Below are 54,751 nucleotides of genomic sequence, written 5' to 3' on the forward strand. Positions count from 1 at the left end.
CACGTTCCTTCGGATGCGTCGTGAGTTCGCGGATGCGCGCCGCGTCGTCATCACCAGGCATACGCGGACGCGTACCGGCGATGGGCCTCGTTTGCAGGACGCCATCGCGCGACTCGACGAGGCGTTCCGGCGATGAACTGACGATCGCCCATCCCTGCTGCTGGAGCATGCCCGCGAACGGTGCGGGATTGGCCGCACGCAGCGCGGCCATCAGGCTCGCCGGCGACGGTGCGTCGGCGAACCGCGCCGACCAGCGACGCGAGAGATTCACCTGGAAAACATCACCCGCACGCAGGTGCTCGTGGATGCGCACGACGCCATCGAGGAACCGCGAAGGCTCGTCTTCTTCGACGAGCTCGGGCATGGCGAGCGTTAGGTCCGGCAGCGCCACGTCAAGGTCGGCGGCAAGCACGTCCAGCCAGTGAGTAGCGCCCTCTTCCGCGATCAGGATGGTGCGCTGCTCGACGTGATCGACGATCGCCGCCGCAGGCGTACGCAGGGCGAAGGCGACGGGCGCCGCGCCACTCGACGGCGGCAGCCGCAGGCTCGGCTCGATCTGGCCGACCAGCTCGTACGCGAGGTAGACGATCCAGCCACCATGAAACGGCAGGCCGTCCGCGACGCGAGGGTGGTGGCGCGTGGCCCACGCGGCATCGAGTGCATCGAGAAAACCGCCAGGAACGATGTTGCCCGCGGCGTCGCGCACGAGGTTATCCGCGCCGAGGGTCAGCGATGCATCGCCGGCGGCAAAGAGGATGTCGAAACGTGACTGGGGTGTTCCGGTGACCGCGCTTGCCAGCAAGGCCGGATAGCGCTCCGGATACGACGCGGCCGGCGCGAGGAGATCGCGCCGGCCGGCCAGGGTTCGCGTGACGAATGCCACGCCGATCAGAGGCGACGGAAGACGAGCGTACCGTTGGTGCCGCCGAAGCCGAACGAATTCGACACGACAATGTTGAGGTCCGCCTTTTCCGCCTTGTTCGGCACGAGGTCCATGCCAAGCGCGGCGACTTCAGGATCCACGTCGACGAGGTTCATCGTCGGCGGGATCACGCCATCGCGCAGCGCCATGACCGAGAAGATCGCCTCGACACCACCGGCAGCGCCGAGCAGGTGACCGGTGACCGACTTGGTCGAGCTGACCGCGAACTTGCCCTTCGCCGTGGCATGGTCGCCGAACACGTTGCGGATGGCCCTGGCTTCACCAAGATCGCCCACCGGCGTGGAGGTGCCGTGCGCGTTGACGTACTGCACGTCTTCCGGGGTGATGCGGGCGTCATGCAGGGCGTTGCGCATGGCCAGTTCCGCACCGTCGCCGCTGGGCGAAGTGATGTGGTACGCGTCGCCGCTCATGCCGAAACCGACAAGCTCGGCAAGGATGTTGGCACCGCGTGCCTTGGCGAACTCGTATTCCTCGAGCATAAGCATGCCGGCGCCGTTGGACAGCAGGAAGCCATCGCGGCCGATATCCCACGGACGGCTGGCGTGCGTCGGGTCGTCGTTGCGCGTGGACATCGCCTTGGCCGAGCAGAAGCCCGCCATCGCTGTCGTCGTGGTGGCATGCTCGGAACCGCCGGCGAGCATGGCGTCGGCATCGCCGTACTGGATCAGGCGCATGGCCATGCCGATGTTGTGCGCGGCCGTCGTGCATGCCGAGACCAGCGCGATGTTCGGGCCCTTCAGGCCGTGGTAGATCGACAGGTTGCCGGCCACCATGTTGATGATGGAGCTGGGCACGTAGAACGGCGAAACCTTGCGCGGGCCCTTTTCGTTGAGCTCGATCGCGGTGGCTTCGATCGTGTGCAGGCCACCGATACCGGCACCTGCGGCAACGCCGATGCGACCGGCGTTCTCTGCGGTGACGACCAGGCCCGACTGACGGAACGCATGCGTGCCGGCGACGATGCCGTAATGGATGAACGGGTCCATCCGCTTGAAGTCTTTCGCGATGGAACGACGCTCGTCGTCCAGCGCCCTGATCCCGGCCTCATCGGTCGGTGTCGCGACACCGTCGAAGAAGGAATCGACCGCGCTGAAATTACGGACTTCGCCCGCGATGCGGGTGGCGTAGGCACTGGTGTCGAAGTCGGTAACAGGGCCGATGCCGCTATTACCTTCGACGACGTTCTTCCAGGCGGTGGCGACATCGTTACCGACCGGCGAAAGGATCCCCATGCCGGTAATTACCACACGTCGTTTGCTCATGCGTTTGTTCCTTAGCACTTTATCCACGCAACCATACGCGAGCGCAGGTTACGAAAAGCGGAAACGAAAACTGCGCCTTTAGGCGCAGCTTTCGTGTGGCTCGGAGATCGACGGGAGGCGAACCCCCCGATCGACAACCAGGCGCTCTATCACTTCTGGTGAGCGGTGATGTAGTCGATAGCCTGCTGGACAGTCGTGATCTTTTCGGCGTCTTCGTCCGGGATCTCGGTCTCGAACTCTTCCTCGAGGGCCATCACGAGCTCAACGGTATCCAGCGAGTCGGCGCCCAGATCGTCAACGAACGACGCATTGTTGGTGACTTCATCTTCCTTGACGCCCAGCTGCTCGATAACGATCTTCTTGACGCGCTCTTCGATGGTGCTCATGTTGCCTTTACCTCCCGAGGGAAAATTCCGGCGGCATTGTAGTGGCTAAGGACTTGGCCCGCCAACAACAGTGCCGCCACGTGGATGACGCCCGGTTTTTCTTAGCCCGGACGCGAAACGATGATTGTCTCTCAAAAACGGGCCGGTGGCGACTGCCGCCAACCCTGGCCGATGAAGGCCCGCCCCATCAGGGCATGTACATGCCGCCGTTCACGTGCAGGGTCTCACCGGTGATGTACTTCGCCGCGGGAGAGGCCAGGAAGGCAACCGCCTCGGCAATGTCGTTGGGATCTCCCAGGTGGCCCAGGGCAATCCCCGACAGGAGCGCCGTGCGCTGCTCTTCCGGCAGTGCGCGGGTCATGTCGGTGTCGATGAAGCCCGGCGCGACCACGTTCACGGTGATGCCGCGCGAGCCAATCTCACGGGCCAGCGATTTCGAGAACGCGATGATGCCTGCCTTGGCCGCCGCGTAATTGGCCTGACCGGGATTGCCGGTGACGCCGACTACGGAAGCGATGCTGACGATACGGCCCTTTCGCGCCTTCATCATGCCGCGCATGACGGCTTTGGACGTCCGGAACACCGAGGTCAGGTTGGTCTCCATGATCGCGCTCCAGTCCTCTTCCTTCATGCGCATGAGGAGTTGGTCGCGTGTGATCCCGGCATTGTTGACCAGGATGGAGACCGCGCCGGCCTCCTTGGCGATACCGTCGATCAGCGCTTCGATGGCCGCCGGATCGGTCACGTTGAGTACGCGGCCGTAGCCGCCGTGAGCGGCGAGACGCTCGCCGATGGCCTCGGCGCCGGACTCCGTGGTCGCGGTGCCGAACACCGTCGCGCCAAGTGCCGCGAGGCGATCGGCAATGGCCGCGCCAATACCACGGCTGGCTCCGGTGACAAGCGCGATTTCGCCCTTGAGGGTCTGGGTCATGGGGGTTCCTGTCGTAACGGGGAAGGTCAGGCGGTTGCGGCCGCGAGCGCGGCGTCGAAATCGGCAGGCGTACCGATCGGCCTGGCCTCGACGGACTTGTCGATGCGCTTGATCAGGCCGGAAAGCACCTTGCCCGGACCGCACTCCAGCACCTGGGTCATACCGTTGGCGGCCAGCGCCTGGACGCATTCGGTCCAGCGCACCGGGAGGTAGAGCTGACGCATCAGCGCACCGCGAATGTCCTCGACCGAAGTGTGCACCTGGGCATCGGCGTTCTGGATCACCGGAATCGACGGCATCGACCAGTGGATGGCGGCCATGCGCTCGCCCAGCGTGTCCGCGGCTTCGCGCATCAGCATGCAGTGCGAGGGCACGGAAACCGCCAGCTTCACGGCCTTCTTCACGCCAAGGTCGGCCAGGCGGGCCAGGGCGCGGTCGACGGCCTCGGCATGACCGGCGATGACCAGCTGGCCGGGCGAGTTGAAATTCGCGGGTGCGACGATCTGGTCCTGGGCGACTTCCGCGCAAACCGCGGCGATCTGGGCATCGTCGCCGCCTAGGATGGCGGCCATGGCGCCGACACCGGCCGGCACCGCGGCCTGCATGAGACGACCGCGCTCGGCAACGAGACCGGCGGCATCCTTCAGGGAAAGGGCTCCAGCGGCGACGAGGGCGCTGTACTCACCCAGGCTGTGCCCTGACAGGTAGGCCGGGCGCGTACCACCCTGTTTCACCCACACGCGCCACACGGCCACGCTGGCGGCCAGCAGGGCCGGCTGGGTGTTCTCGGTACGGTTGAGGCGATCCTCCGGGCCGTTCTGGCTCAGCTCCCACAGGTCGATGCCAGCACCCTCGGACGCCTCGTCGAAGGCGGCGCGGACTTCCGGGTGGGCAGCGGCGAGCTCGGCAAGCATGCCGACGGACTGCGAGCCCTGACCGGGAAAGACAAAGGCGAGCGAGGCGCTGGATGCGGTCATGCGAGATGTTTCCGGAACGTCAAACCGCGAATGGTGCCAGCAACATGGGGGCGATTGCACCATTCGCAGGCGTGTGGTGACCTTCCGGGACCCCCTGTCGGGGGTCCCGGAAGGTCACCACGGTGGGAGCCGCTTCAGCGGCGAAAAGCCAACGAAGCGGTGTAGCCGAAAGCCATCGCCGGCATAGCCGGCTCCCACACTGAGCCTGGCAAACCCACCCATGCGGCAATCAATACCTCAACAGCGCCGAGGCCCAAGTAAACCCGCCACCGAAGGCCTCCAGCAGCAGGTTCTGGCCACGCTTGACCTTGCCCGAACGTACCGCGTAGTCGAGCGCCAACGGCACGGAGCCAGAGGAGGTGTTGGCGTGTTTGTCCACCGTGACGATGACCCGATCCATCGACATGTTCAGGCGCTTGGCCGTCGCTTCGATGATGCGCAGGTTCGCCTGGTGCGGAATCAGCCAGTCGATCTCATCTTCCTTCATGCCGGCATCCGCCAACGTCTCGCCGACCAGCGAATCGAGCGTCTTGACCGCGACCTTGAACACTTCGCGACCGAGCATGTTGATCTTCACGCCATGGTTCGGCGCATCCGTGAAGCCGGCGGACACGCCAACCGGATTGAACAGCAAGTGCTTGAAACCACCATCGGCGCGCATGCGCGTGGTGAAGATGCCCGGCTCGTCGGAGGCTTCCAGCACGACCGCGCCCGCGCCGTCACCGAACAGTACGCAGGTTTCGCGCTCCGTCCAGTCGACCATGCGAGTGAGGGTTTCGGCGCCGATCACCAGGGCCTTCTTCGACTGGCCGCTGCGCACGAATGCATTGGCGATGCCCAGGGCGTAGACGAAGCCGGAGCACGCCGCGTTCACGTCAAATGCGGCGCAGCCGTTGGCACCCAGGCGGTGCTGCACAAGGCAGGCAGTGGACGGAAAAATGAGGTCGGGGGTGGTCGTACCGAGAATGATCAGGTCGATCTCGGTCGCCTTGACGCCAGCCGCCTCGAGGGCACGCTGGGCAGCGAGAAAGGCGAGATCGCCCGTGGTCTCGCCGTCGGCGGCGTAGTGGCGCTCGGAGATGCCGGTGCGCGTTCGGATCCACTCGTCGGTGGTCTCGACGATCTTTTCGAGGTCGGCATTGGTCACTACCCTATCGGGAAGTGCGCTACCGGTACCGATGATGCGGGCGTATTTCAGAACCGTTCCCCTGTTCAGGGCCATGGGCCATAAACGCAAAACGGCGCGTTTCCGCGCCGCCTGCGTAGTGATCATCCCTGCGAAGGGAGATCAGTCCTCGACGCTGACCGCACCGCGGGTGTCGATGACCTTCTTACCGCGGTAGAAGCCATCTTTGGTCACGTGGTGACGCAGATGCACTTCGCCGCTGGTCGGATCGGTCGACAGCTGCACGGTCGTCAGCGCGTCGTGCGAACGACGCATGCCACGGGTGGAAGGGGTCTTGCGGCTCTTGGCAACTGCCATGACAAATCTCCAGCGAAATTACTTTATGAGTCCGCGGAGTGCCGCGAACGGGTTTTCAGACGTTTCCGGCGAGGGTTCTTCTTCCTCGTCGGCACCAACGATGTCATCGGGCAGCTCGTAATCCGGATTGACCGGGACCAGGGGCAGCGCCAACAGCAGTTCATCTTCGATCGTCGCGACCAGGTCGAGCTTGCCGTCCTGTTCGACCAGAAGTGCCTCGTAACCCGGGGGCAACGCGGCTTCCTCACTTTCTTCGACAATCAGTCCGAGACGGGTATCGATCTCAACCGGAAGGACGAACGGTTCCAGCGAACGCTGACAGATCACAGTCAACGGTGCCTTCGCACGAACGGCCACATAGGCGATATTGAACTCGTCGCGACCGAAGTCCAGCTCGTAGGTTACGTCGCCTTCGGGCGACGCAATAACTTCTCCGAGACGGGCAAAAGCCGACACGGGAAGCGAGCCCTGGAACGAACGCCGCGCACGAACTTCGCGCCAAGCGTCCACGGACGATGGCAAGGTCACGGACATAATCGGGAAATGGTAGGCATCAACCTGCCTGAAGTCAACCGGTTAGCGGGTACAAACCGCAACACCGCGCACTTTTGCGCAGGCCGGGGCCTTTCGTGCAGACTCGCAGGTCAGGATGTAGTTTGCCGCAGCAAACCCAACAGGGGGAAGAGCTAGCGTGTTTTCTTTTGCTTATTATGCACTTGCGGCCATCATCGTGGCCGCCATAGGGCTTTGTGCCTGGGCGGTGGCCCAGCAGCGGACCCGGCGACGCCACAGCGCGATGCAGGATCTGCTCGACAACGCCGACCGTCTCGAGGCTGATCTCAAGGACTGCCGCGATCGCCTCCAGCGCGCTCACTCCGTGATGTCGGTCAGCCCGGACGTGCCGGCCGCAGGCGAGGTCGAGGCGCAACAGGCCGTCGACTCGGGGCTGCGCGCCCTCCTCCAGCAACGCCTGTGGATCCGCGACCGCGCCCCCGACGCCAGCCAGCGCGAGCTGGACGAGGCCGTCAACGGCCTGGTGCGGGCGCGTCATCAACTGGAACCGCGCCTGCGCGCCCTGGACGACGCGCAGAGCGCGCTCGACACGGCGGTGCGCGAGCACATTCACAAGGAATTCTGAAGTGTCCGCGCAGCCCGTCGTCATCCTCGCCTCCACGTCCGCATACCGCGCCAGCCTGCTCCGGCGACTGCTGGACCGATTCGAGCAGGCGTCCCCGGGCACCGACGAAGTTCCCCTGCCCGGTGAAGCGCCCGCGGCGCGAGCGGCACGCCTGGCCGAAGCCAAGGCACGTGCCATCGCCTCGACACGCACCGGTTGCGTGGTCATCGGCTCGGACCAGGTGGCAGACCTCGAAGGCACCGTCCTCGATAAACCGGGCACCGTGCACGCGGCGCACCGCCAGCTGGCCGCCAGTTCAGGGCGAGAGGTGGTCTTCCACACTGCCGTGTGCGTGGTCGATGCCAGCGGCAAGGCATCGTTTCACGTCGACGAAACGCGGGTGCATTTCCGTCACCTATCCGCCCAGGACATCGAACGCTACGTGGAACGCGAACGCCCGCTGGACTGCGCAGGAAGCTTCAAATGCGAAGGCCTGGGCATCGCCCTGTTCGAGCGGATCGTCAATGAAGACCCGACCGCACTGATCGGCTTGCCGCTGATAGCGACCTGCCGCTTACTTCGCGACGCCGGGATCGCCCTGCCCTGACGAGGTGCGCAAGGCGATAACCGACGCACGGTACGCCTCGCGCCAGACCACGCAGTCATCGGGATTGCCGAGGCCACCAGGTGCAGCTCGCGCCGTGGCGTTGTAGAGTGCAAAGCGTCGCCGCCCGTCGAACAGATCCAGCCGTGCCGCGGGTCCGGCGATGTCGACGCGCGAGCATACCGAGGCAAGCCAGTCGCGCTTTTCGCGTTCGCGCAACGAGGTTTCGTCGACGACCAGCAACACGCGTTGGCCTGCATGTTTCGCCAGGCCCGCTTCATCGAAACCCCATGCGGCAAGCTGCGGCGCGCGGCCATGCTTCGTGTTCAACGGGCTGTCGAGCGAATACACCTCACGAGAACCGCCGAGCTCGAAACGAAGCTCCGCCGCCAGCATGAAATTGTCGGCGACGACCAGGGCCGAGGGCTCCCTGGCCAGTTGCGCGCGCACCGCGTCGCTGCTTTCGCGCCAACCGGTGAAGTTGGACGGAAAAGCCTTTACGCCGGCAAGTACGCGAGCGCCGTCCGGCGAGGCGGCCAGGCCGAGGTAACCCAGGCCGGCGAGCAGGCCAAGACCCGCGAGGACGAAGCCGGCCAGCGCCACCCGGCGCCACACGCGCCCGGCCTCCGCCAGCAGCGAAGGCAAAACCGCGCAAAGAAGCACGTAGCCAGGCAGCGGCCAATGCGCGCGAAAACGAACGTCGTCGGCAAACAGGCCGAGTACGAAATAGAGGACGACAAAGCTACCGGCGACCGTCGCGACCACATCGAAGGGAGCCTCGCCACGTCGCCGCCAGGCTTGCCACAACGCCCACATCAGCACCGCCCATGCCAGGGGCGTGCATGCGCCGGCCTGCTCAAGAGGCTGGACCAGGGCATCCGCATGGAACCGCCAGGGATTGCGCTCCACCAGTTGGAACGCGACACCCGCGCCGCGCGCGGCGACGTTATAAATCAGCAACGGAATCAAACCTAGCGAAGCCACCGCCATGGCCAGCCACAAGCCGGGACGCCGCCACTGCTCGTGGCCTCGTGGCGTGGCCAGCAGGAACAACAGGCCGGCCAGCATCGGCATGGCCGCGCGGTAGTGGGTCGCCCAGGCAATGGCCAGCCCGACGCCGAGCAGGCACCAGTCACGCGTGCGATTCGTCTCCAGTGCAGCCAGCAATCCCTGGGTAGCCAGGACCATGGCGAACGTCAGCGGCACATCGGGCAAGGCCAGTACGCCCAGGCTGCCCACCAGCGGCAGCAGCAAGGCGAAGGTCGCCGCCTGCCACCGCGCGACCTCACCGCCAAGCCGCTTCGCGATGCCGCCGACCTGCCACGGCAGCACCGCCCCGATGAGCAGGAACGGCAAGCGCATGGCGAGACGCCCATGGCCGAAGACCCCTTCGGACAAGGCGATCAGCCAGGCCGTCAGCGGCGGCAGGTCGCTATAGCCCCAGGCGGGCGAAAGGCTCTCCTGCCAGTAGAAGGCCTCGTCACCGAAGGGCGACAACGTGGCCGCTATGAGGATCTTGAGCAGCAAGGCCACGACGAACATGACGAGGAACATGCCTCGCCACGATCGCATCGGCGCCGCTACACTGGAACGCTCAAACATCGACATTGCCAGGCTTGGGGGCACACGCATCGATCATGTCAGCGACGACTCCGCTCAACGATGAAATGCTCCGCCACCGACTGGATGGCGCACTGGCACAGGTCAACGGCGTGCTGCTCGGCAAGCCACGCCAGGTCAAGCTGGCCTTCACCTGCCTTATCGCAGGCGGCCACCTTCTCCTCGAAGATGTACCCGGCGTAGGCAAGACCACGCTGGCGCACGCTTTGGCCGCCACTTTCGATCTCGAATTCCAGCGCATCCAGTTCACCAGCGACCTCCTGCCATCGGACATTATCGGGGTCAGCGTCTACGAGCGCGAGACGGGGCAGTTTCGATTCCATGCGGGGCCCATCTTTACCAGCCTCCTGCTTGCCGACGAAATCAACCGTGCCACGCCGAAATCGCAGAGTGCCCTGCTCGAGGCCATGGCCGAGGGCCAGACCACGGTCGACGGCGTCACCCACGAGCTGCCCAAGCCGTTCTTCGTCGTCGCCACGCAGAATCCGCTCGACCTGGCCGGTACCTTCCCGCTGCCCGACTCTCAGCTGGATCGCTTCATGCTGCGACTCAGCCTGGACTATCCCGATCCCGCCGCCGAACGCGCGCTGCTCATCGGCGAAGACCGCCGCGACATGATGGCCTCGCTGAAACCGCGCCTGGACGCCGTCGCGATCAGCCAGCTGCATGCGGCCGCGCAGGCGGTCAAGGTCAGCAGCACCTTGCTCGACTATCTACAGGCCCTGCTGACAGCCAGCCGCAAGCACAATGAAGTTCGCGTCGGTCTCTCGCCGCGCGCCGGGCTGGCGCTGCTCGCTGCTTCGCGCGCCTGGGCGATGATCAGCGGTCGCGACTACGTCATCCCTGAAGACGTCCAGACGGTTTTCGTACCGACCGCCGCACATCGACTGGTACCGGGCCGAGGCAGTCACCGCGAGGCGATCGCGCGAGCGATCCTCGCCGAGACCGCGGTGCCCTGATGCCACCAGCGGGCGAGCGGATCGTGGCGTGGGCGGAACGGAGGTTGCCTTCGCTGACCCGAATGCGCAGGCGCGAGCCATTGCCGATCCTGCTCCATCGCCGTCGCATCTACATCGTGCCGACCGGCTTCGGCCTCGGCTTCTCGCTGCTGCTGGCCGTCATGCTTGTCGGTGCGCTGAACTACGCGAATAACGCCGCGCTGATGATGACCTGCCTGCTTGGCGCGGCAACCGTAGGAAGCATGCTGGTAGCCTTTCGTACGCTCAACGGTGTATCCGTCGGTGGCTTGCGCGCAGGCACCGCTCGTGCGGGCGAGGCGATCCGGGTCTCCCTCGACATCGCTGCGAACCAGCGCGAGCGCATGGCCGTGCGCCTCGATGTCGCCGGCCGTGAACACGTGGTCGTGGTGACACCGGCCACGCCGACGGCGATCGAGTTCGCACTGGACACCGACTTTCGCGGTTGGCAGTCGCTTCCGCGCATGCGGCTGCACACCACCTGGCCGCTGGGCATGTTCCGCGCGTGGAGCTGGCTCAATCCGGATAACCCGGTGTTGGTCTATCCCCGTCCCGAGTCACTTGGACCGACGCCCTTCGAGCCGGAAGGCGACGCCGATCGAGGCCGTCCGCGCGCCGGCGACGAACTGGCCGCGTTGCGCGACTATCGTCCGGGCGACCCACGCCGGCAAATCGCCTGGAAGCTCAGCGCGCGCCACCATGGCCTGCTCGTCAAAGACCTGGAGCAGCCCGCGCCGAAGGAAGACTGGCGCCTGGACTGGGACAGCATGCATGGGCTCGACGATGAATCGCGCATCTCCCGGCTCGCTCGCTGGATCGATGAGGCAAAGGATTCGGGAAGGCGCTGGAGCCTGCGTCTGCCGGACGGCTACTTCGATATCGCGCAGGGCGACGAGCACTACCACCGCTGCATGACGGCACTGGCCTTGCGCCCATGACGCGTTTTCGCCTTTCGCTGACGCGTGCCCCGGTCGACGAGCCTCTCCTGGCGCGCCGCCCCTTCGACCTGCTCTGCCTGACCATGGCCTGCGTGCTCGGCGTGCACGCGCTGCACCTGCCCTGGTGGCTCACGCTTACCCTCGCCGGCGTCCTTGCGGCACGCTGGCGCCAACGCCGCAGTGGCGGACGCAACGCGCCGTTCTGGATCAAGCTGCCGCTCATTGTCCTGCTCCTGGCGGTGGTCATCGCTTACTACGGCACCTTGTTCGGGCGCGAGCCGGGCAGCGCCTTCGCCGTCGGCCTGCTCGTCCTGAAGATGCTCGAAAGCGAGCATCGTCGCGATGCGCGAGTGGCGATCGCCTTTGGCTGCTTCGGATTGATGAGCGCCCTGCTGTTCGACCAGGGCATCGCTGCCAGCTTTGTCGTAGCGCTGGGCCTGGTGCCCGCTGTCGCCACGTTACGATCACTCGAAGTGGTCGACCCGGACCTGCGGCCGCTGCGGCGCGAACTGTTACCCGTGCTGATCACCTTGCTCGCCGCCGTCCCGCTGGCCCTGTTCGCCTTCGTCTTCGTCCCTCGCCTGAACTCGCCCCTATGGGGTGCCCCGACTGCGGACCGAGCCGTGACGGGACTTTCCGATCGCATGGCGCCGGGTGAGATGGCCGAAGTACTGACGGACGACACGCCGGCGATGCGCGTGACGTTCGACGACGCCCCACCGATGAGCGCGAGCCGTTACTTCCGCGCGTACACGATGACGAACTTCGACGGCCAGAGCTGGCGCCCGGACTACGACGGCGGCTCACGCAGTTCGGGCACGCTGGAAGGCCAACCCCGTTTCAACTACGAGATCACCCTCGAGCCGACACGCCAGCGGGTACTCCCCGTCATGGACATGCCGGTGAGCGCTCCCGACGACGCCAGGCTACGCATCGACCGCACCGTCGAGGCGGACCGCCGCATCGACGAGGTGTATCGCTATCACGCCTCAGCAGCCACCGATTACCGACTCGACGCAACCATCGACGGCCGCCAGCGTCGCCAGGCACTTCAGCTACCGAACGACGTGGGACCGCGGGCGCGCGAACTTGCGGCCAGCTGGGCCGGCAAGTTCGGTAACGATCACCTCGCCATCGCGCGTGCCGCCCTGGCCATGTTCCATGACGGTGGCTTCCGCTACACCCTCGCGCCGGCACCGCTCGGTCGCGATCGCATCGACGACTTCCTGTTCCAGACCCGCGAAGGATTCTGCGAGCACTTCTCTTCCACCTTCACCTTCCTGATGCGGGCCGCCGGTGTACCCGCACGCGTGGTCACCGGCTATCAGGGCGGCTACTGGAACAAGCTCGGCTCCTACCTTCTCGTACGCCACGCCGATGCGCATGCCTGGTCGGAAGTCTGGCTGGAGGGACGCGGTTGGGTACGCTTCGATCCCACCGGCGCCGTCCGACCGGAGCGCGTCAGCCTGGGCGCGGCTGCGGCCGCGGCCGGCAGCAGCAGCGAGGGCGGCCTGTTCGACATGGCATGGTTGCGCAATGCGCGCGATCGCTGGGATGTGGTCAACCAATGGTGGAACCAGGCCGTTAACGGCTTCGACGCGCTTCGTCAGCAAGGCATCCTGCAACCGTTCGGCATCCGTCAGACGGACGTCGGCGATCTTGCGATCATCCTCGCCGTCGGCTGTGCGTTGCTGGTTGCCGGTGCACTGGGTTGGGCCATGTTCCAGCGACGTGAAGGCGATGCGTTGGATGCGTGGATGCAACGTCTCGAGCGAAAGCTCGCACGTACAGGCGTGACGCGACGGACCGGTGAAGGTCCGCGTCACTACCTCGCTCGCGCGGCCCGCTCGCTGCCCGCCCAGCGAAATGCCCTGGAAAGGTTGAGCCAGCTTTACTTGCGGTCACGCTACGCCTATGACGAACCGCCGCCTGAATCCCTCAGCGAATTCAGGCGACAGGTGAAGGAATTTAAGGCGCGCCGCGTGGTCAAATAAGGACATGGCATCGGCCGTGTCCGGTGCCTCTGGGAGATGTGACATGTCCATGTACAAACCGCTGGTCATCGCCGCCGCGACGCTGGCCCTGGGCGCATGCGCCACAGTGCCGCAGCCGCTGCAGGGCCAGTTCAACGACGTCTCGACGTCCGGCGCGCAACAGGGCGGTGCCCCGGGCGCGAAGGTCCGTTGGGGCGGCGAGATCATCAAGACGGAGCCGGGTCCGCAGCAGACCTGCTTCTTCGTGCTGTCCGAACCGCTCGACGACGAAGCCCGCCCGACCGCCAGCAAGTCCGACAGCCAGGGCCGCTTCGTGGCCTGCCGCGACGGCTTCTACGATCCCGAAGTGTTCACCCGCGGTCGCGAGATCACGGTCACGGGTACGCTGCACGGCGCCGTCTCGCAGAAGGTTGGCGACTTCGACTACGCCTACCCGCGCGTCGAGGCCGACGTGGTTTACCTCTGGCCGAAGCGCGTGCCGATCCAGCGCTACGGGCCGGGCTTCTATGACCCGTTCTGGGGTCCTGGCTTCGGTCCGGGCTGGGGTCCGTACGGTTATGGTCCGTGGGGCGACCCCTACTGGTACCGCCCGCGCACGATCATCGTGCGGCCGCCTCCGGCCCCGCGCGGTCGTTGATCCATCAAAAAAGCCGGCTCGCGCCGGCTTTTTTTTGCACTGTTGTTCCGCACCGCTATTGTAGGAGCCGATTCATCGGCGATGTGGGAGCCGATTCATCGGCGATCCCGCGGCAGCGGGCCAGATTCCCGCAAGCTCCCTTCGCCGCCTAAGCGGCTCCCACAGAAAAGCCCCAACCCGGAGACAAGGCGTCAGCCCGGGGGCCAATGCATCTGCCGTCCGGCCAGCAGGTGGACGTGGATGTGGAAGACCGTCTGGCCGCCGTGCGTGTTGGTGTTGATCACGGTGCGATAGCCGTCTTTCGCGAGGCCCTGCGCCCTCGCGAACGAGGCGGCGGCAAGTAGCAGTTTGCCCAGCAGTTCGGCATCGCCCGGGACGGCGTCGTCGAGCGTGGCGATGGCGCGCTTGGGAATGAACAGCACGTGCACCGGCGCCTGTGGATTGAGGTCGCGGAAGGCGAGCACGTCGTCGTCTTCGTAGACGATGTCGGCGGGAATTTCCCTGCGGACGATCCTGGCGAAGATGGTGTCGGTCATCGAATGTCCTTTGAAGGTCAGCCGAGCGACTGCCGGCTACCGAAAGCATGGGCGAGCGTGCCGCGATCGACGAACTCGAGTTCGCCACCGAGGGGTACGCCATGGGCGAGACGGGTGGCGCGGATGCCGGCGGCCCTGGCCAGCTGACCGATGTAATGCGCCGTCGCTTCGCCTTCGACCGTCGGGTTGGTGGCGATGATCATCTCCGCGATGTCGCCCTCGCCCAGGCGTTCGACGAGCAGCGGCAAGCCGAGCTCATCGGGACCCAGGCCATCCAGCGGCGAAAGGCGCCCAAGCAGGACGAAGTAGTGACCACGGTAACCGGTCGCCCCTTCGATCGCGGCAAGATCGGACGGCGACTCCACTATGCAAAGTACCTGGGCGTCGCGGCTGGAGCTCGAACACAGGGAACACACCGGCGTCTCGCTGAAGTTGCGGCAGCGCGTGCAGTTGCCTACATCACGCATCGCCGATTCCAGCGCGGCCGCCAGGCGCAGACCACCCTGCCGCTCACGTTCGAGCAACTGGAAGGCCATGCGCTGGGCACTCTTCGCGCCGACGCCCGGCAGGCAGCGCAGGGCGTCGATCAATTCGCCGAGAAGGCGGGAGCCGTTAGTCATCGTGTGGCGTGACCGCTCGTCAGAACGGCATCTTGAAGCCGGCGGGCAGGTTCAGCCCGGCGGTAACACCACCCAGCCTCGAGCGGCTGATTTCGGCGATCTTGTTCACCGCGTCGTTCACCGCGGCGGCGACCAGATCCTCGGCCATTTCCGGATCGTCGGCAAAAGCCTGGCGGTCGATGTGCACGGAGCGCACTTCGTGGCCGCCCGACATCGTTACGCTCACGAGGCCACCACCGGCGGAGCCGGTGACTTCCGTCTTGGCGAGTTCATCCTGCGCACGCTTCATGTCTTCCTGCATGCGCTGGGCTTGCTGCATCAGCTGACCAATTTGACCTTTCACGTTCCTGGCTCCACGGGTTTGATCGATTGCGGAATGACGCGCGCGTCGAATTCGCGCTTGAGCGTCTGTACAAAGGGGTCGGTCTCCATCGACGCGACCGCGTTGGCCTGCGCGTCGACCTGCGCCTGGGCCCGGCGCTCTGCCGGGGTGCCCAGATTGCCGTGATCGGCGATGAAGCGGATGCGAACGCGCCGGCCGAGCGCATGGGAGACCTTTTCTTCCATCTGGCTGGTGAGCGGCTCTACCGCCAGATGCATGTGCTGCGGTTGTAGCGCCAGCACCATGCCCTCGCCGTCGAGTTCACGCAGCGAGGAATTCTGTGCCAGCTGGCCGATCGGGCCGCGCAGGTTCGCGCGCTCGATCACGTCGTGCCAGTCGGGCAGGCCGTTGGCGTCGAGGGCCAGCGGACCCTGAGGTGCGGCGGGTACCGGCGTGGGAGCGGGCGCTGCCGCGGCCGGGGACGGACGGGGTGCGACCGGGACCGGCGCAGGCGCGGGTGCGGAAGGTGTCGGCGCAGCCGGAGCCGGCGCGCGCACCGGCGCGGCGGCGACGGGCGCTGCTGCCGCTGCACGTGGCGCGACAACGGGAGCTGGCGCCACCACGCGCGGGGCCGACGGCGAAGCGCCCTGCCCGGCTTCCGCCGGACGGAAGGCGAACATGCGCAGCAAGGCCATCTCGAAGCCGATCCGTGCGTCCGGAGCCAGCGGCAGTTCCCGGCGGCTGGTGGTGGCGATCTGGTAGTAGAGCTGTACGTCCTCGGGCGCAAGACGGTTGGCGATGTCGGCAAGGCCGGCGTCGCCTTCTTCCTCGCGATAACCGGGCACCAGCTGGATCAACTGGATGCGATGCAGCACCGTGGCCAGATCGTCGAGCACACCGGCGAAATCCGGCGAGTACGACGCGATACGGTCGGCCTCACCCATCAGCGCGCTGCCATCACCGGCAGCGAGCGCCTCGATCACACCGAGCACTTGCCCACGCTCGACGCTGCCGAGCATGGCGCGCACGTCGGCCGCGCGCAGCGCGCCGCCACCGTAGGCAATGGCCTGGTCGAGCAGTGACAGGCCGTCGCGCAGCGAACCGTCCGCGCCATGCGCGAGCTCGCCGATGGCTTCGTCTTCGTACTCGATGCCTTCGGCGGCGAGGATATGGCGCATCTGCCCGGAAATCTGCTCCGGCAACAGGCGCTTGAGGTTGAATTTGAGGCAGCGCGACAGGACCGTCACCGGCAACTTCTGCGGATCGGTCGTGGCGAGCAGGAACTTCACGTGCGGCGGCGGCTCTTCCAGGGTCTTCAGCAGCGCATTGAACGCCGGCTTGGAAAGCATGTGCACCTCATCGACCAGGTAGACCTTGAAGCGCCCGCGCGACGGCGCGTACTGGGCGTTCTCGATCACCTCGCGGACATCGTCCACACCGGTGTTGCTGGCCGCATCGATTTCGAGCAGGTCGACGAAGCGACCGGCGTCCACGGCCGTGCAGACCGCGCACTCACCGCAGGGATCGGCCGATTCGCCCCGTTCGCAGTTCAGCGACTTGGCGAAAATGCGCGCGATGGTCGTCTTGCCGACGCCGCGGGTACCGGTGAACAGATAGGCATGATGCATGCGCCCGGAGTCGAGCGCGTTGGTGAGCGCGCGGACCACGTGCTCCTGGCCCACCAGTTCGGCGAACTTGCGCGGGCGCCACTTGCGTGCGAGGACCTGATAGGACATGCGTATTACCTTGGGACGACGGTGGATTGTGCCAAGGACCCGGGACGGGTGAAAGCGCGGCCCGAAAAGCGCGGCCCTCAAAAGGTGATGACCCTGCCAGCCACACCCCGGCACCCGAGTCGTCCGCTACCGTTGCTTCCTTCCGGACCTGGCGGAGTTTACGAACTATCGTCGCGGGGGGACCGACAGGGTCACCATAAAGACGTTTGAAACTGGCGGAGAGAGAGGGATTCGAACCCTCGATACGTTATTAGCGTATACACACTTTCCAGGCGTGCTCCTTCAACCACTCGGACACCTCTCCACACTGGTACATCCTCTTCCCCGGCTTCCTGTCCGGCAAAGAAGCGGAAGGATAACTTCAGCGGTGCGGCGAGACAAGGGCGGAACACAGAAATGGCATCAGCCCGCCGTCGGACGGGGCGGCTGCGGCTCCGGAAGCGGCAACCGCTCGCCCGGACGAGCGATCCGATACCCGCGCGAGACCAGGGTTTCGCCATCTTCGACGCTGCCGTAGTGATACAGCGCCATCCGGGCGCGAACCTCTTCCGGGTATTCGCGTTCCAGGTCGTCCACGCCCGTATGCGACGGATTGCCTACGACACCGCAGTCGTGGGCAATCAGCTCACCGTGCGCCCCATGGAGTGCCAGCGCCTCGGGGACGGGACGGGTGTCGCCGGTATAGACGAAGCTGCCGCGCAGGGCGAGGCCATACGAGGTGCCCTGCACGTGGTGACGCGTCGGGAAGACGTCGAACCATTCTCCCTCGTGCCAGAAGCCCCGCGTGCAAGGGATCAGGTGGAAGGCTTCCCAGTAGTTCACGCCACCCTCCGCCAGCGCGCCGGGATAGTCGGCCACCCTGCCCTGCAGCCACGGCAGGAGCGCCGCATGCAGGTACACCCGGGTGCGACCACGCAGGGCTTCGTCGAACCAGAGGCGGATGAACAACCGCTCCATGCCCGCCACGTGGTCCATGTGCACATGGGTCACGTAGAGGGCCGGTGGCGGGGCGCCGTAAGCCGCTATGTAGCGGTCCAGGGTGTCCGGTCCGCAGTCGACCAGGAGCAACGGACGGCCGTCACGCTCGACCACCACGGCGGACGAGCCGAGCTCCACGGCATGCGCCGCACCGGTCCCGAGAAAATTCAGATGCCAGCTCACCCTTTCAGACTCCGCTCGTATTGGTCGATCAGGGCCGGCCAGAGCTCGGCGTCGAAGGTATCGTCCCCGGCATCGCGGGCGCCGATCTTGATGAGGGAGCGCTTCAGGCGGGCCAGGTTCGCCCGCCGCCAGTGTGCCGACGGCCGACGCAGGCGGCCACGGTCGAAGTCGATGAGGAAGAGACCCTGTGGATTGATCAGGATGTTGTGGGCATTGAGATCCGCGTGCCAGGCACCTTCGCGATGGAAGCGGGCGATCAGCTCGCCCACCTTCCCCGCAAGCGCCGCGTTGAAGGCACCGTCGGACAGGCGCTCCGCCAACGTGGCCGCATCAGGAATACGCAGGGTGATCAGATCGGCCGAGTAGCGCAGCCAGTAGCGCACGAAACGCGACGCCAGCGGCGGCGACACCGGCAGGCCGCGGCGCTCCAGCTCGGCCAACAGCCTGAATTCGCGTACGCTGCGTGTGCGTTGCCGCCCCGTGAACAGATAGCGGTCGCCAAAGATTCGAGCCACCATGCCACCGCGCCGGTAATGACGAAGCACCGCTTCGCCGGCAGGTGTTTCGATCACGGCAACGCCCCCGCGACCGCCGGCCTGCGAGCGCAGGGCATCGCGCTCGCTCCAGTGGGCGGGCGAGAACCAGAGGCTATCGACTTGAGGTGTACGGGCCGCGTCAAACAGAATCGTGCCGCCCGCCGCCTCCGCTACTCGTTGTTCAGTCATTATCGGGCCGCCCTACAGCGGCCTCCTATCCGGTGATCCGATCGTGCCCAGTCTAACAAGCCGCCCCCTCCCGCCGGGAGACTCCCGTCTCTGCATCATGCGCACATCCGCCATCGGCGATGTAACGCACGTGACGCCGCTGATCCGGACCTTGCAGGAAAAAGCGCCGCGGACGCGACTGACCTGGATCATCGGCAAGCTGGAGCGGCGCCTGGTCGGCGACCTGCCCGGCGTGGAGTTCATCACCTTCGACAAGGGCCAGGGCCGCGCAGGCGTGCGCGCCGTGCGCGAGGCCCTGGCCGGTCGGCACTTCGACGCCCTCCTTCACATGCAGGTGGCCCTGCGCTCCAACCTCTTGAGTCTTTCCGTAAAGGCGCACCGGCGCATCGGCTACGACCATGCCCGCTCCAAGGACCTTCATGGCCTCTTCGTCAACGAACGCATCCCCGCGCGCACGGGCGAGCACGTGCTCGACGCCATGGCCAGCTTCATCGAGCCGCTCGGCCTGAAGCAGACCGAGGTTCGCTGGGATATCCCGGTACCCGACGAGGCTCGCGCGTGGGCGGCGGAGCAACTGCCCGGTGAAGCACCGACCTTGCTGGTCAGCCCCATGTCGAGCCATACGGTGCGCAACTGGCGCGTCGAGCGCTACGCCGCGTTGATCGATCATGCGATGAGCCGCGGCCTCCGGGTTGTCCTGGTCGGCGGCCCTTCGGAGCCCGAGCGCGCCCTGGCGGACAGCATCCTCGCCGCGGTGAAACACCCGCCGATGGACCTGACGGGCAAGGACACGCTGAAGCGCTTCATGGCGCTGCTCTCGCGCAGCGCCATGATCCTCACCCCGGATTCGGGGCCGATGCACATGGCCAACGCGGCCGGCGTGAAAGTGCTCGGCTTGCATGCGGCGAGCAACCCGGAGCGCTCCGGTCCCTACTCCGACCGTCGCTGGTGCGTCGACAAGTACGACGCGGCCTCACGCAAGTACCTCGGCAAGCCGGCGTCAGAAATTCCGTGGGGCACGAAGATCGAAAAGCCCGGCGTCATGGACCTGGTGGAAGTCGACGAAATGGTCGCCCGCTTCGAAGCCTGCGCCGAGCACCTGCACCTGACCTTGAACCGTTAACGCAGCGCACTGTAGGAGCGGCGATGTGGGAGCCGATTCATCGGCGATGTGGGAGCCGCTTCAGCGGCGATCCCGCGGCAGCGGGCCAGGTTGAGGCAAGCACCCAATCGCCGCTGAAGCGGCTCCCACAAGAGCATCGCCGATGAATCGGCTCCTACAGAAGCTCGCAGATCAGGCCTGCGGGGCGCGGTAATCCTGGTAGGACTTTTCCTCGACCAGCGTCGAGCCGAGCTTCATATTGATCTCGCGCTTGATCGCCGCGCGCTCGTCGTTCTCGATGTACACCGAGCGAGCGAGCTGGATGAATTCCTGGTCGAAGGCCTGCGCGCGCTCCTTCATGCGGATGTCGTCCTCGATCTTCCACAGGCGCTGGTTCACCGAGAGCAGGCGCGCGGTTTCGTCGACGATGTCGGTGGCCGAGGCCTTGTCGTTCTTCCACGTCGCGTCGAGCAGTTCGAGCTCGTTACGCACGTTGGCGAGCTTGGCCTCGTCCTTGATTTCCTGCAGCTTGATCTGAAGGATCGTCATCTTGTCGATCAGCTCGCCGTAAGAAACGGGGGTCTGGATCAGGCTCATGGCAAATCTCCGGTCGGTCAGGCGCCGGAGGTTAGCAGTTTTGCGCGGGTACCACCGCTATGATCGGCTGGTCGACACCTGCCGAGCGCACGCATGAGCCAGCCATCCGTCCTGATCGCCGGTGCCGGCCCGACAGGGCTAGCCGCCGCCTTGCTGCTCGATATGCGCGGCGTGAGGGCGCGGATCGTGGATTCCGCGATGCAGCCGTCACCCCATTCGCGGGCCCTGGTGGTCAATCCCCGCACGCTCGACCTGCTCGCCGAGACCGGCGTCACCGAGCGCATGCTCGACGAGGGTCGTCGCATCCGCGGCGTGCGCTTCCACGAACACGGCAAGCTTCTGGCCACCGTCGAAGCCGAATCGATGCATCCGCGCTACGGCCTCACCGTGCTCTCGCAGGAACGAAGTGAGGCGCTGCTGACCGAAGCGCTGCTCGCGCGGAACATCCACGTGGAGCGTGGTGTTCGTGCCGGTTGCGTAGGCCAGGACGACGACGAGGTACGCGTGGCGTTGAACGGCGCAAGCGATGGTGAAGACGGCTACTCGGCCGTCTTCGCCGCCGACGGTGCGCGCAGCGATTTCCGCAAGACACTCGAGATCGGTTTTTCCGGTTCGTCCTATCCGGAACCGTGGCCGCTGTACGACGTTCCGTTGGACACGCCGCTCGACCATGACCACGCGCACATCCTGTTCTTCCCCGATGGCATGATCTTTCTGTTGGCACTCAACCAGGAGATCTGGCGTGTCATGTCGAACATGCCCGATCCATTGTCACAGTTACCGCCCGGCACCGTCGCCAGCGAGCCGATGTGGGAGTCGTCGTTCCATATCGCACACCGTGTCGCGGATCGCTGCGCTATCGACCGCATCGCACTCGGTGGGGATGCTGCGCACGTGCATTCACCGGTCGGCGCGCGCGGCATGAATCTCGGTATCGAGGATGCCGCCGCCTTCGCGATGTACCTCACCGTGCCAGGGGCCAACCCGATGGATGCGCTCGAGCGTTACCACCGCGAGCGCCACGCGGTGCACAAGGGCGTCGTACGTCGTGTCCATGCCATTACGTCGCTTGCGCGCAGCGGCAACCCTCTTGTCGCGCGCTTCCGACATATGTTCATTCCGTGGGCATCGCACACGCCTGCCGTGAGCAAGCGCATTTTGCGCACGGTGGCAGGCCTTGATCACCCTGCGCCAGCCCCGTGACTTGCATCGGTTTCGGCGTGCGCGTCAAAGCGAAATCGCGCCAGCGACATCGAGCAGCAGCACCACGTTAAGGCTGAGCACGACCAGCGCGCCGAGACTCGCCAGCGCGACGACAGGCCGGCTGTTGCGGAACATACCCATGGTGTCGCGGCGGCTGGTGAACCACACCAGCGCGATCATCGGGAACGGCAAGGCGATACTCAACGCCACCTGGCTCATCACCAGCGCGCGGGTCGCATCCACGCCGGCCATGACCACAGCGAAGCTCGGCACCATCGTGACGGAGCGACGCACCCATATCGGGATACGGAAGGCGACGAAGCCCTGCATGATCATCTGCCCCGCCATCGTGCCGACCACGGAACTGGAAAAGCCGGACGCCACGAGGGAGATAAGGAAGATGGTCGCCGCGGCGCCGCCGAGCAACGGCACCAGGGTCTGGTAAGCCGTTTCAATTTTGGCGACGTCCGGATGGCTGCCATGAAACGCACCGGCCGCCATCACCACCATGGCCAGGTTGATCAGGCCGGCCACGGTCAACGCCAGGACCACTTCGAGATTGGACAATCGGATGATCCGTCGCCGCTCCATGTCGCTCTTCGGGCGCGCGCGGCGCTCGGTAAGGCCTGAATGCAGGAACAGGGCATGCGGCATGACCGTCGCACCGATGATGCCCACCGCGATCGCCACCGCCGCGCCATCGGGAAGGCTGGGCACGAAGATCTGCTGTCCCAACGACACCCAGCCCACCGGGGCGACGAACAACTCGACCAGATAGGAAAGGCCGACCACGCCGACCAGCGCACCGATCGCCAGCTCGAGCCGCCGATAGCCCATGCCCTCGAGCATGAGCAGCGCGTAGGTCACCACGCCCGTAATGGCCATGCCCACCAGCAGCGGCAAGTGGAACAACAGGCTCAGGCCGATCGCTCCGCCGAGGAACTCGGCCAGGTCCGTCGCCATCGCCGCCAGTTCGCTGACGACCCACATGACGTAAACCAGCGGTTTGGGCAGGCGTTCGCGGCAAAGCTGGGCAAGGTCGCGCCCGGTCACGATGCCCAGCCGCGCCGACAGGCTCTGGAACAGCATCGCCACCAGATTCGCCAGCACCACCACCCAGAGCAGTCCGTACCCGTATCGCGCACCGGCCTGGATATTGGTCGCGAAGTTACCCGGATCGATATAGGCCACGGACACGACCACGGCCGGCCCGGCAAAGGGCGCCAACCCGGCCAGCCCCGTCCGTCGACCCTGCAAGACGTCTTGCATGACCTGGGTATCGCGCGCGCGCCTGACTTCGTCTCTCACCGCGTGGTCCGATGGGCGCATGGCGCCCGTGGCCGGATTAGGGCCAGCATCGCGTACACGGCCCATGCATGTGTGAAATCGATGCAAGACCGCTTCGCGGCTCCTCCACACGCGGCGGCTTATATCTCGTGGGGATTCTCGGAGCCGCCATGACCACGATCACCCATCTGGGCCCCCGCGTCAGCGGGTTTTCCGCCGCCAGGCAGGACGATGTCGGGTACTGCGTTCTGGCCGAGTTGAGCAACGCGCCGACCGATCCCTGGTTACGTCTTTTCGCCGCCCGTTGCGAAGCGGTGTTCTCCCGGCACACCTCGCCGGATATCCGCTGGGTGGAGAACAAGATCTGGTTCCGGGTGCCCTCCCCGGATCTGGTCGGTGAATACGCCCGCCTGATTGTCGAAGCGGCCACCGGTGCCAGCGCCGACTACGACGAGGAACAACGGCGCGAAGCCGAGCGCGCGAACGAACTGGCGCGGAAGTCCCACGACCTTGACGACCTGCTGAACCAGATCAACGCCGCCCTGCCCGAGTGGGCGGAAGTGGGTAAGCCTGCAAGCGAACAGAAAGCGGCCGGCTGATAGGGTCGACTGCGACCGATTCCCCAGGCAAACCCCATGCACTTTCTCCGGATCGCGCTGCTGGCCGCGACCTTCTTCATCGCGTGTCCCGGTAAGGCCACCGCGACATCGCGGCCCGATGCAGGCAAGCCGATCACCATCGACCTGTGGCCCGCCGCGCCCCCGGGCGGAAACGGCCCGCAGCGCCCAGAGCGTGTCTACGAAAAAGGCAGCCACGCCGGTGCCGTGTCCAACGTGAGCCGTCCGCGCATCGAGATCTACACGCCGCCCCACCCCAACGGCTCCGCCGTGATCGTGATCGGTGGCGGTGGCTACGCGCGTATCGGGATCGGGCAGGAAGTGATGCCGACAGCGACGTGGCTGGCCTCGCAAGGCGTCACGGCCGTGGTGCTCTATTACCGCCTGCCCGCCGACCACTGGCCGGCCGTCGCGCCCTTCCAGGATGCACAACGCGCCATTCGTACCCTTCGCGCGCACGCTCATGAGCTCGGCGTGGATCCAGCCCGCATCGGTCTGGTCGGATTCTCGGCCGGCGGCAATCTTGCCGGCATTGCCGAAACGCGCTTCGCCGATGTGCTCTATCCCGCCGTGGATGCAGCGGACCAGCTTTCCTCGCGACCGGATTTCGTGGCGCTGATCTACCCGGTCATCTCGCTGCAACAGCCCTACGACACCACGCGCTCGGGTCGTGAACTGTCTACCCAGGCCGATTCGGTCCAGGCGTATTCCGTGCAGTTGCACGTGACCCATGCGACGCCGCCTACCTTCCTCGCCCAGTCCAGGGACGACCCCATCGCGAACATCGGCAACAGCCTGATCATGTATGACGCGCTGAAGAAGAACCGCGTGGAAACCGAACTGCACGTGTTCGACAAGGGCGGTCACGGTTGGGGCATGGGCCCGCCGGGTTCGCAGGTCGCTGCATGGCCCTCGCTGTTCGCCGCCTGGGCGAAGCGCATCGGATTCCTGTGACCGCCTTCACACACGCGGACTAAAGGCCGCGCGACGCTCGCCGATCCTTTACAGGAGACCCGGAGTCGCGCCCATGCCCGTACAGAACGCCCGCCACCGCAACCTGCAGACCGTCCTTTCCCAGCTGGAGGCCGAAGGCATCGTCGGCTATGCCGAACAGGCCGAGCACCTGGGCAATGTGACCGAAGGACGGCTCGCGGCCATGGCCCAGGGTGGCCCCATCGACGTGCTGTTCGCCCAGCACGTGGAGTGGGCGCTGCACCGGCGGCGGGGCTGGATGGACGAGCTCCACGAGGGCGACCCGCTCGAAGTTTGAGGGCAGGACAGGCCTCCGCAGATCCTTTCGAAGCGCGAAAGGTTGTCGAAAGATTCTACGAAGAGACTCCGCGCACGTCCCCGCGAAGTCCCCCCTTTGATTGCCCTGCAATGGATTGTTCAGAGCTTCCGCCAGCGTAACGACTGGCAGTCCCGCCGTTCCGCCCGCGTCTACGCGGCGGGCTACGCGGCGCGTTGCCTCGTGGCGCCACTGCGCCACCTTCGCTGGCTCGGCCTTCTGCAGACCCACCCTGCCCTGCGTGCCGCCGCTCAACGCGACGGACGTCTGGTCGAGCGCTGGCAGCACCGCTTCATCAGCCGCCGTTTCGGCGCTCGCAAGCGCCTCGATGCGCTGATGGATCACTACGGCTTCGTCGTCTCGGCCCTGCCGCAGGGACTATTCGAGCGCATGATTGCCGAGGGCCAGGTTGTTCTCGCCGAGGCCGCCATGAAGAACGGTGAGCTGCTGCGCGTGCTACTCATGCCGCCCACCCGCAAGGGCTGCGAAGGCGAGTTGAACATCGCCTTGGCCACAGCGGACGACACCCTGCTCTTCTCGGCCACCATCACACTCCTGCCTTCGTCGGGTGAGCTGCTGGTCGGTTGCTTACAAGGCCCGAACACCGAAGACGGCCAGGAGCGCGTGCGTCAGGTCACCCGCCAGTGCCACGGCCTGCGTCCGAAGAATCTCCTGCTCTCGCTGCTCTATGGCTTCGCCGCCAGCCATGGGCTGTCGCGTCTGCGTGGCATCAGCAACGATGGCCACGCGCGCGCAGGTCGGATCAAGGCCAGCTACGACACCTTCTGGATCGAATCCGCCGGCGTGCTTTCCCGAGATGGTTTTTTCGACCTGCCCGCGAACGAGCCGGAGCGGAGCGAAATCGACGTCGTGAGCAAGCATCGCTCGGCGTTTCGGCAGCGCGAGGCGCTACGTCGCGAGCTTGTGGCGGGCACGATGTTCGCGCTGGGTCAGCCGACGGTCGATGCGATGACCACCGGGCAGGACGAGGACCTGCGGGCCGCCTGAGTCGTCGGCGCGCGCCTTGGTCGTCCGCGCGGGCCGGATGTTTTCAGCCAACACGATTTTCGAGCGTGCCGATACCGGCGATATCGATCTCGATGAGGTCGCCACGACGCAGCGGCGTCGGTGGCTTCCGCCCGATGCCCACCCCTTCGGGCGTGCCCGTGGCGATGATGTCGCCTGGCATCAGGGTGATGCCGGCGGATATCGTTTCGATCAGCCTCGGGATGTCGAAGATCAGATCGCGCGTATTCGCGTGCTGGCGAAGCTCGCCGTTGACGCGGCAGGAAAGCTTCAGCGCGGCGCCGTCGATGGCGTCCGCGGTAACGGCGAACGGTCCCATCGGCGCGAACGTGTCGAACGACTTGCCGAGGAACCATTGCTTGTGACGCTTCTGCCAGTCGCGCGCTGTCACGTCATTGATGATGGTGTAGCCCCAGACGTGGCGCATGGCGTCCCGGCGAGTAATGCCTCGCCCACCGATGCCGATGATCACCGCCAGCTCGGCCTCGTAATCGAGGAAGTCCGTCACGCCCTCCGCTGACCAGATGGCCGCACCGTGGCCGATGACGCACTCGGGTGCCTTGGTGAACACGATGGGATCGGTCGGCAGTTCCTCGGGAGCGCCCGTATGCCCGGCGTCGAAGCCGCTGCCGGCGAACTCCTTCGCGTGGGCAGCGTAGTTCTTGCCGACACAGAACAGGTTGCGTCGTGGCCGGGGGATGGGCGCCAGCAGTTCGACCCTGGCAAGGGCGATCGACGAGCCGGTAGCCCTGGACGTGCCGGCGAATACATCGTGCAGGTCGGTCACGGGGCCGCTGTCGTTGGCCAGCGGGGTGACGGCGAGGGCGTCGTCCGATACCAGACCCACATGGACTTCGCCCTCATGGCGATACGTGGCGTACTTCATGGGATTTCGAGCCTCCGGGGTACCATTGACATTCGCTATGATGTATTTACACTATGTATATGCATCAGTCTATATCAGCCACCGACCTCCCCTGCGCCTGCACCACCATGCGCAAGGCCACCCGCGCCCTGAGCCGCCTCTACGACGACACGCTCGCACCGCTGGGCGTGACCGTGGCCCAGTTCGGCATCCTCAAGGCTATCTGGCGCGAGCCGGACCTGGCGTTAAGCCGCCTGGCCGACGAGATGGTCATGGACCGCACCTCGCTCTACCGCATGCTCACGCCGATGACCTCGGCGGGCTGGATTGCCATCGCCTCGCCCACGAAAGGCCGGGCCAAGACGGTCACCCTCACCGCGGAGGGAGAATCGCTACTTATCAAAGCGCGTCAGCTCTGGGACGACGCGCAGACCCGCGTGGTCGGGACCTACGGTGCCGATCGCTGGCAGGTACTCGAAAGCGCGATTTCCGAACTGACTCGACTCAGCGTCGGGCTCAACGCCTGATCCATCCCCTGCTTCATCCTTACGGGAGATTCCCATGCCCTTCGTACGCATCGATCTGCTTCGCGGCAAAGACAGTTCCTATCGCAGCAAGCTCGGCAAGGCCGTTTACGACGCCCTGAGCAGCATTGGCGCACCCGAGAACGACCGCTTCCAGGTCATTGCCGAACACGATACCGATGGTCTGATTTTCGACCGCACTTACCTCGGTATCGACCGCGGCGACAACTTCGTCTCGGTGCAGATCACCTTCAACGAAGGCCGCACGCTCGACCAGAAGAAGGCCCTCTACAAGGCCATCGTCAAGAACATGGGCGACTCCGTCGGCATGCGCCCCCAGGACGTTTTCGTCAATCTCGTCGAAACCAAGAAAGAAAACTGGTCCTTCGGCAACGGCGAAGCCCAATACGCCACATAACCGCGCTGTTGCACGGTAACAACCTGCCGATCCAATGTGGGAGCCGATTCATCGGCGAAGGGTGCTCGCGACAACGCCACCATGGAAACCACCATGCCAACCTACATCGTCCGCAGCACCTTCACCAATCTGGACGCAGCAACAAAACAACGCATCGCCCAAGCCATAACAACAGCCCACGCCGAAATCACCGGCGCCAACACCTACTTCGCCCAGGTCGTCTTCGACCACGCCCCACGCGAAGACTGGTTCATCGGCGGCGCCCCTCTACAAGGCGACACCCTCTTCATCCACGGCCACGTCCGCAGCGGCCGCACCGACGACCAGAAGCGAACACTCGTCGAACGCCTCGTCCGCGACATAGCGGTGGCATCGGGCGTGCTGACACAGAGCATCTGGGTTTACCTGAGCGAAATCCGCCCCAGCCTGATGGCCGAGTTCGGCCACGTGCTACCCGAACCCGGCGAAGAAGCCGCATGGTTCGACGCACTACCTGAAGAAGATCGCCGCCTGCTCGCGGCGATTGCCGAACGAGCAGCTACGTCGACAGCCTCTGTACCATCTCCGCCTGCAGAAAGTCGATAAACCGGCGCACGCGCGGTGGCTGATACGTGTTCGCGTGATACATGGCGTGGATGGGCGACGGTGCCGACCAGGCCGGCGCGTTCACCAGCACGAGACGTCCTGCGCGAACATCGTCCGCGACCGCCCATTGCTGGCGGTAGGCGAAGCCCAGCCCACGAATCGCCCACTTGCGTATGACTTCGCTATCGGTGCACTCGTGATAACGACGCACGCGTACCGTCGCGTCACCCAGGCGCCACTCGTCGCGAGGACCGGCGTTGGTCGTCAGCACCAGCGTGGGACGTTCGACGAGATCCTCCGGCCGCGTCGGCATGCCATGCGTCGCGATGCACTCCGGCGAGGCACACACCACGCGACGACTATCGAGCAGATGCCGCGCGACCAACGAACTGTCCTCGAGCGGACCGACGCGAATCGCGACGTCCACATCATCAGGCACGAAGCGCGAGATCGAATCGGCCAGCGAGAGGACGATACGCACGTCCGGATGGATCGCCATGAACCCGTCGAGGATATCCAGTAGCAGGTTGCGACCGAGATCCGAGGGCGCCGAAAGTCGCAGCGTGCCGCTCACGGTATCGGTGCCGCTACGCACGGCGCGCTCGCCCTCTTTCATCGCCTCGATAGCGATGCGGCAATAACCCAGGTAAGTACGGCCTTCATCCGTGAGGCGCAGCTGCCGCGTCGTTCGTTCGAACAACCGGGCACCCACCGCCGCCTCGATCCGCTGGACACACGCACTGGCGGCCGCCGGGGACAGGCCCGCCCTGCGTCCAGCCGCCGACAGGCTGCCCAGATCGGCGGCGTCGACGAGCAGCTGCATGTCGCTCAGGCGGTTCATGGCTGGGATCATCTTCAAATTATATTTGAAGGTCAATGAAGAACAAGGCCAATTATCAAATGCGGAACTGGCGGTGAGGATGACCCCACCCAACCTCACCCAAGGCTTTCCCGCCATGAAGCGCCCTTCCCTGTTCGCCCTCGCTTCCTCCCTGGCTTTGGTCGCCGCGCCGCTCGGGGCCCTCGCCGCTGACACCGCCTCGTCCGGCCCCGGCGTCCTGGAGGGTGCCTGGACCCTGGTCCGCTGCGACAACGTCTACCCGGATGGACATCGCGTCGAACTCTACGGACCGAACCCCGAAGGCTTCTGGCTCATCGACGCCCACGGCAACTACATGATGGACATCGTGCGCGCCAAACGCATGCCGTTCGCCGTCAACGACAAGTCCAAGGGCACGCCGGAGGAATACCGCGCCGCATCCCTGGACTTCAACGCGCACTACGGCACGGTGAGCGTCGATGGCATGACCATGCACAGCCACATCGCGCAGGCATCGTTTCCGAACTGGGATGGCAAGGGTGGCGACAGCGCATTCGTCATCAAGGGCGACGAACTGACCTACACGGTGGCCAAGCCGTCGAGCGGTGCGGCGGAAGGCGCGCATGGTGAGGTTGTGTGGCGGCGTGTTCATCGCTGAGGCTGCGCGTCACGTCAGAGAAGCCGAATCCCGAAGGGTTTGACGCATACGGCAAACACCGCGAAGCACGCGATCGTGATCACCGCGCTAAGGCCCAACGCGGGCCAGAAGCCGAACCGTGCGAGCAACGCCGGAAACGCCAGGAACATGGGTAGTGTCGGCACCACATACCAGAAGGTGTACCAGGCGTGGTTGGCAATCTTCTCGGCGGGCTGCTTCTCGACGTAAAGCCAGGTCAACGCGAGCAACGTGACGAGTGGCAAGGAAGCCAGCAGCGCACCGAGACGGTCGCTGCGCTTCGCCACTTCGGAGACAGCGACGACCACGGCGGCCGTGATCAGGTATTTGGTGATGATCCAGTACATGGTGGGCTCACATCAGGCGTGGCTGGAAAGTGCAGCCCACAATAGCGAAACACCCGAGCAAAGAATCAATCCGTCGATAAGGTAAGCGTATCGGTGGCCCGGAATCCGGCTGATGATGCCCTTGCCAATAAACGTGCCGATCATCAGCGACGCACCCACGATGAGCCCCTGAATGACGACCTCGCCAGACAGAGCGCCAAATTCCCGGAACGTGGTGACCTTACTGACGTACAAAGCCAAGGCGGTCGCGGCCTCCGTCCCAAGGAACGGTCCGCCGACCAGGCCGTAAGACGTGAACACAGGAACGCTGAGCGGCCCCGTCGACAAGACGAGTCCTGTCAGGAAGCCGATGGCCGCCCCGCAAACGGAAAGCCCCCATAGGGGCATCGGTTTGGACGGAGGACGTAGCCGGCGAAGCGCCAGCATCGACAGGAAGAACAGTCCAAGCCCTGCATCGATCCATCGCGGCGGCAAGGCAAGGAGCGTACACGCGCCCAGCGCGGCGGCAGGAACACCCGGTGCGGCGTAAGCCAGCACGGCCTTCCAGTCGATGTCCTTCCACCAGGCGATAACGCGTGAGAGGTTGGCGATCACCGCCGCGACAGCCATGACCGGCACGGCGTGCTTCGGCCCGAACTGATACGTCAGCAAGGGAAGCAGCAGCAACGACGAGCCGGTTCCGATGACGCCGCTGAGGCATCCAGCGACAAGGCCGACGGCAAGAACAAGAAGGAAGGAAGCCAAACGGAACCGCTGCGATCAGGGGAACCGTGATTCTAGCCTTTCAGCCAGAATCACCGGATGCCGACACATCTCACCACTGGTTGTCGTCACCGCCACCGTCGGACGAGCTGTCGTCCCACGAGCTGTCGTTGTTGCCCATGTCGATCGGGTCGTCGCGGAGATCGTCGTACGCCTGTGCAGACGGATCCGGCTGTGAGGACGAATCCGGCCCCAGATTGCCGAAGCCGCTCGCACCCGTGTTGTGCGTTTCTTCACCGTCGCGGTGGGAACGAAGTGCTTCATCGAGCAGCGCACCGGCAGCCAGACCACCAAGGCCGGCAGCGACAGCCGTACCCACGCCAGACGACGGCGGGGGCGCATAGCCCGGATTGCCATAGCCTGGATTGCTGCCATAAGGCTGGCCACCATAAGACTGACCGCCATTCATGGGCGGTGCCGGCGGATAACCGTTGCCGAACTGGCTATTCGTGTTCTGCCGACGACGCATCAGGAAGAAGATGATCAGAACGAGGATCACGCCCCCGATCAGCCAGCCCGTCATGTGCGACTGGCCACCAGCTTCGGTACGGGCGGCCGGCTGGGGCTCAGTGAAACGCGTGGGAGCTACCGCCGCGGGCCGGGCGGACGGCGGCGCGAGCGCTGCATCCAGCTGGTGCTGGAAGTGCTGGAACTTGGCCGGATCCGTGAACTTGGTCGCCGGGTCCAGGGTCGCTGCCTTGGACGCCTCGGTCTTGGCCTCGCCGATATTGCCTTCGTGGGCAAGGACCTCAGCCAGGATGTAGTGGGCCTTGGCGCTCTCCGGGTGTTCGGAAACGGCCTGGCGCAGCGCGGTCTCTGCCGCCGGGTAGTCGCCCTTGGCAATGAGTGCCTGGACATCCTTGGGGGAGTCGGCGGCGCTGGCAGCCACCGAAGTGAGGGCCAGCAGGACTAACGTGAGAATCGGCTTACGCATGACGTTCTCGGGAGCTCAGGAAGACGCTTAGTGTCATGCGTCGGTCGCGAGTTTGCGAGCCGCAAGAAAATGCTGTTCAGCGTGGATTTCTTCGTTGATCGCGTCGCCTTGGAGGCTGTGTGAATTGCATTGTCACGCAGCGTGACACTTGCCACAGCACGTGATCGTCTTTCACGCCGGACGGCGAGGGCGGCGCCCTTGGCGCATATTCCGGAGGATGGCGTTCAATCCGATCTTCTGGACACCGCCGTTCCGGTGCGGCGAATCGAATCGCTCGTACGCGCTCTCCACGAAGAAGATGGCCCTGACGCCAATAGCCAAGTCTTCGACGGCCTCCTCGAGACCGTCGACGAGCGTACCGAGGTGATCGACCTTGTGCTCAATGCGGACAGCCGAAGCGGTAATCCACACAAGCATCCCGACGATGACTTGTTGTTGTACATGCAATGGTAAGTTGCCAACAACATCGTCCAATGAGCGTGTATCCAGGCCTTTGAAAGTTTCATTGACAGCCACGCACAGATCTCGCTTTTCCAATGCCATGACCATGGCGAACGAAAAGCTTACGCTGGCGCCCATCCGCACGTCTGTCGGTAAATTCCTACAACATGCCAACGCTCAATGCGTCCGAACATGATTCCGAATTTTCGGACCGCGACTGGGAAACGAGATTCAGAATTCTCGCGATATCTCGCGTCAAGGTAGCAAAAGACTCGCAAGCGTACTCACCCCTACAGACAACCCAATGTTGTTTTGCTACGGTCATCCCGTTGCCTGCGTCGTCGCTTAGTCAGCTGCGCAGACAACCATCGCTCGACGCGGTGAGAAGCGCGGCCCGAGAGTGCTAGGAACACTCCCGGACCGCTGACCACAACCAACTAACCAGGAGTCAATCGTGGGTCCCAACGATCTTACGGCACTCGCTCGCCCGCTGAATCCCCTCGGCGACACCCTCAACGGTTACCGGGCTGTCTGCATCCGTCGCAGACACGGTTGACGATCCGGGGCGTCAGCTAACCATGAGATGTTTCTTGGCCGTGTAACCCGGCGCGTAGCTTCGTGCGTCGAGTAAGCGAGCTGACGCTCACCCACGTCATCAACCAATCCGCCCGGCGCCCGGCCACGGGCAGCCCTGAAACCGCGAGTCCGATTGATCCGCGGCACGTCGCTTCGTGCGCGTGTCGTACCAGGCAAACGGTGGCTTCATCAAGGAGCAGTCATGTCTACAAACAACGAACACAGCGCGGCACGCCGTGCTCGCTATTACGCCGATCCTGACGCTACGGCGCATGATCTTCTCAACAACGCGGCCGAGTTGCTTCAGTACGCACGCGGCCTCACGGAGCTGCTCGCCGAGTTCGTGCATGAGTCGGATACGGTGGATTGCCGACGGATGGCGCTGTCGCTTGATGCGGTTGCGGCGCTTACGCAGATGGGGGCGCATTGCGCTGCCGAGGCACATGCCCGCTTGTCTTGGGAGAAGAGCGTGGCGCCGGCGGATGCGTCAGGCACACATTGATGTCGGCGCCGCCAAAGCCCGCACTCCGTCTCACAGCGACGGGAGCGGTTGCGGTTAGACTCGGGCCGAATTCAAGGACAGGACGACGCAACACATGGTGAACCCACGCATATCCTTTCTGGGCGCCTTCGCCTTCCTCATGGCGTTCCCGGCGATGTCAAAAACGGCCGAGCCTACGCCGAGCGCCCCCGCAGAAATCGTTGCATCCGCACCACAGGGCACTCACCTCCTCGCCTTCAAGGCCAGTGGTGATCAGGTCGACGCCGACGCCGTAGCCGTGTTTGAAACGCCACCCGACAAGGACGGCGTGACATACAGGGACCTCATCATTTTCGGCAAGAAAGACGGCAAGTTCGCCCCGGAAGTGTCGAGCGACAAGATCATCGCCTGCTCAAAGTGCAGCCAGTTCCACGATGACCCATTTATGGTCGAAGGCCTGGACGTCAAGCATGGCCACATACACATTGACCAGGAAGATGGCGGCGAGAAGCCCACCACCACGATCATCGACCTGACCAGACAATCGGGCGAATGGCACGTCAAGTCAGCAAGCCGTCACATCGTGGTGATGGGCAGATACGAAGAACGAACTGTCGTTCTGCCCTTGCCAAAGTCCGGCCTTGCGAAGGACATGGATGCCGAGTGGGCCATACCGGTTTATCTGAATACCCTCATCGTGAACCAAAAAACCGGCAAGTCCTGGATCTTGACTGGCGACGAATCGCAAGAAGCTGTTTGGAAACACATGGTCGGTCGCTGCGACAAGCAGGACTGCAAGATTCTCGTCCAGCAGCAGGACGGTTGCATCTCTCTCGTGCGGGACGAGTCGTCTCGTCCGTTCAGCGGCGCTAGCTCTGATAACAAAGAAAAGAAGCAAGCCGTCTCGCAGGCCATGGACGCCTGCAATGCAGCAGGCGGCAAAGCGTGCAAGGAAGTTGACACCCAGTGCAGGCGTGGCATTTAACGGCCTTTGGGCCTCAGCAAGGAAGATATATGGACGTTCTATCTGACAAGAAAGTGACCCGCCTCGTGGCAAGCCAGGGCATGACTCGTGTCTATGAGATGGAAGACAACACGTGGGTGACGGCGAAAGACGGAACCGTTTCCTGGCGAAACAACAACCCAGGCAACCTAAAATTCGAATTCGAAGGAAGCGCCGACCAGACCGTGCATTCCACGCGAAGTAAGGAAAAGGCCCTGGCGACTGCTCAGACCCGTTACCACGGCGTCGTGGACCTCGACCACTGGGGCAACGCCGTTTTCGAGAATTACGAGGCAGGGCGCGAGGCTCAGAAGCAACTCGTCGTCGACCGGTTTGCAGACAACACCGTCGAGGAGCTCGTGAAGGGCTATTCAAAGGCGGACTACAGCGGGGTAACCCACCACACCAGCCAGGCAAACACAATTTACGCCACGGCTGCGGCGGAAGGCTTTGACCTGCACGGCAAGAAAGTCCTGGATATGACCCCGGACGAACGGAGTGCCTTGATCGACGGCATCGCGCGCGCAGAGGCCTGGAAGCCTGGCAACACCAACCAGAGCCCACCGCTGACCGACGAACAACTGGCCGGTGTACTCCATTCAAGCAGCCATCAGGCCGATCCCGTCCACCCGCGTGCGGCTTCGAACGTGCACCGCGAGGGCGACAGGGGCGAGGCTGTAGGTGCCTTGCAGACTGATCTTGCCGCTCTCGGCTTCACCGGTCGCGACGGCAGCCCGCTCCAAGCAGACCAGCGCTTCGGCCCGCACACGAGGGAAGCGTTGGAAACTTTCCAGCAGACTCACGGACTGCGTACCGATGGCGTAGCGGGACCGGCAACACTCTCAGCACTCGCCGAGGCGAAGGCCCAGGCGCAGACGTCAACTCAGGCAACCGTTCCCGACATGCTCGATGCCCGCCACCCTGCTCACGGTATTTACGTGCAGGCCCACTCGTGTGTCGCGAGGATCGATGAGGAGCACGGTCGCGTCCCGGGCCCGCATACGCAAGCGCTCGCCGGTGGCCTTACCTCAGCTGCCGCCATGGCCGGATTCAATCGCATCGACCATGTCGCCCTCTCGGACGATGCCAACCGTGCTTACGCAATACAGGGCGAACTGAACTCCCCTTTCAAGCAATTCGTCGAAGTCGACGTTGTGCAGGCGATCCAGACTCCGCTAGCGCAAAGTAGCCAGGAGGCCGTTACGCATATGCAGAACAATGCGCAGCAGCAGGCGCAGATCCCACAGCAGACGCAGCAGCAGGCACCCGACCCGGTTCAACAGGCTGGCCCGTCGATGACGCGGTAGGCCACGATCGGCGTGACTGCGAACGCTCCAGGGAAGCCTGGAGCGGTTTCCCGTCAGACTCGACACGAATTCAGGGCCAGAACGGCGCAACACATGCAGACCCCACGCATATGCTTCCTGAGCGCCCTCGCCGCGCTCATGGCGTTCCCGGCGATGTCAAAAGCGGCCGAGCCTCCGCCGAACGCACCCGCAGAGATCGTTGCTGCCGCACCGCAGGGCACTCACCTACTCGTCTTCAAGGCCAGTGGCGACCAAGTTGATGCGAATGCCGTGGCGGTGTTTGAAACGTCGCCCGACAAGGATGGCGTGACGTACAGGGACCTCATCATTGTCGGAAGGAAAGACGGCAAGTTCGTCCCGGAAGTGTCGAGCGACAAGATCATCGCCTGCTCAAAGTGCAGCCAGTTCCACGATGACCCGTTTGCGTTCGCTAACCTCAAGGTCACACCGAGTCACGTTCACCTCGATCAGATGGATGGAGGTGAGCAACCATCGACGACCACTATGGACTTTGTCCGAAAGGATGCGACCTGGGTGGTGACCACCGCCACGCGCGTGTCTGTCGAGGAGGGACGCTACAACTCCAGGACAGAGAAATTGCCGAAACCCGCGTCCGGGCTCGTCAAGGACATGGATGGCGCCTGGATTGTGCCTACTTACTTCAACGCCCTTGCCGTCGAGAACAAGACGAACCGCTTCATGTTTCTTCATGGGTACGGTACGCATGAAGAGCTGCAGGGCAGCATCAAGTCGGAATGCAAGGGCAGTGACTGCAAGATTCTCGTGGAGCAACAGGACGGCTGCATGTCCCTGGTTCGCGACAGTACCGCGCGCTCCTTTGCGGCGGGTACGCCGAATGCAGGGACGAAGGATGATGCAGTAGCCTTCGCCATAGCTGCCTGCTCACGTGCGGGTGGCGGCCAATGCAGGGTCGTCAGGACGGATTGCAGCACTGGTACGCGCAGCAAGATTTACTAACTCGATGGCGTAGTCTTTCGAGACACGGAGCGCTGCTCGTTTGTCGCTCCCGCAGCAGAGGAACTGCTAATCATCGACAACAAGTGGCGGCTGTCGGATGGCTCGTTCACGATCAGCGCGACGATCTCGGACACAGAGTTCCTTCATGCGGTCAATACCGACCTCGAATCGTTCTCGAAGGGTGATTCGCTGGTTTGTAGGGTGCGGGTGCGCCAGTGGCAAACCTCGAACGGAACGCGCACCGAGTACGAAGTGGCCAAGGTAGCCAGGCACTTGCGGGCCGCGCCTCAAATCTCGCTGCCGCGGAATTTCCAGGAGACCCGGGCAGGCCTATACGACTCACAGGCCCAGCCCGAGCCAACAGCCTGACGGCTTCTCTACGTACCAAACCCTCCACAACACCGGCTGCAAGCAGGCAGAAGCCCCCCTGCCTCACTGAGCTTCTCCCGCAGCGCTTCGATGCTCGAGTGCTTCCAGATGCCCTCAAGGCCAACATCCCGAACATTGGCGATCGCGAACCGATAGCAACGCCCGTGAACGGGCACGGATTCGCCATCGGCGTCGACCATCAGGATGCGGAAAGCATCGTGGCAACGGCGGCCAACGAATTGCGAGGGATGGTGATAGTAGATGTCGAGGTCGGACTCGCTCACGAGATCGGGCTGGATCGTGACCTTGAACGGCCAGATCGATCCCTTGATGTCGGTCAGTTCGGCGGCCAGGCGGGCGACGTCGATCGATGTCGGATCGGATTGGAAGCTGTTCGAAGCCGTGGCGGGATAGGCCTGGCCATAGAGCGCGTTGTGTTCGTTGGCCAGCGCGGGCGTCACGAAATTATTGTGGATCAGGCCCACGAGCTTCAGTGGCAGATCACTGATGTCTTTAAGGAATGTCTTGAGATGACCGACGTTGTATTCGCTGATCGTGCAGAAGACGGAGATTTCCGGCGGGTTGGGTAGCGCCGCAACGGCCTTGATACCCTCCACGGCCCGGGCAAAGCTGCCGTGGTGGCGCCGGATCTGATCATGCAGTGCCGCTGGACCGTCCAATGAGACGAACAGACCGCGGCAGCCGCCCGCCACCAACTCCGCTGCCCGCTTGGGTAGGAGCAGGCCATTGGTGGTGACGGTCGTATACAAGCCCAGCGACGAGGCGTACGCCAGTGCGTCGCCCAGCGGCTTCCAGGCGAGCGGCTCGGTGAAGGCGAAGCCCATGCGGGCGTCGGGGCAGAAAGCCGCCATATCGTCGGCAATGGTATGGAACAGCTCCAGCGGCATGGACCGTGTCTGGGCCCCCATGAGATTGGCGCCGAAATTGGTCTCAGCATTCCCGGTGCCGACATCACACATGACACACCGCAGATTGCAGAAATTGTTCACCCCGAGGACGACATGCCCCGGCCGCGCTGCGGCCACGAGGCGGGGTTGCGGAGCTAGCTGGCTGAGTGCGGGCATTGCGGGTGAATTCCTCGAGGGGTCACGAAGGACACATTGCGCGGCATGAGCGTGCCTACGCCTCAAGGGGGTAAGTGCCGTATTCGGGGCAAAGGGTTTACGTCCGCCGTTTCCCTTTCCCAGAAGGCGGAAAGGCCGCCCCGAAGGGCAGCCTTTCCGTTCCAGACGTTAAGGACGGTCGAGTCGGCCAGGGGGCCGCTTCAGACTCTCAGTGCCTTTTGCTCGGCATCGCTGACACAGGTGTCGGCGGCCTTGTGGAGCGACTCCTTCAGCAGTGCCGCATGGTCTGCGCGAAGGGCGTCGCTAGTTGGCGGGTTCTTGGGATCGGTCGGGTCGACGTTGCACAGGTGCTGTGCAACCAAGGCACCGGTCTTTCCGTCGATCAGGCGAACTCGTGCGACGTACATGACGTGATACTTGCTCCACTGGGATGGGTAATACGCGTACATCCAGTTGATCGTTTTCACGTCGAGGATGACGTCGGCACCGGGATAGACCTTCACCAGTGATGCCGGGCTATCGTCTGTAGCAATCTTGTTCGAAGCAGGAAGCACGGTAGCCGACCGTTTTGCCGCCATATCGTCGGCGAGGCGCTGGCTGATCTCGATGGCCGGATCTTCGATACCCTCGGACTTAACCAGGTCGTTGCCGGCGTTGATCATGGCCACGGCCCCAAACAGTCCGAACGCCGCCTTTCCCGCCGTCATGGCGGAAAAGTCCGGTTTTGCATAGTGCGAAACAACGACATGCTTGCCTTGCAGAGTTGAACCTTGCTCCAACGATTTCGTCGGAGCAGACACACACCCACTCAAAACGACGGCAAGAGCCGCCGCACAGCAGAACGTCTTCATGTTGTCCCCTGTTAGATTCCATTCGGCCGGGTGGCCGGGGGCATCCTAGCAATGGGCGTCGATGGCGGTCCAGAGGCGCGGGTGACGGGCCAATTCACGGCAAAGCCCAAGGCGGCCGGGCCACTGGGCATAGCCGTTTCCGCGCGACCCCGCGAACGCCTTCTACATACCCAGTGAGGTCAATCGAACAAGCGTCAATCGAACGTAGGCCTCACGAGGCAGCTCCGGATGAACCGCGAACCGACGGAATTGGGCGGTCTTGCCCCATCCTTCAAAGTCTGCAGCTACCTCGCCCCAAGTTTCCTCGTAAACCGCATTTGACATATGGGGAACCAATGGTGCCGACAGATGACGTAAAGCGTTGCCCTGATATCGGTGCCGAACAACTGTCGATATTGCAGCCAGACCACCTGCAACTCGACAAGCTTGTTTTCGAGAACATGCATGACTTCGCCAAGTGCTGCACCCATTGACTCGTCGAACCGATTGGGTCTGTCCGCCTGATTGTTGTCCATGTCTTACGTCCAGCCGAAACCGCAGTCCGAACAATACCAAGCTCAAGGCTTCGTGTTGCTGGCCACCCATCCAGCACGTCCATCCAGTTCTTTCCACATCCACCTCTCCCATCCCGACGTGTCGGACACGGGCGCCAGCAGCCGGACCGCCCTGCCATGCCGATGCTTCGCCACCCGCCAGATTGCTTCTGCATTCCGCGCGTTGGGGTCACTGACCGGCAGGAGCACCTCGACACATCGCCAGTGGCCTCTGTGAGCGGCATGAAGCAGCGCGGTGGAGTGCCCGCTTGCCGGGTCGACGTCCGGGTGGTTATGAGGGCAACGACGGTGAGGTGGTCCCCATGTGCCGGACGGCGAGCAAACAAGGTAATGCGGGAGTCTCATCGGGGCCTCGTGTGTCCCGATTTGTGCCCCGAGGCTTTTTTGTCGGCGGAGAGGGTGGGGTTAGAACCCACGGTTGTCTTTCACCAACGCCTGATTTCGAGTCAGGCACATTCTGACCACTGCGCCACTACGGCGGGGATCCAGCATAGCGTCAGATTGCCACAGCACATCAGGCGGCAGCGCCAGGACGTTTCACAGGCTCCACTGACAACCTAAATCCAAGTGCGCCGAAAACCCTGTTCATCGTCTCAAACTTAGGTTGTGCGCCAGGCCGAAGAGCCTTGTACAGACTTTCACGACCGAGACCGGCATCCCTTGCTACCTGAGCCATCCCACGTGCTTTCGCAACATGACCCACAGCACGAAGCATTTCGTCTGTGTCGCCATCTTCGAGGACTTGGCGCACGTACTCGGCAACCGCCTCATCACTATCAAGGATTGCGGATAGGTCGAACGGTAGGAGTTGGGTACTCATTCTCAAATTCTCCGGTGACGATCCTAACCATTAGAGATCGGCAGCCATGCTCTTGGCTTTCTTGATGTCGCTGGCTTGGGACTTCTTGTCCCCACCGCACAGAAGGATCACGACCTCCTTCCCACGCTGGATCAAATAGACTCGATAACCTGCACCCACATCCACTCGTAATTCTGAAACGCCTTCGCCGACAGGCTCGCAGTCACCAAAGTTACCCATCGCGACTCTATCGATCCGGCGAGCGATGGCAACCTTGGCCTTGATGTCTCTAAGTTCCTGGTGCCACTTAGCAAATCCATCGGTTTGTTTTACTGTGATTTCCATAACTTACGATGGCTCCGGAGGCGCACACGCATTCCTTTGACGCAATTGTATCCTACTGGATACACGATGCAAGCATTCGTTTGCATCGGCTATACGCCAGTTGCGACGAAGGTGCCCTTCAATGGTGCTGGTTGCGAAGGCCGCTCATACGCCACAGGCACAGACCTCCAACGAGACACCCCGAGGCTGGATGAAGACGGTCTGAGAACGGAGAAGTGACATGGCGAACATGGCGACAGCCAAAAAAGTAGTGCGGGAGTCTCATCAGGCCTCGCGTGTCCCGATTTGTGCCCCGTAGCTTTTCTCCGCCAACAAAAAAGCCCGCTTTATGCGGGCTTTTCTGCGAACTGGCGGAGAGGGTGGGATTCGAACCCACGGTTGGCTTTCACCAACGCCTGATTTCGAGTCAGGTACATTCGACCACTCTGCCACCTCTCCGTGAACGGTCGACGGCAGGGCTTTCGCTCTGCCGGGCCCGCAATGATAGTGGGTCTCTCCTGCCGTGACAACAGACTTTTGATGGGGCATCCTCCCTGTGCATTCCGGCGCCGTGGCGCCCTTTCCCAGCACCTAAGGCACCCATGATCGAGTTCGGACACGGCACGCATACCGGCCTCCGCCGCACGCGTAACGAGGACACTTATTACGCCGACGCCGGGCTCGGGTTGTTCCTGGTCGTGGACGGCATGGGCGGGCACAAGCACGGCGAGGTGGCCTCGGCCACGGCGCGCGACGGCGTGGTGGCCCAGGTCACCGCCGGTCAGTCACTCGTGGACGCGATCCAGCGGGTGAACGAGGCGCTGATTGCCCGCTCCAGCGGCCTCTCAGAATCCCGGCCCATGGGCACGACCATTGCCGCCGTGCGCCTGGTCGGGCGCTCCTACGAGGCTGCCTGGGTCGGTGACAGTCGCATCTATATCTGGGACGGCGAACTCAAGCGCCTCTCGCACGACCATTCCATCGTGGAAGCCCTGGTTGAGGCGGGTGAACTGACCGAGGCCCAGGCGCGGACGCATCCGCAGCGCAGCGTGCTGACGCAGGCCCTGGGCATTACCTCGCCGGACCAGCTCCACATCGGTCTCGCCAGGGGTGAATTGCCCTACGGCGCACGGCTGCTGCTATGCACGGACGGTCTCACCGATGAAGTGGACGATGAGCGGATCGGCGCGATCGTCTCGCGTACGGACATCGCCGCGCAGGAAGGTGTCGATCACCTCCTGCTCGAAGCCCTCTCGGGCAGCGCACGCGACAACATCACAGCAATCCTGCTTCGCGCAGCGGCTTGAGCCGCTGCCTGTAATCGCAGGTCAGTGAATCGTCTCCGACGTTTCCATCTTCCGCCAGATACTCTGCCCACCCGCTGATTTATCCAGCGCCTCGACCCGCTTCGCGTGCCGCGCAAGCTCTTCCGGATCGGCATGACGCACGATTGGACGACGCTTCATCACGATGTCCTGCAGCACGCTGGTGCGGCCACGCTCGTCATTCGCATCGAAGGCGAACTCGAGCCCGCCCTGACCGGTCGTCATGGCGATATAGACGTCCGCCAACAGCTGGGCATCGAGCAGGCCGCCGTGGAGATCGCGCTTGGTGTTGTCGACGCCGAGACGCTTGCATAATGCGTCGAGGCTGTTGCGCTGGCCCGGATACATCTGGCGCGCCATGAGCAGCGTATCGAGCACCGTGGCGTAATCCGCAATCTGCCCGTAGTGCTCCCCTGCCCGCTTCAGCTCGGCATTCAGGAAGCCCACGTCGAACGCCGCGTTATGGATGATCAACTCAGCGCCGCGAATGAAGTCGAGAAACTCACCCACCTTCTCGATGAAAAGCGGTTTGTCGACGAGATGTTCGTCCTTGATACCCGTGACCTTGCTCGCCTCTTCGTCGATAGCGCGCTGCGGGTTGAGGTAGGTGTGAAAGTGATTGCCGGTGGGGCGGCGGCCGATCATCTCGACCGCGCCGATTTCCACGAGGCGATGACCGAGGTGTGCTTCGAGGCCGGTGGTTTCGGTATCGAGAACGATCTGCCTCATGCGAGGGTCCCCTTCGACTTGTAGATGATGGCCTGGTCACGCGCGGCGACGTCCACGCGCTCGTTCTCGACATGGCCGGCATGGCCCTTCACCCATTCCCATGTGACGGTATGTGCTGCGGCGGCCTCGTCGAGGCGAATCCACAGGTCCTGGTTTTTCACGGGTTTCTTGTCGGCGGTTTTCCAGCCGTTGCGGCGCCACTTCGGTACCCACTCCTGCACGCCCTGCATGACGTACTTCGAATCGGTCATCAGGTGCACATGGCAGCGACGGGTCAGCGCTTCGAGCGCCGAGATCGCACCCATCATTTCCATGCGGTTGTTGGTGGTGTCGGGTTCGCCGCCAGCGAGCATCTTCTCGATGCCCTTGGCTCTCAGCAGAGCTGCCCAGCCACCCGGGCCGGGATTACCCAGGCAGGCGCCATCGGTGAAGACTTCAACGGTTTCGGTGGTGATTTCGGTCAAGAGATGGACTCACGTGCGTTGCGACGGGCGCCAGAAGCGAGCGAACCAGGCAGGGGTGCCTCGGCCGCCGCCATGCGGGGGCGCAAGGGTACCGCTGCCGGGCGCTTTTTGCGCGCAATAAGCATGTATCCGCCACCGACCATGGATTCGCCGACCGGCGAACCGCCTGCACGCGGCCACGCGCTGCCCAGCCGGCGCGGCATGGAGAGCTCGAAATCGTCGCGAACCAGCCGCTGGCTCCACCACCATGGCCAGGTCAGGCGCGGGCGGGTGCCCCGGGCCTGTCTCGCCACCCAGGGAGACCACAGGCCCACGGGATGGATGCCCGTGATGGCGAGCATGCCGCCGGGGGCCAGCACCCGAATCGCTTCGTCGAGGAGATTGTCCTGGCGCGCCGTGGTTTCCAGGGCGTGCCGGAGCAGCACCACCCCGAAGGCGTCGTCGGCGAACGGCAGGGCCTCCAGACCGCTCGCACGGACGTCGCCGCCCAGGAGCGCCCCGGCAACCCGCACGGTCGCCCAGTGGCCCAATAGGGGCAAGGCGGGCGGATCGGCCAGAAGAGAGGCGGTGAGGTGCAATCCATGCTCGCCGGTACAGCGGGTCAGCAGGGGCGACAGCACGCGGGCCTCGTCGGCCAGCAGCTTGCCGATCTGCGGCGTCGCATAGATGTCGGGGGCCAGGGTGGGCATGTTGTGATGAGTGTAGTGATCTTGAATGGGGCCCGCACGCGTTAACGAGGTCCTAACGAGTGGGATATACCCGGCTGATATAGTCCGGCCGCCCCGCCCAACTGGTTACGGAGTACGGCCCGATGCATTGGGTTCCCGTCGCGGCTCTGAGCGACAACTACATCTGGCTGGTCGCCGACGACGAAGGCAACGCTTTCGTTGTAGATCCTGGTGAAGCCGCCCCGGTCCAAGCCGCGCTCGATGAGCGAGGCTGGCGGCTGAAGGCGATCCTGCTCACCCACCACCATAACGACCACATCGGTGGCGTCTCGGACCTGGTCCGCGACCACGACGTGGAGGTGTACGCCACGGCGGATCCACGCATCCAGCCGAAGAATCATTTCGTCGAAGACGGCGATGTCATCACGCTGGAATCCCCGGCGGCGACCTTCAAGGTCATCGCCGTCCCGGGCCACACCAGCTCGCACATTGCCTACTTCGGCGAAGGCTTCCTGTTCTGCGGCGACACCCTTTTCAGCGTCGGCTGCGGCCGCCTGTTCGAGGGCACGCCCGAGCAGATGCTCGCATCGCTGGAGCGCTTCGCCGATCTGCCGCCGGAGACCCTGGTCTGCTGCGCGCACGAATACACCGCGGCCAATATCCGTTTCGCGCTCAGCGTCGATCCGGACAACGCCCCCCTGCGCCTCCGTCGTGACGAGGTGGCGCGCCTGCGCGATGAAGGTCGGCCGTCCGTGCCGAGCCGACTCGCGGATGAGTTCGCCACCAACCCCTTCCTGCGCGTGGACAGCGACGCTATTCGTCGCTGGGTCGACGCCCAGGGCAAGGAATCCGCCACGCGGACGGAGCGCTTCGCCGCGCTACGTCGGGCCAAGGACACATTCACAGCATGATGGCTCTTACCCGACGCATACTTCCCGCACTCATTCCCCTGGTGCTGACGGCGTGCGCCGCCGCCCCTCAGCGACCGGTGCCCCTGCCCGTCACGCCGGCACCCACCGCCACCCCGGTGGCAGATGTGTCCATGTCGCCGAAGCTGGTGCGCCCTGCCGCGCCGGCGGATTTCTGGTCGGGCATGCGTGACAGCTTTGAGATGCCGGGCTGCGAAGCCGGCCCTGAGGTGCTCGCCTGGGCGCGCACCTATACAAAGATGCCGAACCGCTTCGAGCAGCAGGTGAACGAAGTACTGCCGCTGATCGTCTACGCGCACAAGTCGGCCATGAAACACGACGTGGCAGGTGAGTTCGCCCTGCTGCCTTGGGTGGAGAGTCAGTATCGCCACGTGCCCGGTGCGAAGAATCGTCCGGCCGGCATGTGGCAGATCATGCCGCAGACCGCGCATACGCTGGGCCTGCGTGTAGAGAAGAATTACGACGAGCGCCTGGACATCACCAAGTCGACCGAGTCGGTGATGAACATGATGCATCGCTACTACGACGACCTCGGCGACTGGCGCCTGGTCGACGTCGCTTATAACGCGGGCGAGTTCGGTCTGAAGAAGACCATCGACAAGCACGGTGGTCCGACGCGGGAAGAAGGCCTGCCTGACGTACCGATGAAAGCGGGCACCAGGGAGCATCTGGTCAAGCTCATGGCCATTGCCTGCATCGTGCGCGATCCCGGCCGCTTCAACGTGCAGCTTCCGCGTCAGGATGGCGACGATGCGCTGCAGGTGGTGCAGGTGTCGAACCCGCAGTCGCTCGCCCAGGCGGCGAAGCAGTCGGGCCTGTCGATGAATGATCTGCGCGACTTCAATCCGGCGTATCGCACCACCAAGGGCACGGTATCGTCGTCGTTGCTGCTGCCGAAGACCGCGGCCGACCAGTACAACCTCGGACCGGTTGCCGCTGTGATTGAACCGCCCTCCTCGTCCGTCGATGACGATGCCGTTGCCAACGTACCTGCTGCGAAGAGTGGCAAGGCTGGCAAGAACGCCAAGGGTGGCAAGCTTTCGAAGGCGGAATTAGCGAAGGCTGAAAAAGCCTCGAAGTCGGGCAAGGCAGATGCTGTCGCCAAGGCTGCTAAGTCGACCAAGGGCGACAAGTCCGGCAAGGCTGCGGAGCCTGCCGTGGTGATCGTCTACAAGGTCAACAACGGCGAATCGCTGTGGACGATTGCACGCCGCCATCAGGTGAGCGTCGAGCAGCTGATGAAATGGAACGACCTGCAGACGCAGGCCGTGAAGCCCGGCCAGGTATTGCGCCTTACCGCGTCGCGTTAAGCCCATGGGCTTCCTGCATCGCAAGCGCGTCCTTATCGTCGGCATCGCCAGCCGTCGCAGCATCGCCTGGGGTATCGCCGAGGCGATGCATCGCGAAGGGGCGGAACTCGCTTTTACCTACCAGAACGAACGACTGAAAGATCGCGTCGAGGAAGCAGCGCAGGAATTCGGTTCCAACCTCGTTCTCGAATGCGACGTCGGCATCGATGCGCAGATCGACCGTGTGTTTGCCGAACTCGGCCAGCACTGGGATGGCCTGGACGTGCTCGTGCACTCGGTGGGTTTTGCGCCGCGCGAAGCGTTACAAGGTGAGTTTCTCGACAACCTGACGCGCGAGAACTTCGCTGTCGCGCATGACATCTCCAGCTATAGCCTCGCCGCCCTGGCGAAGGCCGCACGCCCGCTCATGACCGGACGCGGTGGCGCGATCCTCACGCTGAGTTATCTCGGCGCCGAACGCGCCCTGCCCAACTACAACGTGATGGGCCTGGCGAAGGCCAGCCTCGAAGCGAACGTGCGTTACCTCGCCTATAACCTCGGGCCGGAAGGCACGCGCGTGAATGCGATTTCCGCCGGACCGATCAAGACGCTCGCCGCGTCCGGCGTCGGCAATTTCCGGCGCATCCTGGAACAGGTGGACAACGTCGCACCCTTGCGGCGCGGCGTGACACAGAAGGAAGTCGGCAACGTAGCCGCCTTCCTGTGTTCGGATCTTGCGTCAGGCGTGACCGGTGAAGTCACCTACGTCGATGCAGGCTTCAACATCGTCGGCTTGATGTAGATCGTTTCTGTGGGTCGCTCTCTGTGGGAGGGCCCCACACAGGGCCCCATATGGGGCCCTCCATAGAACAGTGGATTACATCTCGACGACGTTCCAGCGCACGTCCGGGTTCACATCGGCCGCGTAATCCACGTCTTTGCGATCAAAGCCGAACAGCTTGATGAAGTCGTGCTTGTAGCCGGCGTAATCCGTATCGGTCCACAGGTTCTCCGTGGTGACCGTCGGCCACAGCGCCTTGCACTCGGTCTGCACGTCATCGCGCAGTTCCCAGTCGTCCAGGCGCAGGCGGCCTTCGGCGTCCGTCTCGGGCGCCTTGCCGTCCGCGCGGTAGAGACGCTCGTGGAACAGGCGGTTGATCTGCTCGATCGTGCCCTCGTGGATGCCCTTCGCCTTCATGATCTTGAAGACCATGGACACGTAGAGCGGAATCACGGGAATCGCCGAACTCGCCTGGGTGACCACGGACTTCATCACGCCGACATAGGCGCGCAGGCCAGCGTGCTTTGCGCCAAGCTCTTTCGCGGTGCGATCCAGATGCTGCTTCGCTTTGCCCAGCGTGCCGTCCCAGTAGATCGGCCAGGTGATCGACGTGCCGACGTAGCTGTAAGCAACCGTCGTGGCGTTATCGGCGAGCACGCCGGCTTCGGTCAGGGCGTCGATCCACAACGCCCAGTCCGCGCCACCCATGACGGTGACGGTGTCATCGATTTCCTGCTGCGTCGCAGGATCGACGGAGGCCTGGATCACGGCATCCTTGTTGGTGTCGACCGACGAGGCAGTGAACGTCTCACCGATGGTCTTCAGTGCGGAACGCACGACGGTGTCGGTTCCCGGCAACTTGCGCACCGGCGAGGCGAGCGAATAGACCACGAGGTCGATCGGGCCACCCATGTCGGCCTTGATGATCTCGATGGCCTTGGCACGCGTCTCGTCGGAGAAGGCGTCGCCATTGATCGAGCGGCTGTAGAGGCCCGCCTGCGTGGCGAGCTTGTCGAACGCGGCGGAGTTGTACCAGCCGGCCGTACCGGTCTTGGTTTCGCTCGAGGGTTTCTCGAAGAACACACCCAGCGTGGCAGCACCCTGGCCGAAGGCGGCCGTGATGCGCGAGGCAAGGCCGTAGCCGGTGGAGGCACCAATCACGAGCACGCGCTTCGGACCGGCGGTGAATGCGCCGCTGGCCCGGGTGATGGCGATCTGCTCTTCCACATTCTTCTCGCAGCCGACCGGATGAGCGGTGGTGCAGATGAAGCCACGAACCTTGGGGGTAATGATCACGGGTTGTCCCTTTGACGCAGTAAGACGCCCATTGTAATCGTCCCGGCGCACCATGCGCTTCCGCACGGAAGGCAGGCCAAAAAAGGGCTCGGCGCCGCCATCGCTCTCTACACTTGGGCGCTTCGCGGGGGAGACCTTGGTGTCCACCCTCGCTGCTCAGACAGTCCTCCGCGTTCGGTGCGGAAGGCCGCTTCGCGGCCCATGTATCTATCTGGCCTACGGCCGCTCCACTTGTGCGGAACTCGCCTCGAGGGTGGGCACCGAAGGCTCTGCGCCGCCACGTCCGCCGCCTTCGGCGTCCCCGGAATTCCGCGATGAGCCAAAAAAAAAGCCCCTCAGCGAGGGGCCTTTTCGACGAAGCGCTGAAGGCTTCGTGGTGTTACATACGGTCCTGGGCGATCTTGATCTCGCCACTGGCCTTGAGTGCGTCGATGTACTCGCTCGTCGCGGCCCGGGCCATGGCGGCGGTCATCTGGCCGCGCAGACTATCGCGATCGGCCTTGGCGACCTTGGAGGGATCGCCGTCCGTCACCTTGTCCACGGCGACGATCGCGTAAGCCGCACCGTCCGTCCGCACGACCGACCAGGTCGGCTTGCCGTCGACCGGGCGCGGCAGGGTGAACGCCTGCTGCAGGACGGCCTGCGGCGCATCCTTGATCGCACTGAGCTTGCCGCGCTCGAGCGCCGGCAGGGTACGCACCGGCGCCTTGGCGAGGGCCGCGATGTCGCCGCCCTTGGCCGCCTGCGCGACGATCTCGTCAGCCTGCTTCTTCGCCAGGGCGTCGACACGCTCGTCGAGAATGCGCTGACGAATCACGTCGCGAACATCGGCCAGGTTCTTCGGCGCGGCCGCAGCATGCTTGGACAGGTGGATGACGATGGCGTCGCCCTTATCGACCTGCACCAGCGAGGAGTTGTTGCCCTGGTTGAGCACGTCGTCGGCGAAAGCCGCGGCGACGAACTTCGGATTCGCGGCAAGGCCTTCACCGCCCTCGCGACCGAACATCGGGCTGGTGCGGATCTCGACGCCGAGTTCCTTGGCGGCAGCATCGAGCGAACCCGGGTTGCGTTCGGCGAGATCGGCCAGCTGGCCGGCGCGCTCGTTATAGAGACGCTCGCCCTCGCCCTTCGCCCAATCCGCGGCAAGCTGCGCGCGCACGTCGGCGAACGGCTTGGCATCGCCCTCGCGCGCATCGCGCAGCCAGATGATGTGGTAGCCCTCTTCCGGCGAAAGCACCGGCTCCTTCGTGATCTCGCCCTTCTTCATGCTGAAGAGCGCGGTATCGAAGGCGGCGTTGGCGACGCCCTTTTCCAGCCAGCCGAGGTCACCGCCGCTGCGCTTGGAACCCAGATCTTCCGAGTTGTCGGCGGCGAGCTTGGCGAAGTTCTCCGGCGTGGCTTCGGCGGCGATCTTCTTCGCCTTCTCGAGCGCGGCCTTCTGCTGCTCGGGCGTGGCGTTCTTGGGCACGTCGATGAGGATGTGCGAGACCTCACGCTGTTCCGGCTGCGCATAACGCTGCTTGAACTTGTCGTAGAACTCGTGGAGCTGGGCGTCGGTCGGCTCACCGATCTTCAGATCGGCCTGCTTCACTTCGAGGTACTGCACCGAGACCTGCTCGGGCGTGGTGTAGTCAGCCACGTGCGACTTGTAGAACGCGTCGATATCCGTGTCGGCTACCGTGGCGTCGGTGAGCGACGGACGCGGCACTTCGACGAAGCGCAGGTCACGCTGCTGCAGCTGGAGGCGGAAGAAGCCATCCACATCGGCGTCGCTGACCAGGGTGGTCGAGAAGATGGCCTGCGGAATAATCTGGTTGCCGAGATCCGTACGGATCTTGGACTCATACATGGCCGGGCTCATGCCCTGCATGGAAAGAATCGCTTTATACGCGTCGGGGCTGAACTGCCCATTCACGGCGAAGCCCGGGTCGGACCCGATGGCCTCGCGCACGCTCACGTCGGACACCGCGAGGCCGAGATCGGTATTGGCCTTGAGTAGGAGCGCCTGGCCGATCATGCCGTCGAGGATCTGCTGCTTGAGCTCGGGTTTTTCGAGGTCGGCGGCGGTGAACGGCGCATTCGGATTCTGCGCGATCTGCTGACGCAGCTCGTTCATCCGGTTCTGCCAGTCCTGCTGCGAGATCTCGTGGTCGCCGACTTTCGCCACATACGTATCGACCCGCGATACGAAGTACGACTCGATGCCGAAGAAGGCAACGGCGAACACCGAAACGCCGAGGACGACGGCAGCGGGCCAACCGTGGATCTTGTTACGCAGGGCTTGCAGCATGATGCGACTCGCACAGTTGGCGTCGGCAAATCCTTACCGACGGTAGATAAAGCAAAGGCGCCACACGGGCGCCTTTGCGGATTGGCGGAGTGGACGGGACTCGAACCCGCGACCTCCGGCGTGACAGGCCAGCATTCTAACCGACTGAACTACCACTCCACTTACCGTTGGTGGGTGCTGAGGGGATCGAACCCCCGACCAGCGCCGTGTAAAGGCGACGCTCTACCGCTGAGCTAAGCACCCCTACGGTAAGACTACTTAGTTTACGTGATCCTTGAGCGCCTTGCCAGCCGTGAAGGCCGGAACCTTGGACGCCGGAATCTTGATCTCTTCGTTCGTGCGCGGGTTGCGACCCGTGCGGGCGGCGCGGCTGCGCAGCTTGAAGGTGCCGAAGCCGACGAGGGCAACGTCTTCACCCTTCTTGAGGGTGTCCTTCACGGCTTCGATCAGGCCTTCGAGCGCCTTGCCAGCGTCAGCCTTCGACAGTTCAGCCTTTTCAGCAATGGCGGCGATCAGGTCGGTTTTATTCATTACGTGACTCCCTTTCAAAGGTAATTCGAATCGCCAGAAGGCGATCCCGTACGAGAAGACGGTAGATCTTCGAACGCAAGCTTTTGGCATCGTTCGACGACCCGCGATCCATGGCGCCCTTGCGGCGCGGACGATTGCGGAGCCGCCTTTATACCAGTGCCCTCCCCCCATCGCAATACGAGCAATACCAACGCTTTCAGCGCGTATGCATCCTTCACGGAGGCTTGCGCGGGGAGAGAAAAACGATTATCGCGAATCAACAATGACAGGACAGCGAAATCGAAAAGGGCGCACTTGCGTGCGCCCTTGTTCGTGATACGAAACGATCGGCCCGGATCAGTGCGTGAGCGAGGGCGACGCCTTGCCCTTACCCTTCCCCGCCTTGGCCTCTTCGAGGGGCACCTCGACGGCCTGACCGCCGTCACCGGCCTTCTTCGGGGCCGGCGGACGCTCGAGCGCGAGATTGAGCACCTCGTCGATCCACTTCACCGGATGAATCGCCAGCGAGCTGGTGATGTTCTCCGGCAGGTCGATCAGATCTTTCCGGTTCTCGTCCGGAATGATCACCGTGGTGATGCCGCCGCGATGGGCCGCGAGCAGCTTCTCCTTCAGGCCACCGATCGGCAGCACGCGACCGCGCAGGGTGATTTCACCGGTCATGGCGACCTCGGAGCGCACCGGCACCTTGGTAAGGGCCGATACAAGCGCCGTGCACATGGCGATACCAGCGCTCGGACCGTCCTTCGGCGTAGCGCCTTCCGGCACATGGATATGGATGTCGAGCGACTGGTGGAAGTCCGGATCGATACCCAGTGCTTCGGCCCGGGCACGAACGACACTGAGCGCGGCCTGGATCGATTCCTTCATCACGTCGCCGAGCTGACCGGTCTGGATCAGGCGACCCTTGCCCGGAACCACCGACGCTTCGATGCTGAGCAGATCGCCACCGACCTGGGTCCAGGCCAGCCCAGTGACCAGGCCCACTTCGTTCTGCAGTTCCGCACGACCGAAGTCGAAGCGGCGCACGCCGAGGAAGTGGTCGAGGTTCTCGCCGTCCACGCGCACCTGGTCCGGCGCGAGCACCTTGCCCTTCACCGCCTTGGCCGCCGACTTCTTCACCTTGGCCTTGGCCTTCGCCGGCACGGTACCCAACGCGATTTCCTTGACGACCTTGCGGCAGATCTTGGAGATCTCGCGTTCGAGGTTACGCACGCCGGATTCGCGCGTGTAGTAGCGCACGATGTCGCGCAGCGCGTCTTCGCCGACCGTCAGCTCTTCAGCCTTCAGGCCGTTCGCCTTCAGCTGCTTGGGCACCAGGTACTTCAGCGCGATATTGAGTTTCTCGTCCTCGGTGTAACCGGGGATACGGATCACTTCCATGCGGTCGAGCAGCGGGCCGGGAATGTTGAGCGAGTTCGCGGTAGCGATCCACATCACCTCGGAGAGGTCGAGATCGACTTCCAGGTAATGATCGTTGAACGCGTTGTTCTGTTCGGGATCGAGCACTTCCAGCAGGGCCGACGAGGGATCGCCACGGAAGTCCATCGACATCTTGTCGATTTCATCCAGCACGAACAGCGGGTTCTTCGTGCCGACCTTGTTGAGGTTCTGCACGATACGGCCGGGCATCGAACCGATGTAGGTACGACGATGGCCACGGATCTCGGCTTCGTCGCGCACGCCACCCAGGCTCATGCGAACGAACTTGCGGTTGGTCGCCTTGGCAATGGACTGGCCCAGCGAGGTCTTGCCCACGCCGGGCGGACCGACGAGGCAGAGAATCGGGCCCTTCATCGTGTTCACGCGCTGCTGCACAGCGAGGTACTCGAGGATGCGCTCCTTGACCTTCTCCAGACCGAAGTGGTCGGCGTCGAGGGTTTCCTGGGCGAGCGCGAGATCCTTGCGAACCTTGCTGCGCTTCTTCCACGGCACGCCCACCACCCAGTCGAGGTAGTTGCGGACCACGGTGGCCTCGGCGGACATCGGCGACATCTGCTTGAGCTTGTTGAATTCGTTACGCGCCTTGGCAAGCACGGCCTTGGGCATGCCGGCGGCGTCGATCTTCTTCTGCAGCTCTTCGATTTCGTTCGCGCCCTCTTCGCCCTCACCCAGCTCCTTCTGGATAGCCTTCATCTGCTCGTTGAGGTAGTACTCGCGCTGGCTCTTTTCCATCTGCGACTTCACGCGGCCGCGAATGCGCTTCTCGACCTGTTGCAGATCCATCTCGCCGTCGACCAGACCGATGAGCAACTCGAGACGCTGGCCGACATCGGCTGCTTCAAGGACGCGCTGCTTGTCGCCCATGCGCACGGAGAGGTGAGCGGCGATGGAGTCGGCAAGACGCGACGGATCGTCGATGCCCGAGAGCGTCGCGAGAATTTCCGGCGGGAGCTTGCGGCTCTGCTTGACCAACTGTTCGAACAGGGAAACGAGCGAACGCGAGACGACATCGAGTTCGCGTTCGTTGCTGCTGTAGATGGGCTCGATGACGCGGGCCTTGCCGCTCATCATGCCGGCTTCGTCCTCGAAGGCGTCGATCTGCACGCGCGACTGACCTTCGACCAACACCTTCACGGTGCCGTCGGGCAGCTTCAGCAATTGCAGGACGCCCGCGAGCGTGCCAACCGAGTGGAGGTCGCCGATCGACGGATCGTCGATGTCGGGGCTCTTCTGGGCGACGAGCAGGATCTGCCGTTCGCCTTCCATCGCCCGCTCCAGCGCGCGCATGGACTTGTCACGACCCACGAACAGCGGAATGACCATGTGCGGGTAGACGACGACGTCACGCAGGGGCAGGACCGGCAACAGGTCCAACTCGGATCCGCTCGTGGTTTGGCTGCGATTCTTCGCCATGTGCTTGGGGTTTCCCTCAGAGAATTTGGGGTTCGCCCCGACACTGCGCCGGAGCCGCCATACCAGTCAAGTGGTGGTTCGCGTATCGACGATCAAGAGCCGCCGGCACAAAGAAAAACGGCCCCGGCGTCGCTGGACGCCGGGGCCGCGGTAGCTTGCGTCACGCTGGGATCAGGCTGCGTCGCCGCCCTCGCCCGCGATCCGCTGCTGCAGGTTTCCGCGGTAGATGAGATACGGCTCGGCCTGGCCATCGATCACGGCATCGTCGACCACGACCTTGCTGACATGTTCCAGCGAGGGCAGTTCGAACATCGTGTCGAGCAGCACCTGTTCGAGAATGGTACGCAGTCCACGTGCACCGGTCTTGCGCTTGAGCGCGCGACGGGCGATGGCGGACAGGGCCTCCGGGCGGAACTCCAGCTCGGCGCCTTCCATGTCAAACAGCTTCTTGAACTGCTTGGTGACCGCGTTCTTCGGCTCGGTGAGAATCTGCACGAGGGCAGCCTCATCGAGTTCGTCGAGCGTGGCGACCACCGGCAGGCGGCCGACGAACTCGGGAATCAGACCGAAACGGACGAGATCCGCCGGCTCGACTTCCGAAAGCATCTTGCCGACGTTCTCCGTACGTTCTTTCGAACGGACTTCGGCGCCGAAGCCGATGCCCGTGGTCTCGGAACGCTGCTGGATGACTTTCTCCAGGCCCGAGAACGCACCACCGCAGATGAACAGGATATTGCGAGTGTCCACCTGCAGGAATTCCTGCTGCGGATGCTTGCGGCCACCCTGCGGCGGCACCGAGGCGAGTGTG

59 protein-coding genes, 4 tRNA genes and 1 other RNA gene (2 of these 64 cut by a window edge) are annotated in these 54,751 nt (G+C 64.0%); 24 read left to right on the forward strand and 40 right to left on the reverse strand.

Annotated features, from left to right (window positions below):
* The 8 genes from C8J98_RS14555 to C8J98_RS14590 form a co-directional block, all read right to left on the reverse strand.
* Positions 1–862: the 5' portion of an aminodeoxychorismate synthase component I gene (locus C8J98_RS14555; RefSeq protein ID WP_107914003.1), read on the reverse strand. Its footprint begins 464 nt before the window's first position; 862 of the gene's 1,326 nt are visible here — the first part of the coding sequence; the start codon lies at positions 860–862; its stop codon lies off the left edge, out of view.
* 26 nt (positions 863–888) lie between these two features.
* The gene (fabF, locus tag C8J98_RS14560) at positions 889–2,205 is read right to left on the reverse strand and encodes a beta-ketoacyl-ACP synthase II (RefSeq protein WP_107913916.1); all 1,317 of its coding nucleotides are present in this window, start codon (positions 2,203–2,205) and stop codon (positions 889–891) included.
* Positions 2,206–2,354: 149 nt separating this feature from the next.
* Positions 2,355–2,591 carry an acyl carrier protein gene (gene acpP, locus C8J98_RS14565; protein ID WP_107913917.1) on the reverse strand — a complete coding sequence of 79 codons (237 nt, stop codon included), beginning with the start codon at positions 2,589–2,591 and terminating at the stop codon, positions 2,355–2,357.
* 187 nt (positions 2,592–2,778) lie between these two features.
* Positions 2,779–3,522 carry a 3-oxoacyl-ACP reductase FabG gene (gene fabG, locus C8J98_RS14570; RefSeq protein ID WP_107913918.1) on the reverse strand — a complete coding sequence of 248 codons (744 nt, stop codon included), beginning with the start codon at positions 3,520–3,522 and terminating at the stop codon, positions 2,779–2,781.
* Between the two features lie 26 nt (positions 3,523–3,548).
* Positions 3,549–4,499 (reverse strand): ACP S-malonyltransferase, encoded by a 951-nt coding sequence (fabD, locus tag C8J98_RS14575; RefSeq protein WP_107913919.1) that lies wholly within the window; start codon positions 4,497–4,499, stop codon positions 3,549–3,551.
* Positions 4,500–4,728: 229 nt separating this feature from the next.
* Positions 4,729–5,721, reverse strand: a complete 993-nt coding sequence (locus C8J98_RS14580; RefSeq protein WP_107913920.1) for a beta-ketoacyl-ACP synthase III — start codon at positions 5,719–5,721, stop codon at positions 4,729–4,731.
* 66 nt (positions 5,722–5,787) lie between these two features.
* Positions 5,788–5,982 (reverse strand): 50S ribosomal protein L32, encoded by a 195-nt coding sequence (gene rpmF / locus C8J98_RS14585; RefSeq protein ID WP_107913921.1) that lies wholly within the window; start codon positions 5,980–5,982, stop codon positions 5,788–5,790.
* Positions 5,983–6,000: 18 nt separating this feature from the next.
* On the reverse strand, positions 6,001–6,516 hold the full coding sequence (locus C8J98_RS14590) for a YceD family protein (RefSeq protein WP_107913922.1): 516 nt from the start codon (positions 6,514–6,516) through the stop codon (positions 6,001–6,003).
* 157 nt (positions 6,517–6,673) lie between these two features.
* On the opposite strand from C8J98_RS14590, the gene C8J98_RS14595 reads away from it, so the two are divergent.
* A complete protein-coding gene (locus C8J98_RS14595; protein ID WP_107913923.1) occupies positions 6,674–7,120 on the forward strand; it encodes a hypothetical protein in 447 nt (148 codons plus the stop codon).
* Between the two features lies 1 nt (position 7,121).
* Entirely contained in the window at positions 7,122–7,706 is a 585-nt protein-coding gene (locus C8J98_RS14600; protein ID WP_107913924.1) for a Maf family protein, read from the forward strand.
* Here the strand turns inward: C8J98_RS14600 and C8J98_RS14605 are convergent.
* Positions 7,674–9,257 carry a glycosyltransferase family 39 protein gene (locus tag C8J98_RS14605; protein WP_233260242.1) on the reverse strand — a complete coding sequence of 528 codons (1,584 nt, stop codon included), beginning with the start codon at positions 9,255–9,257 and terminating at the stop codon, positions 7,674–7,676. The genes C8J98_RS14600 and C8J98_RS14605 overlap by 33 nt on opposite strands.
* 83 nt (positions 9,258–9,340) lie before the next feature.
* Here C8J98_RS14605 and C8J98_RS14610 point away from each other — a divergent pair, with 83 nt between their 5' ends.
* From C8J98_RS14610 to C8J98_RS14625, 4 genes are read left to right on the forward strand one after another with little or no spacing between them, the layout of a single operon-like run.
* Entirely contained in the window at positions 9,341–10,282 is a 942-nt protein-coding gene (locus tag C8J98_RS14610; RefSeq protein WP_107913926.1) for a MoxR family ATPase, read from the forward strand.
* A 44-nt stretch (positions 10,283–10,326) separates the two neighbouring features.
* Positions 10,327–11,238 carry a DUF58 domain-containing protein gene (locus C8J98_RS14615; protein ID WP_233260243.1) on the forward strand — a complete coding sequence of 304 codons (912 nt, stop codon included), beginning with the start codon at positions 10,327–10,329 and terminating at the stop codon, positions 11,236–11,238.
* On the forward strand, positions 11,235–13,232 hold the full coding sequence (locus C8J98_RS14620; RefSeq protein ID WP_107913928.1) for a DUF3488 and transglutaminase-like domain-containing protein: 1,998 nt from the start codon (positions 11,235–11,237) through the stop codon (positions 13,230–13,232). Before C8J98_RS14615 ends, C8J98_RS14620 begins: the two co-directional genes overlap by 4 nt.
* 43 nt (positions 13,233–13,275) lie before the next feature.
* Positions 13,276–13,869, forward strand: a complete 594-nt coding sequence (locus C8J98_RS14625) for a Slp family lipoprotein (protein WP_107913929.1) — start codon at positions 13,276–13,278, stop codon at positions 13,867–13,869.
* Between the two features lie 191 nt (positions 13,870–14,060).
* On the opposite strand, the gene C8J98_RS14630 is transcribed toward C8J98_RS14625, so the two are convergent.
* From C8J98_RS14630 to C8J98_RS14665, 8 genes are all read right to left on the reverse strand, one after another.
* Positions 14,061–14,405 (reverse strand): histidine triad nucleotide-binding protein, encoded by a 345-nt coding sequence (locus C8J98_RS14630; RefSeq protein WP_107913930.1) that lies wholly within the window; start codon positions 14,403–14,405, stop codon positions 14,061–14,063.
* 17 nt (positions 14,406–14,422) lie between these two features.
* Positions 14,423–15,025 carry a recombination mediator RecR gene (recR, locus tag C8J98_RS14635; RefSeq protein ID WP_107913931.1) on the reverse strand — a complete coding sequence of 201 codons (603 nt, stop codon included), beginning with the start codon at positions 15,023–15,025 and terminating at the stop codon, positions 14,423–14,425.
* 19 nt (positions 15,026–15,044) lie between these two features.
* Positions 15,045–15,368, reverse strand: coding sequence for a YbaB/EbfC family nucleoid-associated protein (locus tag C8J98_RS14640; protein ID WP_107913932.1), 324 nt, complete (start codon positions 15,366–15,368; stop codon positions 15,045–15,047).
* Positions 15,365–17,083: a DNA polymerase III subunit gamma/tau gene (dnaX, locus tag C8J98_RS14645; protein ID WP_107913933.1), complete on the reverse strand. Its 1,719-nt coding sequence runs from the start codon at positions 17,081–17,083 to the stop codon at positions 15,365–15,367. Before dnaX ends, C8J98_RS14640 begins: the two co-directional genes overlap by 4 nt.
* Positions 17,084–17,174: 91 nt before the next feature.
* Positions 17,175–17,271: signal recognition particle sRNA small type (gene ffs, locus C8J98_RS14650), an RNA gene on the reverse strand.
* 25 nt (positions 17,272–17,296) lie between these two features.
* Positions 17,297–17,387: transfer RNA gene (locus tag C8J98_RS14655), tRNA-Ser, on the reverse strand.
* 98 nt (positions 17,388–17,485) lie between these two features.
* Complete coding sequence (locus tag C8J98_RS14660; protein WP_107913934.1) at positions 17,486–18,244, reverse strand: MBL fold metallo-hydrolase; 759 nt, start codon at positions 18,242–18,244, stop codon at positions 17,486–17,488.
* Positions 18,241–18,969: a 3-deoxy-D-manno-octulosonic acid kinase gene (locus tag C8J98_RS14665; RefSeq protein WP_343125726.1), complete on the reverse strand. Its 729-nt coding sequence runs from the start codon at positions 18,967–18,969 to the stop codon at positions 18,241–18,243. The genes C8J98_RS14660 and C8J98_RS14665 overlap by 4 nt, the downstream gene beginning before the upstream one ends.
* A gap of 97 nt (positions 18,970–19,066) precedes the next feature.
* Between C8J98_RS14665 and C8J98_RS14670 the strand changes: the two genes are divergently transcribed.
* Positions 19,067–20,092 carry a glycosyltransferase family 9 protein gene (locus C8J98_RS14670; protein WP_107913936.1) on the forward strand — a complete coding sequence of 342 codons (1,026 nt, stop codon included), beginning with the start codon at positions 19,067–19,069 and terminating at the stop codon, positions 20,090–20,092.
* 171 nt (positions 20,093–20,263) lie between these two features.
* On the opposite strand, the gene C8J98_RS14675 is transcribed toward C8J98_RS14670, so the two are convergent.
* Positions 20,264–20,668, reverse strand: coding sequence for a DUF6165 family protein (locus tag C8J98_RS14675; RefSeq protein ID WP_107913937.1), 405 nt, complete (start codon positions 20,666–20,668; stop codon positions 20,264–20,266).
* A gap of 93 nt (positions 20,669–20,761) precedes the next feature.
* On the opposite strand from C8J98_RS14675, the gene C8J98_RS14680 reads away from it, so the two are divergent.
* Positions 20,762–21,871, forward strand: coding sequence for an FAD-dependent monooxygenase (locus C8J98_RS14680; RefSeq protein WP_107913938.1), 1,110 nt, complete (start codon positions 20,762–20,764; stop codon positions 21,869–21,871).
* 24 nt (positions 21,872–21,895) lie between these two features.
* Here the strand turns inward: C8J98_RS14680 and C8J98_RS14685 are convergent, their stop codons facing one another.
* A complete protein-coding gene (locus C8J98_RS14685) occupies positions 21,896–23,140 on the reverse strand; it encodes an Nramp family divalent metal transporter (protein WP_199229926.1) in 1,245 nt (414 codons plus the stop codon).
* A 188-nt stretch (positions 23,141–23,328) separates the two neighbouring features.
* On the opposite strand from C8J98_RS14685, the gene C8J98_RS14690 reads away from it, so the two are divergent.
* The 4 genes from C8J98_RS14690 (at position 23,329) to C8J98_RS14705 (ending at position 26,071) form a co-directional block, all read left to right on the forward strand.
* Complete coding sequence (locus tag C8J98_RS14690) at positions 23,329–23,757, forward strand: hypothetical protein (protein ID WP_107913939.1); 429 nt, start codon at positions 23,329–23,331, stop codon at positions 23,755–23,757.
* A 36-nt stretch (positions 23,758–23,793) separates the two neighbouring features.
* Entirely contained in the window at positions 23,794–24,729 is a 936-nt protein-coding gene (locus C8J98_RS14695) for an alpha/beta hydrolase (RefSeq protein WP_107913940.1), read from the forward strand.
* A gap of 73 nt (positions 24,730–24,802) precedes the next feature.
* The gene (locus C8J98_RS14700) at positions 24,803–25,045 is read left to right on the forward strand and encodes a hypothetical protein (RefSeq protein WP_107913941.1); all 243 of its coding nucleotides are present in this window, start codon (positions 24,803–24,805) and stop codon (positions 25,043–25,045) included.
* Between the two features lie 96 nt (positions 25,046–25,141).
* Positions 25,142–26,071, forward strand: a complete 930-nt coding sequence (locus tag C8J98_RS14705) for a DUF535 family protein (RefSeq protein ID WP_158272718.1) — start codon at positions 25,142–25,144, stop codon at positions 26,069–26,071.
* A gap of 43 nt (positions 26,072–26,114) precedes the next feature.
* Here the strand turns inward: C8J98_RS14705 and C8J98_RS14710 are convergent, their stop codons facing one another.
* Entirely contained in the window at positions 26,115–26,975 is an 861-nt protein-coding gene (locus C8J98_RS14710; RefSeq protein ID WP_107913943.1) for a fumarylacetoacetate hydrolase family protein, read from the reverse strand.
* Between the two features lie 107 nt (positions 26,976–27,082).
* On the opposite strand from C8J98_RS14710, the gene C8J98_RS14715 reads away from it, so the two are divergent.
* The 3 genes from C8J98_RS14715 to C8J98_RS14725 all read left to right on the forward strand — a co-directional run bounded on the left by C8J98_RS14715 (position 27,083) and on the right by C8J98_RS14725 (position 28,481).
* A complete protein-coding gene (locus C8J98_RS14715; protein WP_158272719.1) occupies positions 27,083–27,481 on the forward strand; it encodes a MarR family transcriptional regulator in 399 nt (132 codons plus the stop codon).
* A gap of 34 nt (positions 27,482–27,515) precedes the next feature.
* Positions 27,516–27,896, forward strand: a complete 381-nt coding sequence (locus C8J98_RS14720) for a tautomerase family protein (protein WP_107913945.1) — start codon at positions 27,516–27,518, stop codon at positions 27,894–27,896.
* 93 nt (positions 27,897–27,989) lie between these two features.
* Positions 27,990–28,481: a tautomerase family protein gene (locus C8J98_RS14725; RefSeq protein ID WP_107914005.1), complete on the forward strand. Its 492-nt coding sequence runs from the start codon at positions 27,990–27,992 to the stop codon at positions 28,479–28,481.
* Here C8J98_RS14725 and C8J98_RS14730 read toward each other — a convergent pair.
* Positions 28,435–29,322 (reverse strand): LysR family transcriptional regulator, encoded by an 888-nt coding sequence (locus tag C8J98_RS14730; protein WP_107913946.1) that lies wholly within the window; start codon positions 29,320–29,322, stop codon positions 28,435–28,437. The genes C8J98_RS14725 and C8J98_RS14730 overlap by 47 nt on opposite strands.
* Positions 29,323–29,437: 115 nt before the next feature.
* On the opposite strand from C8J98_RS14730, the gene C8J98_RS14735 reads away from it, so the two are divergent.
* The gene (locus C8J98_RS14735; RefSeq protein ID WP_158272720.1) at positions 29,438–29,959 is read left to right on the forward strand and encodes a lipocalin-like domain-containing protein; all 522 of its coding nucleotides are present in this window, start codon (positions 29,438–29,440) and stop codon (positions 29,957–29,959) included.
* A gap of 14 nt (positions 29,960–29,973) precedes the next feature.
* Here C8J98_RS14735 and C8J98_RS14740 read toward each other — a convergent pair whose 3' ends face one another.
* The 4 genes from C8J98_RS14740 to C8J98_RS14755 form a co-directional block, all read right to left on the reverse strand.
* Positions 29,974–30,324, reverse strand: a complete 351-nt coding sequence (locus C8J98_RS14740) for a DUF3147 family protein (RefSeq protein WP_107913948.1) — start codon at positions 30,322–30,324, stop codon at positions 29,974–29,976.
* Between the two features lie 12 nt (positions 30,325–30,336).
* Positions 30,337–31,068, reverse strand: coding sequence for a sulfite exporter TauE/SafE family protein (locus C8J98_RS14745; protein WP_107913949.1), 732 nt, complete (start codon positions 31,066–31,068; stop codon positions 30,337–30,339).
* A gap of 70 nt (positions 31,069–31,138) precedes the next feature.
* Positions 31,139–32,020 (reverse strand): tetratricopeptide repeat protein, encoded by an 882-nt coding sequence (locus tag C8J98_RS14750; RefSeq protein WP_107913950.1) that lies wholly within the window; start codon positions 32,018–32,020, stop codon positions 31,139–31,141.
* Between the two features lie 171 nt (positions 32,021–32,191).
* Positions 32,192–32,599: a hypothetical protein gene (locus tag C8J98_RS14755; protein ID WP_107913951.1), complete on the reverse strand. Its 408-nt coding sequence runs from the start codon at positions 32,597–32,599 to the stop codon at positions 32,192–32,194.
* 640 nt (positions 32,600–33,239) lie between these two features.
* On the opposite strand from C8J98_RS14755, the gene C8J98_RS14760 reads away from it, so the two are divergent.
* The 4 genes from C8J98_RS14760 to C8J98_RS14775 all read left to right on the forward strand — a co-directional run bounded on the left by C8J98_RS14760 (position 33,240) and on the right by C8J98_RS14775 (position 36,806).
* Positions 33,240–33,539 carry a hypothetical protein gene (locus C8J98_RS14760; protein WP_107913952.1) on the forward strand — a complete coding sequence of 100 codons (300 nt, stop codon included), beginning with the start codon at positions 33,240–33,242 and terminating at the stop codon, positions 33,537–33,539.
* Between the two features lie 94 nt (positions 33,540–33,633).
* Positions 33,634–34,503: a DUF4189 domain-containing protein gene (locus C8J98_RS14765; RefSeq protein WP_107913953.1), complete on the forward strand. Its 870-nt coding sequence runs from the start codon at positions 33,634–33,636 to the stop codon at positions 34,501–34,503.
* A gap of 53 nt (positions 34,504–34,556) precedes the next feature.
* Positions 34,557–35,828 carry a peptidoglycan-binding domain-containing protein gene (locus C8J98_RS14770; protein ID WP_158272721.1) on the forward strand — a complete coding sequence of 424 codons (1,272 nt, stop codon included), beginning with the start codon at positions 34,557–34,559 and terminating at the stop codon, positions 35,826–35,828.
* A gap of 93 nt (positions 35,829–35,921) precedes the next feature.
* Positions 35,922–36,806, forward strand: coding sequence for a DUF4189 domain-containing protein (locus tag C8J98_RS14775; protein WP_107913955.1), 885 nt, complete (start codon positions 35,922–35,924; stop codon positions 36,804–36,806).
* A 377-nt stretch (positions 36,807–37,183) separates the two neighbouring features.
* On the opposite strand, the gene C8J98_RS14780 is transcribed toward C8J98_RS14775, so the two are convergent.
* The 5 genes from C8J98_RS14780 to C8J98_RS14805 form a co-directional block, all read right to left on the reverse strand.
* Entirely contained in the window at positions 37,184–38,260 is a 1,077-nt protein-coding gene (locus C8J98_RS14780; protein WP_107913956.1) for a radical SAM protein, read from the reverse strand.
* Between the two features lie 200 nt (positions 38,261–38,460).
* Complete coding sequence (locus C8J98_RS14785) at positions 38,461–39,111, reverse strand: hypothetical protein (protein ID WP_146171645.1); 651 nt, start codon at positions 39,109–39,111, stop codon at positions 38,461–38,463.
* A 1,068-nt stretch (positions 39,112–40,179) separates the two neighbouring features.
* Positions 40,180–40,485 (reverse strand): addiction module antidote protein, encoded by a 306-nt coding sequence (locus C8J98_RS14795; protein WP_107913959.1) that lies wholly within the window; start codon positions 40,483–40,485, stop codon positions 40,180–40,182.
* A gap of 30 nt (positions 40,486–40,515) precedes the next feature.
* Entirely contained in the window at positions 40,516–40,809 is a 294-nt protein-coding gene (locus C8J98_RS14800; RefSeq protein ID WP_107913960.1) for a type II toxin-antitoxin system RelE/ParE family toxin, read from the reverse strand.
* A gap of 348 nt (positions 40,810–41,157) precedes the next feature.
* Positions 41,158–41,247: transfer RNA gene (locus tag C8J98_RS14805), tRNA-Ser, on the reverse strand.
* A 143-nt stretch (positions 41,248–41,390) separates the two neighbouring features.
* On the opposite strand from C8J98_RS14805, the gene C8J98_RS14810 reads away from it, so the two are divergent.
* Positions 41,391–42,095: a protein phosphatase 2C domain-containing protein gene (locus C8J98_RS14810; protein WP_107913961.1), complete on the forward strand. Its 705-nt coding sequence runs from the start codon at positions 41,391–41,393 to the stop codon at positions 42,093–42,095.
* A gap of 21 nt (positions 42,096–42,116) precedes the next feature.
* Here C8J98_RS14810 and dnaQ read toward each other — a convergent pair whose 3' ends face one another.
* Genes dnaQ through C8J98_RS14825 form a run of 3 tightly spaced genes read right to left on the reverse strand, consistent with a single transcriptional unit; the run spans position 42,117 to position 43,995 of the window.
* Positions 42,117–42,842, reverse strand: coding sequence for a DNA polymerase III subunit epsilon (dnaQ, locus tag C8J98_RS14815; protein WP_107913962.1), 726 nt, complete (start codon positions 42,840–42,842; stop codon positions 42,117–42,119).
* Entirely contained in the window at positions 42,839–43,306 is a 468-nt protein-coding gene (rnhA, locus tag C8J98_RS14820; RefSeq protein ID WP_233260245.1) for a ribonuclease HI, read from the reverse strand. The genes dnaQ and rnhA overlap by 4 nt, the downstream gene beginning before the upstream one ends.
* Positions 43,303–43,995: a methyltransferase domain-containing protein gene (locus C8J98_RS14825; RefSeq protein WP_107913963.1), complete on the reverse strand. Its 693-nt coding sequence runs from the start codon at positions 43,993–43,995 to the stop codon at positions 43,303–43,305. The genes rnhA and C8J98_RS14825 overlap by 4 nt, the downstream gene beginning before the upstream one ends.
* Before the next feature lie 122 nt (positions 43,996–44,117).
* Between C8J98_RS14825 and gloB the strand changes: the two genes are divergently transcribed.
* Genes gloB through C8J98_RS14840 form a run of 3 tightly spaced genes read left to right on the forward strand, consistent with a single transcriptional unit; the run spans position 44,118 to position 46,994 of the window.
* Entirely contained in the window at positions 44,118–44,885 is a 768-nt protein-coding gene (gene gloB, locus C8J98_RS14830; RefSeq protein WP_107913964.1) for a hydroxyacylglutathione hydrolase, read from the forward strand.
* The gene (locus tag C8J98_RS14835; protein WP_107913965.1) at positions 44,882–46,213 is read left to right on the forward strand and encodes a transglycosylase SLT domain-containing protein; all 1,332 of its coding nucleotides are present in this window, start codon (positions 44,882–44,884) and stop codon (positions 46,211–46,213) included. Before gloB ends, C8J98_RS14835 begins: the two co-directional genes overlap by 4 nt.
* 4 nt (positions 46,214–46,217) lie before the next feature.
* Positions 46,218–46,994 (forward strand): enoyl-ACP reductase, encoded by a 777-nt coding sequence (locus tag C8J98_RS14840; protein ID WP_107913966.1) that lies wholly within the window; start codon positions 46,218–46,220, stop codon positions 46,992–46,994.
* Positions 46,995–47,069: 75 nt separating this feature from the next.
* Here the strand turns inward: C8J98_RS14840 and fabV are convergent, their stop codons facing one another.
* The 7 genes from fabV to clpX all read right to left on the reverse strand — a co-directional run.
* Positions 47,070–48,269, reverse strand: coding sequence for an enoyl-ACP reductase FabV (gene fabV / locus C8J98_RS14845; protein WP_107913967.1), 1,200 nt, complete (start codon positions 48,267–48,269; stop codon positions 47,070–47,072).
* A 379-nt stretch (positions 48,270–48,648) separates the two neighbouring features.
* Entirely contained in the window at positions 48,649–50,559 is a 1,911-nt protein-coding gene (locus tag C8J98_RS14850) for a SurA N-terminal domain-containing protein (protein WP_107913968.1), read from the reverse strand.
* Positions 50,560–50,641: 82 nt separating this feature from the next.
* A tRNA-Asp gene (locus C8J98_RS14855) sits at positions 50,642–50,718 on the reverse strand.
* Positions 50,719–50,727: 9 nt separating this feature from the next.
* Positions 50,728–50,802 (reverse strand) — tRNA-Val (locus C8J98_RS14860).
* A 15-nt stretch (positions 50,803–50,817) separates the two neighbouring features.
* Positions 50,818–51,090: an HU family DNA-binding protein gene (locus tag C8J98_RS14865; RefSeq protein WP_036112061.1), complete on the reverse strand. Its 273-nt coding sequence runs from the start codon at positions 51,088–51,090 to the stop codon at positions 50,818–50,820.
* A 336-nt stretch (positions 51,091–51,426) separates the two neighbouring features.
* A complete protein-coding gene (gene lon, locus C8J98_RS14870) occupies positions 51,427–53,943 on the reverse strand; it encodes an endopeptidase La (RefSeq protein ID WP_107913969.1) in 2,517 nt (838 codons plus the stop codon).
* 171 nt (positions 53,944–54,114) lie between these two features.
* Positions 54,115–54,751, reverse strand: the 3' end of a protein-coding gene (clpX, locus tag C8J98_RS14875; RefSeq protein ID WP_107913970.1) for an ATP-dependent Clp protease ATP-binding subunit ClpX. 656 nt of this gene lie beyond the right edge of the window; only the last 637 of its 1,293 coding nucleotides appear in the window; its start codon lies beyond the right edge, outside the window; it ends in the stop codon at positions 54,115–54,117.

The organism is Luteibacter sp. OK325 (assembly GCF_003050935.1).
GTDB lineage: Bacteria > Pseudomonadota > Gammaproteobacteria > Xanthomonadales > Rhodanobacteraceae > Luteibacter.

What these genes read in the sequence shown, in the direction of transcription:
- fabF (WP_107913916.1), bottom strand. Translation starts at nt 2,205, where the DNA reads ATGAGCAAACGACGTGTGGTAATTACCGGCATGGGGATCCTTTCGCCG.
- acpP (WP_107913917.1), bottom strand. Translation starts at nt 2,591, where the DNA reads ATGAGCACCATCGAAGAGCGCGTCAAGAAGATCGTTATCGAGCAGCTG.
- fabG (WP_107913918.1), bottom strand. Translation starts at nt 3,522, where the DNA reads ATGACCCAGACCCTCAAGGGCGAAATCGCGCTTGTCACCGGAGCCAGC.
- fabD (WP_107913919.1), bottom strand. Translation starts at nt 4,499, where the DNA reads ATGACCGCATCCAGCGCCTCGCTCGCCTTTGTCTTTCCCGGTCAGGGC.
- C8J98_RS14580 (WP_107913920.1), bottom strand. Translation starts at nt 5,721, where the DNA reads ATGGCCCTGAACAGGGGAACGGTTCTGAAATACGCCCGCATCATCGGT.
- rpmF (WP_107913921.1), bottom strand. Translation starts at nt 5,982, where the DNA reads ATGGCAGTTGCCAAGAGCCGCAAGACCCCTTCCACCCGTGGCATGCGT.
- C8J98_RS14590 (WP_107913922.1), bottom strand. Translation starts at nt 6,516, where the DNA reads ATGTCCGTGACCTTGCCATCGTCCGTGGACGCTTGGCGCGAAGTTCGT.
- C8J98_RS14605 (WP_233260242.1), bottom strand. Translation starts at nt 9,257, where the DNA reads ATGTTCCTCGTCATGTTCGTCGTGGCCTTGCTGCTCAAGATCCTCATA.
- C8J98_RS14610 (WP_107913926.1), top strand. Translation starts at nt 9,341, where the DNA reads ATGTCAGCGACGACTCCGCTCAACGATGAAATGCTCCGCCACCGACTG.
- C8J98_RS14620 (WP_107913928.1), top strand. Translation starts at nt 11,235, where the DNA reads ATGACGCGTTTTCGCCTTTCGCTGACGCGTGCCCCGGTCGACGAGCCT.
- C8J98_RS14625 (WP_107913929.1), top strand. Translation starts at nt 13,276, where the DNA reads ATGTCCATGTACAAACCGCTGGTCATCGCCGCCGCGACGCTGGCCCTG.
- C8J98_RS14630 (WP_107913930.1), bottom strand. Translation starts at nt 14,405, where the DNA reads ATGACCGACACCATCTTCGCCAGGATCGTCCGCAGGGAAATTCCCGCC.
- recR (WP_107913931.1), bottom strand. Translation starts at nt 15,025, where the DNA reads ATGACTAACGGCTCCCGCCTTCTCGGCGAATTGATCGACGCCCTGCGC.
- dnaX (WP_107913933.1), bottom strand. Translation starts at nt 17,083, where the DNA reads ATGTCCTATCAGGTCCTCGCACGCAAGTGGCGCCCGCGCAAGTTCGCC.
- C8J98_RS14665 (WP_343125726.1), bottom strand. Translation starts at nt 18,969, where the DNA reads ATGACTGAACAACGAGTAGCGGAGGCGGCGGGCGGCACGATTCTGTTT.
- C8J98_RS14670 (WP_107913936.1), top strand. Translation starts at nt 19,067, where the DNA reads ATGCGCACATCCGCCATCGGCGATGTAACGCACGTGACGCCGCTGATC.
- C8J98_RS14675 (WP_107913937.1), bottom strand. Translation starts at nt 20,668, where the DNA reads ATGAGCCTGATCCAGACCCCCGTTTCTTACGGCGAGCTGATCGACAAG.
- C8J98_RS14680 (WP_107913938.1), top strand. Translation starts at nt 20,762, where the DNA reads ATGAGCCAGCCATCCGTCCTGATCGCCGGTGCCGGCCCGACAGGGCTA.
- C8J98_RS14685 (WP_199229926.1), bottom strand. Translation starts at nt 23,140, where the DNA reads ATGCAAGACGTCTTGCAGGGTCGACGGACGGGGCTGGCCGGGTTGGCG.
- C8J98_RS14690 (WP_107913939.1), top strand. Translation starts at nt 23,329, where the DNA reads ATGACCACGATCACCCATCTGGGCCCCCGCGTCAGCGGGTTTTCCGCC.
- C8J98_RS14695 (WP_107913940.1), top strand. Translation starts at nt 23,794, where the DNA reads ATGCACTTTCTCCGGATCGCGCTGCTGGCCGCGACCTTCTTCATCGCG.
- C8J98_RS14700 (WP_107913941.1), top strand. Translation starts at nt 24,803, where the DNA reads ATGCCCGTACAGAACGCCCGCCACCGCAACCTGCAGACCGTCCTTTCC.
- C8J98_RS14710 (WP_107913943.1), bottom strand. Translation starts at nt 26,975, where the DNA reads ATGAAGTACGCCACGTATCGCCATGAGGGCGAAGTCCATGTGGGTCTG.
- C8J98_RS14715 (WP_158272719.1), top strand. Translation starts at nt 27,083, where the DNA reads ATGCGCAAGGCCACCCGCGCCCTGAGCCGCCTCTACGACGACACGCTC.
- C8J98_RS14720 (WP_107913945.1), top strand. Translation starts at nt 27,516, where the DNA reads ATGCCCTTCGTACGCATCGATCTGCTTCGCGGCAAAGACAGTTCCTAT.
- C8J98_RS14725 (WP_107914005.1), top strand. Translation starts at nt 27,990, where the DNA reads ATGCCAACCTACATCGTCCGCAGCACCTTCACCAATCTGGACGCAGCA.
- C8J98_RS14730 (WP_107913946.1), bottom strand. Translation starts at nt 29,322, where the DNA reads ATGAACCGCCTGAGCGACATGCAGCTGCTCGTCGACGCCGCCGATCTG.
- C8J98_RS14735 (WP_158272720.1), top strand. Translation starts at nt 29,438, where the DNA reads ATGAAGCGCCCTTCCCTGTTCGCCCTCGCTTCCTCCCTGGCTTTGGTC.
- C8J98_RS14740 (WP_107913948.1), bottom strand. Translation starts at nt 30,324, where the DNA reads ATGTACTGGATCATCACCAAATACCTGATCACGGCCGCCGTGGTCGTC.
- C8J98_RS14750 (WP_107913950.1), bottom strand. Translation starts at nt 32,020, where the DNA reads ATGCGTAAGCCGATTCTCACGTTAGTCCTGCTGGCCCTCACTTCGGTG.
- C8J98_RS14755 (WP_107913951.1), bottom strand. Translation starts at nt 32,599, where the DNA reads ATGGGCGCCAGCGTAAGCTTTTCGTTCGCCATGGTCATGGCATTGGAA.
- C8J98_RS14760 (WP_107913952.1), top strand. Translation starts at nt 33,240, where the DNA reads ATGTCTACAAACAACGAACACAGCGCGGCACGCCGTGCTCGCTATTAC.
- C8J98_RS14765 (WP_107913953.1), top strand. Translation starts at nt 33,634, where the DNA reads ATGGTGAACCCACGCATATCCTTTCTGGGCGCCTTCGCCTTCCTCATG.
- C8J98_RS14775 (WP_107913955.1), top strand. Translation starts at nt 35,922, where the DNA reads ATGCAGACCCCACGCATATGCTTCCTGAGCGCCCTCGCCGCGCTCATG.
- C8J98_RS14780 (WP_107913956.1), bottom strand. Translation starts at nt 38,260, where the DNA reads ATGCCCGCACTCAGCCAGCTAGCTCCGCAACCCCGCCTCGTGGCCGCA.
- C8J98_RS14785 (WP_146171645.1), bottom strand. Translation starts at nt 39,111, where the DNA reads ATGAAGACGTTCTGCTGTGCGGCGGCTCTTGCCGTCGTTTTGAGTGGG.
- C8J98_RS14795 (WP_107913959.1), bottom strand. Translation starts at nt 40,485, where the DNA reads ATGAGTACCCAACTCCTACCGTTCGACCTATCCGCAATCCTTGATAGT.
- C8J98_RS14800 (WP_107913960.1), bottom strand. Translation starts at nt 40,809, where the DNA reads ATGGAAATCACAGTAAAACAAACCGATGGATTTGCTAAGTGGCACCAG.
- C8J98_RS14810 (WP_107913961.1), top strand. Translation starts at nt 41,391, where the DNA reads ATGATCGAGTTCGGACACGGCACGCATACCGGCCTCCGCCGCACGCGT.
- dnaQ (WP_107913962.1), bottom strand. Translation starts at nt 42,842, where the DNA reads ATGAGGCAGATCGTTCTCGATACCGAAACCACCGGCCTCGAAGCACAC.
- C8J98_RS14825 (WP_107913963.1), bottom strand. Translation starts at nt 43,995, where the DNA reads ATGCCCACCCTGGCCCCCGACATCTATGCGACGCCGCAGATCGGCAAG.
- gloB (WP_107913964.1), top strand. Translation starts at nt 44,118, where the DNA reads ATGCATTGGGTTCCCGTCGCGGCTCTGAGCGACAACTACATCTGGCTG.
- C8J98_RS14835 (WP_107913965.1), top strand. Translation starts at nt 44,882, where the DNA reads ATGATGGCTCTTACCCGACGCATACTTCCCGCACTCATTCCCCTGGTG.
- C8J98_RS14840 (WP_107913966.1), top strand. Translation starts at nt 46,218, where the DNA reads ATGGGCTTCCTGCATCGCAAGCGCGTCCTTATCGTCGGCATCGCCAGC.
- C8J98_RS14850 (WP_107913968.1), bottom strand. Translation starts at nt 50,559, where the DNA reads ATGCTGCAAGCCCTGCGTAACAAGATCCACGGTTGGCCCGCTGCCGTC.
- C8J98_RS14865 (WP_036112061.1), bottom strand. Translation starts at nt 51,090, where the DNA reads ATGAATAAAACCGACCTGATCGCCGCCATTGCTGAAAAGGCTGAACTG.
- lon (WP_107913969.1), bottom strand. Translation starts at nt 53,943, where the DNA reads ATGGCGAAGAATCGCAGCCAAACCACGAGCGGATCCGAGTTGGACCTG.